The sequence below is a fragment of the Glaciecola sp. SC05 genome (assembly GCF_041380235.1).
GTDB lineage: Bacteria > Pseudomonadota > Gammaproteobacteria > Enterobacterales > Alteromonadaceae > Glaciecola.
This window is the reverse complement of record NZ_JBGIYY010000012.1, coordinates 115,343-156,553: the sequence shown is the minus strand read 5'-3', so window position 1 is coordinate 156,553 and position 41,211 is coordinate 115,343. Positions and strand designations below refer to the sequence as shown.

Below are 41,211 nucleotides of genomic sequence, written 5' to 3'. Positions count from 1 at the left end.
GGTTAGGGTGTATAGCAGTCCTTAACACCTTAGCGTAAGATATCATTTATTCAGCAGGTAGTGCCGTTCTGACCAGTCGCACATTAACGCTACGGTCTTTTGCTTTGAGTGAGCTTGTTCCGTTAAAAAATGCCACCGACCAAGCACGCTCTGGGTCCTGCAAAGAGGGTGTCGACGTCCAAAAATCATCTGGCGGCGTTGCCGGAAAAGCGTCTTCATTAATCGATGGCCTCACGCAAGAGCGCTCAACAATAACTCCAAGCTCTTTTACATTTGGCAAACGCCAATTTTGCGAATCATTAAATTGATAGCCTACGCTTAGCTGCAGTGCCTGTTGCCATGTAAACAGGCTCGCAATGCCTATGCATTGATCATTTTCAAAGCTTTGTCCGATTGCGCATCGCATGAAGATCAAGTCAGATGGAATATGCTTGATCTCACCGTTACTTCTTTCTTCATAAACATCAGATGTAGTCGTTTCAGGTATACCGCCCACACAGAGCGCCTCGGCATCTGCCTCGTAACTCATAAATGCCAGTACTGCCCATGCGCCAACCAAAAACCATCGTTTTAGCATCAATTCTTTCATGGATTACTTCTCCCAGCTCTTACCAATCTCACTCTTTGCTCACTCGTTTTGTTTAAAAAATTATCGACACCGCTGGCAAAATCTATTGCCCATGCGTTACGCGCAGACTCATCACTAACGCCATCTGCACTAGACTGATTGGTCCAATACCAAATAGGTGCTTGGGGCACAGTTGCCGCAAACGGAAAATATTCGCTGTCTAACATCAATGAGACCGACTTGCCGTAATGCACAATCGACTGTAGCTCTGCATGCGTTGGTACCCGCCAGTCAAAAAATCCACATAAGCCGACTTGATTAACGGTTTCAACAAAAGACTCGGTATTACACTGCTGATTTGTTAGGTTACAGCTTTGACTGGCTGCATTGATTTCACCTTCAAAATTACCGTTATCTTCTTGCTGATACCAAGTAAAACGCTGATCGGCGTTATGAATATCATCTTCTATGGTGTTTTTTGTTTCCCAGATCAAGCCCGTCACGTTGTCTCTTACACATCGCCATGGGCGCATAATATCGTCTACCGGATCGCCGTTTTCATTCAGTCGCGTAAAGTCAAAGCCGTTTTCACCGCGACCGGTTTTATTTAACAAACCTGTCTCTGCAATTCTGTCGCTACCAAACTGCGCATCTTGTGCAGGAAAATCGTTAACATAAGCCGCCTGAAATCCGTTTAAGCTGCCACTTAAGCTAACGCCGGTGTCATTAATGGGTGAACGTTGTGGTGGGTAAACGATGTATGAAACCGTGCTCACAACCTGATTATTAAACGCATCTCTTGCATTCAGTTCAAAGGTAATTTCGGTAGTTTGTTCGACTAGTGGCGCGATCGCGACAGTGTTGTTTTGATTAGGCGCATCAATGGTCAGCTCACCTACATAATTATGTTGCCAGGTCACATTAAATGGCCGCGCATTGGGTGCTGCGCTTGTCACTGAAGATGTTAAGGGCATTTGCTCACCAGAAAATACCGCCACTGCTTTGCCCAAGCTAAGCTCTGGAAAAGTGCCTTGTTGGCCTAGCAGGGTCAGTGTAATTCGCTCTGTGGCCTGAGCGCCTTCCTGATCGGTCACCGTTAGCATAATGTCAATATCGGCGCTGTTTAGGGTGACAGGTGCGATAAAGCGCAGTATGGGTGTATCTAGTGCTGCGCTCCCTAATACGTTCTCTCCGGCAACTTGCTGCCATAAATAGGCGGCAATATCGGCATCTGCTGTCTGAGGATCTTGATCAAAACTAGAGGAAGCGTCCAACTCAATTTGTGCGAGCACCGGATAGCTTCTGCTGAGGTAATTTTCTAGGGAATTGGCAACGATGATTGCCACCGGCAGTATATTAATTGGGTTTACCGTTAACGCAATACTGCGAGAAGCGGTCAGGCCATCGCTATCCGTCGCTTGTAAAGTCAGTGTGAAACTTGTGCTTTGGGTAACGGCTGGCGCTGTGATAAGGGCATCAGCTGAGCTCTGGTCTGCTTGTTCAATCACCACACCCTCTGGACCACGCCAAACAAATGAGTAGCTTCCGTTACCGCCACTGGCAACACCGCTTACGCTAACAGTCTCCCCCTCTGCTGCACTAATATCTGTGCCAGCATTCAGCAATAAAGGCTGTGCATTTGGCACAGCAGGCGCGTCATCACCCGAGCCACCGCACGCGGCGACAAGCAGCAGACACAACAGCGCTATAGTTAGGTGTTTAAACATGACAATACATCGTTTTATTTGGCTCGAGTACTGATTGCTCAGCAAAACACAGACCAGTTTGGCAAGAATAAACAATTACAGACCCAACTTATCTTGAATGTTCGAATTGTTCGGCTTCTTTCACCTGCAAAGCGAGTAACTGCTTTTTAGCTGATGCCGCATCGGTCATATCGTAAATCATCATGCAAACATGCTCGACCGTTCCCGTAGCCGACACCAGAGGTGAAAAGACGACGTTTTGATACATGTAGGGCGCTGAACTTGTGATAGGCCGATAGTTTCTGAACTTGAATAAGTAGGGACGTTGCTCCCAGGTAATAAAGGCGCGTGTACGCAAATCAAATACGCTTTTTACTTTTTGCTGAAACCAAGCAGGGGCAATATCCGAAAAGAGTGAAAACAACACTTTATCGCGCACATCTGACGGTAATTTACCAGAATGCGCTTCCATAAATCCGTTCCAGACTTTGATCTCAAAATTTCGATTGAACACCACAATACCCACGTCCACCGTTTGGATCATATCCATCATCCAATGAAACTCTAAAAGCTCTTCTAAACCGTCATTTTTTACATTAGCACTTGTTGTCATGTCTAATCCTCCAGCAAATGCGATAGTTTTACGTTCATCATGTCCATTGAGTCTTCGGTAAATAGCAAAATCAAATCGCAATGCACGTTAAAGCCTTCAATGCCATAGCTCAGCTCTATTGCTAAGGTTTTGCGCCACGTGCTTTTGTTTGCATTTATTAACTCTTGTACGCTCTGATGTTGACCCAACACCACTGGATGACCCTGTCTAAATTTCATGTCGAGTTGGCTGGCGATACCGCCTAAACATGTCCCAATGAGTATGCTTGCAGCATCCATTAATAGCTCAAGCTGCCGTTGATCATCTAAATCGCCTTCTACCTGCATGATCTTCGCTAAATCATGAAAGCTTGAATCGCTCAAAATAAAAAGCGCCTCGCCGCTGATGCCGTCACCTAAAAAACCTTGGCAAACGCCTGATGTGGATTCGTTGGCGTCAACATCGCTGAGCATCATATGCAGCTCTGATACTTCAATCAGGTTTACATTCGGAATGGGGAGGCTTACAAATACATTCAGCGCACGCGCTAGGTGATTGCCAGCTTGTCCCATAGCAACGTTAGCGACTTCTTGATAGCAGTCTCTAATTTGCTCATCGAGCGAATTCGGCCCTAGTACAGACGCTGTTTGCTTGTTGAGTATGTGGTGTTTTTCAAGGACCGCCTGGAGCTCGTCGGCACTCACCGGTTTTTTAATAAAGTCGAGTGCGCCTAAATTGATTACGCGTTGGCGAGCCTCTGGTTGGATATCACCGGAAATAACAATCGTTTTGGTTAATAAGTTTTGCTGTTTAATATGACTGAGTGTTTCATACCCATCCATTACCGGCATATTCAAATCGAGCAACAATAAGTCGCCTTTATTTGCGCAAATGGCGTCTAGCGCCTCTCCACCATGCTTAGCAAAGTGAATGCTGCTTTTTAAATCTTGCGGCAGGCATTTGGCAACCTGTTTACGGGCGACCATTGAGTCATCGCAAATCAGCACTGAAAGCATATTAAATGGGTCCAATTGAATAAACACACTGAGCTAGATATAAAACTGCGCTCAGGTAAAATTACTTAACTGCTTATATCATCGGACATATCTAAAGAACCTTTACCTAATCAGGACAATAAATACGAGGCTTAGAAGGGAATGTGCTAACTAAATTTATGAGGCAAACAAAAGCGGTAGCATCAGAGCAGTAACAATACCGTTTAAACAGACCGAAAGTGTCGCAAACGCAGCGCAGGTTTCAGAGATAGAGATGGCTTTAGACGTACCCACTGCATGAGCAACAGTGCCTAAAGCGACACCCTGCGCCATTTCAGAATGGGTTTTGGCCAACTGAAACACTAAAGGCGCAAATACTGCCCCTACAATACCAGTCAGCACCACCAATACTGCTGCTAAAGATCCAATTCCGCCAATGGCTTCTGCAGTGCCCATTGCTAAGGGAGTGGTAATCGACTTAACCAAAACGGTCATTTGCAGTGCAACAGGCGTATCAAAAAAGTATACGCTAAGCCAAGCCAATATTGGCGCGATGGTACCGCCAATAAAAATCGGTGCGACAACTCGCCAGCCCATTCTAATTAACACCGCCAGTTGGTTGTAGAGGGGTATAGCCAGCGCTACCGTAGCTGGGCCTAGCAAAAAAGCCAGCAACCACACATAGTTTAAATAATCCTCAATAACCACATCCAAAGCAAACAAACTGCAGATGATCAAAGTTGAACTAATGATCAGCGGATGCAATGCCGGATGACTATTGGCTTTTTGGTAAAGAATCAAACTCAGTACATAGGCTGCTAGGGTAATACTGAGCCATACAATATGCCCTTGGAAACTGAGTAAACTATCTAAATTCATATGCCACAGCTCATTGATATTTACCCATGAGTTTTTGGCTGATAACCGCAGTAATGAATAAACTTAAGACTGTAGTGCCCACAATGGCCAGTAACAGCACCATCGGAAACTCAAGGATTAATGCAAAGTGGGCGACAATCGTGACAATGGCCGGGATCAAAAAGAGCACCATATGCGACAGCATAGGTCTGGCACCAGTTTGAATGAACATAGGGACTTTGCGCAAAGTTAAGAGTAACAGCAGAAGTACGCCAATACCTAAAAGCGCTGGCGGCAGCTTTATTTGAAAATATGAAGTGACTTGTTGGGACGCAATAAAAATTAAAACGAGCAAACATAGGCCCAACGAAAATTGAGCCAAATACGAAAGCCTAGAAAGTACTCTCTTGGTGAATGGTAATGAAGTACTCGGTTCCTTTTTTGGAGTAGTCAATTTTGTACTCTTTATTATTTAAGGTCTGCACGAACAAAAGATTGCGATAGTCGCCAAAATTTTCAGGAGCGGCGATATCGACTTTTGCCACATCCATGCGTTTAGCTTCAAGCTTATTTTCTGGAATAGCCCCATTATATAATTCTATGCCATTGTGCAACACCATCAAGACCGGATCTTGTCGGCTGTTAATTATCAGCAAGTCAACTTTACGTTGCTTGTGTATGATTGTATTGCGACCACTGAGTAAATACGGGTCCTCTCTCATTCGCACTCTCCTATTCAAAATGCGCAATGCCAGTGTTTGAGCGCCATCACAGCGCAAACATAGCAAAAAATTAGTTACCTTGCACTTATATGACGGCAGTAATCGTGCAAACTTTAGTTATTGCAATGAGTTAGCGATATTTTTTAAAAAAAAGTGGAGCCTTGGGTGACATAAAACCAAAAAATCATTATACTGCGCACCGCTTCGCGAAATGGCCCGATAGCTCAGTTGGTTAGAGCATCCGACTCATAATCGGCAGGTCCCCTGTTCAAGTCAGGGTCGGGCCACCATTTTTCTTTTACCTTTCATCGAGTTATTTTAACTCAGACCCGCCGATTTTATGGATGTTGGGTCTATATTTTTTGTGTAGCACTTTTAACGCATCATAATATCTAGACTTCGATTGTCCTAGCGCGCCAAGCATAATACCATTTGCTCAACACTATAAAGTGAGCGAAATATTTTATAGCGCACACCCTGATACGATTAGCACCTAGTAGCTCGCTTTGGCCGCTTAAGACAAACAGCAGCCCTTCGTTGGCAATAATGTAAAAACTTGCCAAACATTGTTAATTTTGAGAAAAATAAACTCTTTTAGAAAGAGCAAGTAAATATATATGGAAAAGATCTTTGAAATCGCAGCAAATGTTTCCACCCCATTAGCGTTAAGTGGTTTGTTTGCTGCAATTCTATTTTTTGTGCTGAGGAAAATATTAGAAAAAGATATTTTTCCTTCTCTTACCAAAAGCGGTAGTGCTGATATCGTTAAATTGATTATTAATAGATTATTTGTCTTAGCTCTTTTCGCTATGATTTTAGGATTTTCCGGCTACATTATATCTCTGTCAAATACAAGTAATGGCGAAGCTAATCTAGGTAAAACATCAGAAGCACAAAAAGAGGATAAGTATGTCTTTGTATCAAGTCAGGGAGTAAAAGCTGATTTTGGAGGATTGGCAACAGCTGATCTCATATGTAAAAACTTAGCTTCAAAGGCAGGCCTGACGGGCGAATATAAAGCATGGCTAAGTGACTCCAATGTTGGTCCTGCGGATAGATTCAATATCAATCATTTAGCTTACGTTCTGCCGAGCAAAAAAATAGTAATCGATGATTTCGCAAATATTTTTAATTGCAAGAATCCCAACAATTGTTTGAGAACGCCAATAAATGAAAATGAAAATGGCATACCTGTTCCAAGGCCTCAAGTAAACAGCCCCCAAAATAGGGTTTGGACTGCAACACAGGCGGATGGTCTCCCACTCGGAAATAGCTGTAAGAATTGGACATCGGAGTTAGGTAGCCCCAATAGTGGACCAAATAATACAGTTGTTACTCTGGGAGATCCTTCTAGCAAAGGTGTTTCTTGGACATCTTCTTACTCTGCGAATTGTGACGAGTTAATACTGAGTTTTTATTGCTTTGAGCAATAGTGATTGTCACAGTTAAGGCATAAGATAATAACTTTATATGCTGCCACAAAATGCTCTTGGGAGTAATTACTTCCAATCGTCGCTAATTGTTATGTTGAGTAAACTAAGACATAAGGGGCGGCTTTACGTACACAGCTGTCTCTCAAATTTCAAAACTTGAACGGCAGTAAAAGATAAACGAATCGAATTAACCCTCAGCATTTCTCCCCAACCTTTTGCGCCTTTATCGGTATCTTATATGAATATGCACTCATGCTATTCGTAACTTCAAAGGTGCCAATAATGACAACAACCATCAACATTCTGAAAGTCGCTACTTGCGGCAAAGTCACGTCCCCCGAACAAGCCACGCTTACATACAACGTTGGCTATGACACTGCAGATAAAACCCTGCTCCTTCGCGTCACCGACAATGCTACCAGCGGTCTTTTCTCAACTGAGTGGATAGCGCTGGCCGACATACTTGCGACCATTGAGCAGCGCACTAAGCCCAATGACAGTTTCAACGCACGGCTGTTTGCGTCGCTGTTCTCCTCCGCCAGTGCCAACAATTCGGGTTTCTTAGCTGCCGCATTAAAAGCCGAAGGCATACTGGTGCCATTCAAAGACTCCAAGCGCTTACACTATCTGGGAGATGTAAAAAGCTTTGAAAGCACTATGCAGAAACTCATCAAAGACAAAGTAAGCCTACCTGATGTCGTTGCAGAGCGGGGAGCTGCAAAAGCCAAACTGCGAGCAGAAAATGAAAAGCAACTGGCGGCCAAACGCGCCAAGAATGCCCCTGCAAAATAGTACTCCCCCATAACGCAGCAGTTGGGCGTTTCACGTTACAACGTCGCATTACACAAAAGGTCCCGTTAGCGATATGCAACTTTCACTTTTAGGCATCGTTGCATCTGCTAAAAGTCGTTGTAGAAAATATCGAAAGTGTCTCAGCGATTGATCCGACCGTCGGGTATCTGAAGCCACCACAGTAATCCAGAACGGAACACCCTTGAACTTTTTGGGACCGATTATAGCAGCACCACTGGCCGGATTTGGCGTTCGAGAGCGGAGCAATGTAACGCACTATAGGTTAGTAAATTTCAAGCCTATATTACTCAGAAGAGCAAGAGCAGCATGGTTACATAAGCGCTTCCTCTCTCATTCATCCAATCTATAAGAAAACAAAACATCAACAACAGCCGTCAGTGAAAATCCATCGCCGCAGAAAATAGCCACTCTTTTGTTTCAATAATTTACTATTCTATAAACTTTCAGTATAGTCTGATGTAAGTAAATTACTTACAAAAAGGTGCAAGATGGCGCGGACTATTACATTTCAACCTAGTTCAAAAATGAATGAGTTTATTGAAACATTAGTAAGTTCTGGTGATTATGGCAATCAAAGCGAAGTCATACGAGCTGCTGTAAGGCTATTGCAAGAGAAGCAAGCAAAATCGAAGCTCACTCAACTAAGAAGATTAATCGACGATGGTGATAAAAGCCCTGATGTTGAAGATTTTTCTATGTCATCAATTAAACAAAAACTGGATGCTAATTAGTGCCCTCATATAAAGTTTCCCGAGTCGCATTTGATGATTTAATTAACATTGGACGGTACACGGAAAATGAATGGGGGGTTTCTAAACGAAATACCTACCTAGATGATATTGAACGTCAATTTGATACGCTTGCTCGTGATCGCGAGTATCCGGCTATTAAGGATAGGAACGAACTGCGAAAGGGTTGCTTCTCCTTCAGCGTAAACGAGCACATTATTATATTTCGAAAGACCAACTATGGCATTCGTATTATTAGGGTGCTCCATAAGACAATGGATTTAGGAAAGCATCTTTAGCGGTGGTTGTCATTGTTGGTAAAGAAGCTGAAGTAAATTCTGGCATGACCGAGTTCAAAGTCTATTTTAATGGGCAATATTTTGGTGAGCGCACGCAACCAAATTACGCGAGCATCTTTGGTGCATTTTTTCACCCTACCTTGGCTGTTTGCCGGACCTACTAGTTATAACGTCGATCTTGGTGCAGAGGAGTTGCTGAGTTTCTCTTCATGTGAAGCATTATCGCCGAACGGTTGCGGTAGACCGACTGTCTTTCGTGAATTAGGGGGTTCAGCCTTTGGAATCGACAGTACTCTTGAATTTGTTAACGCTGGGAACGCAACTTACCAAGTTAAAGTTGCTTCACCGACCACGCTAGCCCTATTTGGTTTGGGTCTTGCGGGCCTAGGTTGGATAGATCGCAAAAAAGCATAAGTAATACATATTACATTGACAAGCAGCCCTCCAAACGCGAGGGCTTTTTTTTGCCCGTAATTTGAGAATGTTAAGTATCAGGCTATCAGAGAAGCTGTCACGCAACTTTTAAAGTTACTACAGTTTACTCAGGTATCAGACTCACAAGAAATATTAAAACCCCAAGCCACAAAATAGGTTTTATTATGTTCGAAGCTCTGATTTCATCCCATTTTTGAGAAAATCTGTAACCACAATTTGGACACGCGTCCGCTCTCTTGGAAACTTTATGCTTGCAATCTGGACATTTTCTTAATCTTGCCATGCTTTACTCCACAGGAATTTTTAGCTACCCGCTTTTCTCATCAGCTAAGCAAGCCTCTCAAAAGTTGATGATTACTTTGATATTCCCGCTGTAGAACGAAACATACCGCTGCGGCTGCTACCGTCAACTTTACAAAGTGAGCCTTAAACACACGGTTAAATGATGCCAAAGAAGCCGCTTTTAGGTTTTCCCGCGACTCACTTACCGAATTTATATATGCTGAGCTTAGGTGCAAAACCTGAAAATATTAAATGTATCATGCTGGCGCAGAGTGAATAAAGCGAAAGCAGCATGCCGCTGGAGAAAATACGGCATCTGCGTGATTGACTGTTGCTAAGAAAACCAATTCAGAGCAATTGAACAGCAGCTAGCTATTCACAAAATTTAACATCCCCTTTGCGTAAGCCATTGCGAGCTCTTGCTTCTTGCCGTCGAAGAAAAGCATCTCTTGTTCGTTCGACGAAAAAAATGGCTCCACGATCACGGCCGGCGGCGGCACACTCTTTAACCAGCCCACGCCGTTACCGCTTGAGATTCTGTAAACACCATTATCTCTACGCAGCCTCATTTCTGGGAACTGACCTTTATAGGCATTCACTAATTCACGTGCCAAGCGCTCTCCAGAGTTGGAGTAACAAAGAAACTCACATCCATGGGAAGTCGGGTTCGCTGAAGCGTTGTAATGCAATTCAATGGCACATTTACAATTTGGCTGTTGCGTTCTTATTTCTCTAGATTGCTTAGCAACAAAACTGCTGTAGCCGCCATCCGTGCGATAGTATATTTTCGGCGATGCTCCGCGAGAAATTAGAATATCTCGCAGCAAAAAGGCGACCTCCTCATTCCACTTGTGCTCATCTTTTATTACAGCGTACTTATTCTGAGCACCACTACCATTGCCGCTGGCGGTGTGGCCGATACATATGGCGACTTGCTGGCCGTTGGCCATGGGTAAGTCAGCAATCGCATCATCAGCAACCGCTGGAGCAGTTTCAACTGCCGACAACGGATCAAAAGCACTAACATGAAAATCGCCTTCTGCCCACGATGCCAGCAGATTCGAAAACTCATCCAGCTGGTCTCCGTTGCCCCAAAATTGGGTGATTAACTGTCGGGCCTCTGCCTTACTGCGTTGCTCATCTGAATTCAAGGCTTCAATACTATCAAGAAAGGCTAAAGTCGGCGCTTTCATTTCAGGCTCATCCCAATCAGTCCAAGCGACACCGATCAGTTGTTGTAGTCTCTTTACCGTGCTCTCTGCTGGAGGATTCAGTTCTTCAGCGGCAGTCCCGCGTTTTGGATTTACTGGTTGTTCGCTCATGCTAACCTCGTTTGATAAATGATTGTTTGCCTTGGTCTGGCGGGCACTGACAAGTTAAGGTCTTAAACGTATAAAGTCTAATCTAGCTCTACATCTAAAACTGTCACTACAATTTGCCAAGAACCAAATGCCGTTCATCTATGCATTCGATCGTTTTTAGCATAGATGCAGTGCCTTCCTAGATTGAAGAAATTGGATGTTACCTACGACTAAATCTAGCACGTGATTTTCGTTCCCGCTATTTTTATGTGATACATTCCCGATAATTAAAGTAAAACACTTAAAACATCGATACATAACTAATGTAGCAGTTTTACTGCCTGCTCTGACCACGTTTTATATAATAAAGGGCTACTGAGTCTATGAGTTGCTTTGGGGAAAAAGCTTGCGCGAAACATTTTTTTTAATACTTTTATTAACGTATTTATTGGCCAATGGCCATACTACACAAGCACAAGTTTATACCTATACGGATGATAATGGCGTCAAAGTGCTTACCAGCAGCAAACCGGACACATCTCGGTATCATGTAAAAAATCATGGATGCTTTGGTACGTGTCGTACAGGTATAAATTGGACTAAGACGCCGCTAAAACAGACACTATACTTTCGCGAAGTCAACGATGCAGCTACTGCCTTTGGTGTCGACAAAGCCCTTGTACGAGCAATAATACACGCTGAGTCTTGGTTTGAGCCTACCGCGCTGTCGAGCGCTGGTGCACAAGGGTTAATGCAACTTATGCCCGCAACTCAAGAACGATTTGGCGTCAGTGACCCCCATAATCCGCAGCAAAACATTAGCGCGGGAGTAAAGTACCTAGCTTGGTTAATGAAGGAGTTTGATCACGATGTAGAGCGTGTAATTGCCGCCTACAACGCAGGGGAGAACGCTGTTAAACGCTATAATGGCGTCCCACCTTTTAACGAAACCCGCGAATATTTGCGCCGCGTTAAAATTCTATACCAACGCTATAGCCACACTATTTGAACCAGAATACGAAGTACCCTTATTAAGGGATAAGTCTGATGAGATAACATGTCGATGTATTTTGCATGACATTTGGCAGGTCAACTTTGCTTTGTCTATGCAACGAGTCTCATTAAAGATCTGTGAAAATTTGGCGATAAAATGAAAACGGCTGATAAATCAGGGCAGTCATTTTCTGATACTTTCGAAAATGACTGCCCTGCATTACGTTTTGCTCCTTTGAAGCGAATGAAAAGCTTAGCGCTTCGACTGACATGTTGAATTCAAGTTTGCTTAACACTATTTCGGGAAAGTTTACACATGCGAACAAAGCTCCTTTTTGTCAAATTCATAGTCGTTAGTATGCTATGGGGTTCATTACTATCTTTTTAAACTTTTGCTAGCGAAGACGACGAAACAATAAAGTTTTCAGGCTTTGCCAGAATCGTTGGCGGCTATTTAAATGATGACGAAACCGCTTTTTATGGGTATGACGACAGCCTAAGCTTGAAACCCGAGTCACTTTTGGGTTTAAGAGCAGACGCTACTTTAACCGACAAACTTCACGTCATTGCTCAGGCAGTATTAAGGGCAAGTGATGATCGCGACAGCGAGCTTCAATGGCTTTACTTAGACTACCGCCCAACGAATGGTCTAAGCTTCAAGCTAGGACGACAACGAATACCACTTTTTCAATTTTCTGAAGCCATAGATGTAGGCTTTGCCTACCCTTGGATTTCTCTTCCCTTAGTTGTCTACGACAGTTTCTTGTTTACCGATTATGACGGTCTATTAGGAACCTATGAGTTTTCTACACACTCTTTCTCAGGTGCGATCGACGCGTACTATGGTGAGTTCAACGGCGAAGTAAACTTTACAAATAGAGACTTCGATATAGAGGTAAGAGACTTAGCAGGAATTACTGGCTCCGCATACGTCGGCCAATTCAATTTTCGTGCATCTTATCATCGTGCCGCAGCATCAGTCGGCCTTGACGATTTGCAACCTTTTGCTCAGACGCTTAGACAGCTTGGCTTCGCCAATTCAGCTAAGTCCATAGAAATCAATGACACAGCAATTATTCGACAGCTAAGTGCTGGGTGGGAAAACGTAGATTACTTCGCCCGAATTGAATTCTCGCAGTTAAACTCATCCGCATTTTTTATAGAAAGAACAAATAGCTATTATATCAGCGTGGGGTATAACTTTTATCCATTCGTGGCACATGCAACGCTGGGTAAAAGTAAGTCGAAAAACGCTACCGCGCCCAACGAAATCCCATTGGGAATTGATCCTCAGTTAGACTTTTTGGCACAGCAACTCGACGTAGTGCAGGGCAGCATCTCGCTACCCGACTTAGAGACTACATCACTTGGACTGAGGTATGACTTTCGGACTAACATCGCCTTTAAGGTCGATCTTACTTTTACAAGAGAAGAGCAATTTACATTTTCGCAAAATGGCGAACGGTTGGGAGCAGGTACATTCTCAAATGCAGAATTGTTGCAGGTTGGTATGGAGTGGGTATTCTGATGAAAACAATCATTCGTTTGTTCTATTTCATAATGTTCGCGCTATGGGCTCACAGCGCTTCAGCACAAACCACAGTTTTGGTGGTAGCAAATATCGACAGTGAGATGCAGCTAACCAAGCAACAGGTGCGCAACTTGTTTTTGGGCGGCAGCTTACCTGAAAATTTAAGGGCAGTTGAATTGTCACCGAAAAATGACCTTAGAGTCGTGTTTAATACCAAAGTGGTTGGTTTAACTGAAGCACGCATTCAATCTTATTGGGCGCAAATGCGCTTCTCCGGTCGTAAAAAACCACCTAAACAATTTGATGACAAAGTATTGCTCATAGAATACGTTTTAGAAAATGAAGGCTCGGTATGTTACTTGCCCTCAGACCACCCTATCCCAGAAGGGCTAAAGGTCATCTTCACCGCAGAATAGAATACACAGCGAATGCCATAAATACGTACGCGCGTATCTATGGCACTTCGTTTCTTCTTTTATTAGTCTTAGGCCGATACCTGGGCAATTAGTTTTTCTAAAGGCAGCGGCTTTGAAAACAAATATCCTTGTAATTGCTCGCAGTTAATACTCAGTAAAAACGCTTTTTGTTCTTCTGTTTCGACACCTTCAGCGCATACCTTCAAGCTAAGATTTTTTGCCATTTCAACGATTGTCTTGGTAATCAGGGTTGTGCTTTTAGATACGCCTATTCCGTCAATAAACTGCTTGTCTATTTTTAAGGTGTTCAGCTTGATTTTTGTGAGATAACTTAAAGACGAATACCCCGTCCCAAAATCATCTAAGGCAACCGAACAGCCCATTAACGCTAGTTGATCAAAAAAGAAATTAGCTTGTTCAAAATTTTCTAGTAGAGCAGATTCAGTTACCTCAAATTCAATAGACTGTGGGCGCACTGAGTGTTGTTTAAACGCTTTATGGATGCAGCTTAAAAGATGTGGTTCTTTAAGATCATTTGCTGATAAGTTGAGCGCAACAACAATATGCTTGCCATACCTATCCTGTAGGGGCTTGAGGTTTTCGCATACCTTATTGATAACCCATTGAGTAATCATATTTATCTTACCGCTTTGCTCAGCTATACAGATAAATTCTACTGGAGAAATAAATCCTAATTCTGCACTATTCCATCGGATAAGTGCCTCAAAGCCAAGTACGTTTTCATGCTTGTCTACCTTTGGTTGATAATGCAATTCAAATTCATTGTCTTTAATAGCATGTGGGATCGCGTTAGCAATATCGATACGACGTTTATTCGCGCTCATCATATTTGCTTCAAAAATTGCGTAGGTATTTTTCCCTGTGACTTTAGACCGATACATCGCAATATCGGCATTTGCAATTAGACGCGTCGCATCATAGTCGGACTGTTTAGCATATGAAATGCCGACGCTCACGCTGATATTTACTTCCCATCCATTTATTTCAAAAGGCTCGCCCAAGCCAGCGACTATTTTTTCAGCGAGGCTTATAAGTGTATTTTGATTTTTAGAATCAGCTAAAAGAATTAAAAACTCATCGCCACCAAGTCGAGACACTACGTCATTTTCCAACAAATAACTTTTCAGTCTTTCACTCACTTCAATTAGCAGTTTGTCCCCAATCTCATGGCCATGCAAATCGTTCACGGCTTTGAATCCGTCTAAATCGCAATATAAAAGCGCAGGATTAATATCAGCGGTTTTAGATGCTGCGAGCACTTTGTCTAGTAATGACAAAAAGTTAGGACGATTTGGCAAACCTGTCAGCGAATCGTAGTTTGCCATATGCTCCATTGCTTGGCGTTGATTTTTAAGTTGTTCTGTGTAGGCTTTGTTTTTAGTTGACTCTTCATCAATGGTGCTCATCATACTGCTAATTTCGTCTGACAAGTCTTTGACTTCGCGTTTACCTTCGATTTCAAGCTTGATTGAATAATCATTAGTACGCTTAATTTTTCGTGCTAATTCGGCAAGTTGTTTGAGCGGGTTTAACATCCGATAGTTTTGCCAAGCTGATACAAATATGCCAATCAAAATAATCAGAGTTGCTAGCGGCAACACTCGATATAAAAGCGTTTCCTTGCTTTGAGCAAGCGGCGTCATCACATCATTGACAATCAACAAATAACCCTGAGGAAGGGAAATTTCGCCTATCTGTTTAAATGCAATTAATTCACCTTCGGAAACACCCACACCGAGCTTGATCTCTGAGTTTTCTAGCGTGTTAAGTCGATTCGTGATTTCGTCCATAGAGTTGAGCGACTTGCCGCCATAGAGTTCCTTGGTTTGATAATCTTTATCTAATATCGCAGCGAACTTCACGTTTTCGTATCTATCGAGGCGTAATAAAGACGTTGTGAGTTCAAAATCGTCTGGGATGTCAGCAGACACAATAGACAGTAAATCGTTGGCCAAATTTGATGATAAACCGTCTAGGTCTTTTTTCACTGAATCTAAATATAATTCTTCGTACACAGAAAGTGATACGGCGATGACTGCCACGCAAGCCAATACAATCGAAAAACTCGTCAACGCAGCGATAGATGATCGAATAGATTTAAAAAGCATATGGCGTCCGTTGGGTTATTGACTCACATCATATAGCTAATGGTTAATTAACAACTTATACAGTTTTCGTACCAAGTATTTCAAAAAATACTAAAATGAGAATTACCAACTATTCGCTCGCCACTACAATATTACTTATTAACGCGCTAATCACCGGCAGCAGGCGGCTCCCAACCGCCGCCTAAGGCCAAATTCAAATCAATATATTGGATCAAAGCAGATCTATTAATCGACGCATAGTTGCGCTGGGCAGCAAATACCCGCTGTTGAATCAGCAGCACGTCTAACAAGCCAATTTCACCCTCTTTATACTGTAGGTCAGCAATTCTAAGCGCGCGCTTTGATTCATCCAAGGCGACCGTCAAGGCCTCTTTGCGTTGCTCGACTACTTGGCTTGCGTCTAGTGATGTTTCGACGTCGTTGAAGGCGTTTAAGGCCGCTTGTGCATAGTTTGCAACCGCAGCCTCTTGTTCAGCAGTCCTAATATCTACCTGTGCATCTAAAGCACCACCATCAATCAGCGGAGCCATTAAACTTGAGGCAGCTTGCCAAGCAAGATTCACAGGGTTGAGTATGTTCGACAAGGCATTTGATGCCCCACCAAGCGTACCGCTGAGTGACAGCGCGGGTAATTTTGCCGCTTTCGCGGCATCAATTTGATTAAATGCGGCGGCAATTCGTCGTTCTGCGGCGACCAAGTCGGGTCTTCTCTCTAATAGTTCAGATGGCAGACCGGCAGGAGGGGAAGCAGGTACTATTGGTAACAAACTATCCACAGTGAGCTCAGCGCTTGGGTAACGTCCCAACAGTAGCTCTAGTGAGCGCGATGCCGAACGTTGAGCCGCTTTGCTTGAAACCAAACTATCTTGTGCATTGGCGCGGTCGGTTTTAACCAACGACAAATCACCCTGGTCGCCAATGCCGTTTTCTACCTGAACGGTAACGATGCGGTGGGTTTCCTCCAATACACCGATGGTCGAATTAGCAATAAGCTCAAGTTGATTGGCTTCAATGGCTAAAAAGTAAGCTCGGGCCACGTTAGCCGCTAAAGAATACTGAGCAAACAAATAGTCGGCTTCAACTGACGCTAAATTTTCTTCAGAAGCTAACTCACCTGAGCGAATTCTCCCCCACAAATCAAGCTCCCAGCTGGCTTCTAAACCGACATTAATCTTACTTACCGCACTGTCACTTATATTGCCGCCAATGCCGGTACTAATGCCCGCTCCTACCGTGGGGCTTAACGAAGCACCCGCTTGGTCGGCTAGTGCGCGAGAGGCTTCAATATTGGCCGCTAACACTTGTAAATTCGGGTTATTTTGCTGCGCTTCAATTACCAGTTTAGTTAGCAACGGATCGTTGAGTTTTTCAAGCCAGCTAACATTTACATCGCCAATGTTCTGCTGTGCCGTAGCAAAAGCTTGAGGGAGTTCTGGAAGGCTGGAGCGGGATGCTTCGCGTGCCTCTTCGGTTCTCACTAGTGAACTGGTAGTGCAGCCAGATAGCGTTGCCGCGACAACCAGCGCGCAGGCGACTTTAGTCAAACTCATCGCGTGGATTCCTGGTGCATTGCGTCTCATTGATTCACCTCAGTTTCTGAATTTTTCACTCTAAAGATAACGGCATACAAGGCAGGCACAACCAGTAGGGTTAGAATCGTCGCGAAGGTTAAACCAAATACCAACACTACCGCCATTGATTTAAAGAATGCATCGCCAAACAGCGGAATAACACCCAGTATCGTGGTAATTGCGCCCATCATGACTGGCCTTACGCGGCTGGCTGCAGAATCGACAATAGCATCAAAACGCGCTTTACCTTCTGCAATTTCGATATCCATTTGATCGACCAGTACTATCGCGTTTTTAATAAGCAAACCCGACAACGAGAGCAAACCTAGTATGGCCATAAATTCAAATGGCGTGCCGGTAACAACTAATCCGAATACAACGCCAATAAGGGCAAGAGGAACGGTTAGCCAAATAACTAAAGGCTGGCGCAGGGCATTAAACAAAAGCACCACTACCAAGACCATAGATAAGAATCCAAGCGGGATAACACTGGCAAGGTTTTCATTTGCTTCTTTGCTACTGCCATACTCGCCGCCCCAATCTAAGCGGTAGCCGGGGGGCAACTCCATCGCTTCTACCTGAGGGCGAATTTGGGTAAATAGCTCGCCTGCCATTACACCGTCGGCTGGATCAGATTGGGCTTTGATACGCGGCACCCTGTCAGACTTCAACACCAAGCCATCTCGCCATACTACGCGGGTTTCATCCACGACTTGCTCAACTGGCACAGCAACGCCAGTGGCGGGACTAATAATTTGAACTTGACCGATTGAACTAGCATCTTCACGCTCAGAAATTGGCGCTCTTGCAACAATAGGAATTAAGTCAACGCCTTCACGATACACCCCTACTTGCTTACCAGAGTAATTCGTTAATAACGCTTTTGAAAAGTCTTCTTTGGAGATCCCCAAGCGTCTGCCGCGATTAGACGAATACACCGGTTCAATAATACTCACCGGCTGACGCCAGTCATCTTTTACCGCAATGGCACCTTCGGCGCGCATAATCGCTTTTGCTTCTTCGGCAAGCTCTCTGAGCACCTTTGGATCGGGGCCATAAAACTCCGCTTCTATTTTTGAACCGCCACCCGGGCCAAGCTGAAACTGCCAGACTTTGGTCAATGCATCAGGATAGTTTTCATCAAAATGGGATTGAATTTTAGGCATTATGTCGGTGATCATTTCATAGCTTTCAGTCTTCAGCAAAAATTGACCGTATGACGAGTTATTTGCTTCACCAGAGTAAACCAGCATATAGCGCATAGCACCTTTACCAATAAGCGTCTGCACATCAGTCACGCCTTCGACCTGAGTCACAAATTCTTCAAGTTCCAACATATCTTGTTGAGTTTGAGAAATATCGGTTCCCTGTGGCAACCAATAATCGACTACGATTTGCTCGGTGGTAGAGGCTGGGAAAAATCCAGATTTCACAAATTGAAAACCCCATACCGATACTACAAACAAGCCCGCCGCGCCCAAAATGGCAATCCAGCGTACTCTTAATATTTTTCTCATAAGGGTTTTATAGGCGGCCAAAAACTTGCCGTCTTTTTGTTCTTCGTTAGACGGTACGCCTTGTTTAAACATGATATTGCCCAAAAACGGTACAATAGTGATAGCAAATAACCAGCTATAAAGCAGAGAAATCATCACCACCCAGAATAAATGCCCGGTGTATTCAGCAGTATCTCCCGGCGAAAATCCAATCGGAGCAAAGGCAAGAATACCAACCAGCGTGCCGCCCAGAAGAGGCCAAATTGAACGGTCAATAATAGTCTTGACCACTTTCATTTTATCTTCGCCTTTTTGGGTACCCACTAGTATCCCCTCGGTCACCACAATAGCGTTATCCACCAGCATGCCCAGCGCAATAATCAGCGCACCAAGAGAAATACGATGCATTGGGATGCCTGCCATATCCATGGTTGCCAGCGTCGCGGCGATGGTAAATAACAGCACTGCACCAATGATCACCGCCGATTTAATGCCCATGAAAAACACCAAGGTCACTAACACGATAGCCAATGCTGCAAACACGTTGAGAGCAAAGTTATCTACCGCTAATTGAGTCACCTTACCTTGGTGATAGTATTCATTTACTTCCACGCCGATAGGGCGTTGGTTTTCTAATTCTGACAGGCGCTGGTCAATCGACAAGCCCATTTCAACCACATTTGAGCCGGTAACGTTGGAAATACCCAAGCCAATGGCGGGCTTGCCGTTATAACGCAACTCTTCAACAATAGGGGTTTTGTATTCACGCGTGATGGTCGCCACATCTTGAAGATACACTAAGGTGCCTTCATTGTCGGTCGACACAACAATGTTTTTAAGCTCTTCAACAGAATCGATACTGCCAGTGGGCTGTATTACCAATCGACGGTTACCTACCTGCACATCTCCGGCAGATGCCACAGAATTTTGCAAGGCTAAGTCTTGGTAAATTTTATCAACAGATAGACCAAGAGCTGCAGCTCTTTCTCTGGTGATCTCGATATAAATAACTTCATCTTGCACGCCTGAGAGAACCACTTTAGCAACGCCGTCAACAGCTAGTAACTCTGTGCGTAAACCATCAGCATAATCAAATAACTCTTTTTGGGTGTAACCGTCTCCGGTAATTAAATAATAAACGCCGTACACATCACCAAAGTCATCATTGACGATTGACTCAAGGGCCCCCGGAGGCAACTGGCCTTGCGCATCATTGATTTTGTTACGTAACTTAGACCAAATACTTGATAAAGACTCTTTTGACTTAGAGAACTCGTATTTGATATCGACTTCGATTCGTGAATAGCCAGCTTGTGAGGTAGAGGTAATTTCGTCTACTTCTTGCAGTTGCTGAATAGCTGATTCTAGGGGTTCTGTGACTTCATTAGCCACTTCTAACGGCGTCGCACCCGGGTATGGCGTAATAACCACGGCGGTACGAATGGTAAACTCGGGATCTTCAAAGCGGGGCATGGTTTGATATGCATTCCAACCAGCAACTAAAGATGCGAGGATCACCAACATCGTGATCAAGCGATTCTTTATTGCAAAAATACCTATATTCATCAGGTTTTCCTTTTCTTATTTTTGCAATTAAGTTTAACTTTCAAGCGGGCGAATTTTGGTGCCCTCTTGCAAAGAAGCACCACCCGCTCCGATAATAGTATCGCCGTTTCTTAAGCCCGTATTGATTGCAATGGTATCCCCTGCTAACTCACCCACTACAACATTTCGTCTAGATACTTTGTAAGTGGCTTTATCTACTACCCACACATATTGGCCATTAGCATCAGACAGCACAGCGCCCATTGGCACAAAGATTTTGCCTATATTTCCAGCCTCATCAGTAAATGCTAGCCTCGATACCACAACACCCGTCATACCCGGAAATACTGTCATACCTTCTAAAGGCGTAAACTTAAAACTCACTTCGAAGGTTTGCGAGCGTTCATCGGCTAAGCCAATTGCCCCTACCATTGAAGCGGGTAAAGGCTGGGTTCCGTCAGAGTCGAGAATAACGTAGGTTTCAACTGGCGTAATTTGTTTGATATGCGAGACTAAGCTAGCGGGGATTTTCACTTTCGCCTCGGCGGGGCCAGCGGTTTGAATAGTTGCAATGGGGCTAGCAGGTGTTACCGCATCAAGCTCATCTACATAAGTATTTGCAATAAGGCCTGAAAAAGGAGCGAGTAGTCGAGTGTCTTCCAATGCTTTTTTTGCGTTGTCAAAGCCGGTAATCGCCACGTTGTAATTACTTTCTCGCTGATCGAAGATGCTTTTTGCGATGGCATCTGCAGCCATCAACCTCTGCGCACGCTCAAATTCTATTTTGGCAGTATCTAACTGCGTCTGCGCCGCATCAAGCTGGTTTTGATACACACGTCTATCGAGTTCAGCAATCACTTGGCCTTGTTTTACTTGGTCGCCTTCGCGAACATTTAGCACGATGATTTGGCCACTTTGCTGAAAAACTAAATCTTTAGAACTGAGTGCCTCAACCACCGCAGGAAATCGGTACTCTTTGATGTTATCAACAGCCTTCACTTCAATGAGTTTGGCGGGACGAACGACTTCAGCTTTCACCACCGGCTCCGGCTCACTGCAAGCTGATATGGCCATTAAAGATAATGCGGCAGCACACAGGCGCCAGCTCGAATTAAATTTCATCAAATTTTCCTTTTTATTCTAATTTAGGGTGAGCTTACAGATAGCTCTTCTTATATTCGAATTATCAATCCTTGCCATGATGTTCCGGGTGTGGCTGCCTAGACCGAATGTTCGCAAAGGTTTGCGCAAGATAAGCGGTATTAAGACCGACTAAAATCAAACCATTAAGGGCGGTCATGCTGCTTAAAATTCGCCAGTTTGTATCAAGCACAATGTCACCATAACCAAGTGTCGCGAAAGTCACAATTGAAAAGTACCAGGCTTCTTCTAAGGTATCAAAAACATCAAGGTACATATACACCGCCGACCATAGCCATGAGGTGATCACCAGCCCAATTACCAGCCATAGCACAATTAGCGAGAGGATCCATGTGTTCTTTATAAAATGTCTTTCTGCATATATCCATGACGACAAGCCCTGCAGTAATGCAGTCAAGGAACTAATACACGCGGCCTGAATAAACACCGTACCGCAGATTACAAATGAACCTATTACTATTTGCTCTAGCATAAAATCTCTTTATCAAAGCGGACGCTTTCCTGACGCTCTGTAGCTTTCTCAAATATTGAATTTCGCTTACCTGACAATACTATAGGATAAACCATGGTTAGCAAACTCAGTTCAACGAGCTTCATAATGCTTGAACGTTCCTGATAAAAGTACGTTCGTTATTTTCTAAAATTCTCTGGCTCGGCGCATTTAAAGAAATTTTGATGAGGTACTTCATTGCTTTGCGCGCCTTTGCCTTTTGCATACTGAGAATTCCAGAGCTCTTTTAACTCCGGTTTGCGGCCCTCGTCAGCCCACTGTTTTTCAGCTTCTTGCTGCTTTTGATAATTTCCGGCTCGCTCTTGCTCCCATTGCTGAACTTGCTGCATAAATCCAGGGTCATCTGCAAGATCTCGAATTTCCATTTTCATCTCGTTTAACAAGGCGAGCGGATAAGGAAATATTCGGCATATAGGCTCGCCTGCTTTGAAAACGACTTTTTTGTCGGCTTGAGTCATCCGCCAGTTCATGGTGAATGGAAACGGCAGCCAGTCGGTGCGTACAAATGCATCAAGGGGCACCACATTAGCCTTATCTTGATTAGCAGGGCCGGTGATGATCAAACCATAGTCGGGGGGCGTTCGAAAAACAAAGGGCACATACCAGGTAATAGTACCGGAGCCAAAATGTGGCCGTGCTGCAAAGGGGTCTGCCCGCGACACTTTAAAATGCAGTTGATCGCCCTGCTCTTTGCCGGTCCAGACCACCTCAGTATCTACTGGATTAAGGATCTCCCAACCCATACTGTTTGCAGCGGTAAGTGGAATACAGCGATAGGCATATCGGGCTGGTGTATCGTCCATCCAGTCACGCGTTATTTTACATGGACGAATTGACTGACTGACGTCTTGATTAACGCCTGGGACAACGTAGGCTATGATCTTATTTTCTGGGACTGGAATAGGTGATGTCATGGCAACGATTAGGTAAATGGCGGAATCTATACCTAAACATACCTAAGCCAGCAGTATTCAACAAGCACTAAAATATTATTTACGCTTGCTTATCTTATCTCCCAACATTAATAAGCTTGGCGTAACTAAAAGTGTCAGGACCGTTGCAAAGCTCAGGCCACCGGCAATTGTGCTCGAAAGCATTGTCCACCACTGCGCCGATGGGGCTCCAACGGAGATGTCTCTATCTATGATATTAATCGTCAGGGCAAAGACCATGGGCAACAAGCCTAAAATAGTCGTGATAGAGGTCAACAACACCGGTCTTATGCGCTGAGCAGATGTGCGCAGAATTGCTTCTTTTGTTTGCATGCCTTTTGATTTTAGGTCGTTATATGTATCGATTAATACAATGTTGTTGTTTACTACGATGCCAGCCAAGGCAATCACGCCAATGCCACCCATCACGATCCCAAACGCTTGGCCCGTCGCGATTAAGCCTAAGAGCACGCCGGCAGTTGAAAAAACAATGGCACTTAGCACAATAAATGCCTGATAAAAACTATTGAACTGAGTCAGCAGTATCACCAGCATCAAAAATATTGCCCCAATAAATGCATTGGTCAAAAAGGACATGGCTTCTTGAGAGTCTTCATCTTGGCCTTTAAATTTAACCTTCACCAAAGACGGCAATGGTTGTTCAGCAAGCGCCGCTCTTAACTTTTTGACTTGTGCATCGGCGAGCAGGCCATCTTCAACACTGGCTTTAATCGACATTCCTCTTTCACTGTCTACGCGGGTAACCCGTCCCATTTTTTGTGCAGGCTCAAAGCTAACAAAGTTGCGAATCGGCACCAGTCCTTGATTGGTGGGAATGGTCAGGGCATACAGTTGGTCTAAATTGCGATTTTGCTCAGGGAACCTCAATCGAATCTCTACTTCGTCTTCAACATCGTCGGGGCGATACTCTGCCAGCAGTGCACCGTTCGTAATAAGAGTCACAGCATTACCCAGCAGGCCTACATCTACTTCAAACTTAGCAGCGAGTTCTCGATTTACTTTTAGGCGCCACTCAATGCTAGGTAAAGGTCGTGAGTCTTCGACATCTACAAAACCGCCGATTTCGTCCATCAAGCGTAATATGTGCTCCACCGCGGGGCTAAGCGCGTCGCCATTTTGCGAGTTAACGTTAAGCTGCACGGGTTTTCCTGCCGACGGCCCTGTTTCTTGCTCTCTTACCTGCACTTTGATACCGGGTATATCGTTAACTTTTGTACGTATTGTTTCAACTAAGCTTGCTGCTTTTGGACGTGTGCGCCAGTCAGACAAATCGAGCTGGATCACGCCAATTACGTCCTCTGGCATATCAGACTGCGACTGCATGCCAGCGCCCAATGTCTTGGTATAAACCGAATCAAAATGCGCCTGCGACAGCACTACATCTTCGACTTGCTTAACCAGCAAGTCGCGCTCAAGTATTGACAGATCGCCTCTTGCTTGAACCTGAACCTGTAAAAATTCAGGCTCCAATGTTGGAAAGAACTCGACCCCCTTACCTAAGGAAAAGTAAGCACCATATGCCAGCACCAGCACCACAACTGCGCTCAGCACGCTTTTTCCAGGATGATCTAATAGCTTGTTAAGCAGGATTAAATAACGTCCCACCCAGCCAGAAATGCTGGCTAAATCCCCACTCTCGGCGGCGTGAATATCGGCATTACTGTTTGCTCTATTCTTATTTTTTATCGAAAAACGCTTGCTAGAGAAAAGCACGCTGCCCAATACAGGAATAAAAATAAGCGCCATAAACAACGAAGCACCCAAAGTAATAATTACGGTGAGCGGCAAATACTTCATAAACTCGCCAACCAAACCTGGCCAAACTAATAGCGGGGCGAACACCACCAAAGTGGTTGCGGTAGAGGCGATAATTGGCCAAGACATACGCTTTGAGGCCGAGGCAAATGCGGTCTTGGGCGATTCCCCATCTTGCATATAGCGATCGGCTAATTCGATAGTCACAATGGCCCCGTCTACAAGCATACCGACCACTAAAATTAAACTAAACAGCACGATAATGTTTAAGGTTAAACCCAAGAAATGAATCACCATCATCGCCGCTAAAAACGACCCCGGTATTGCCAAACCAACCAATATTGAAGGCCTAAAGCCGAGGGCTGCTACAATCACTATCATCACTAACACGATGGCGGTGATCACATTGTTTTCTAAATCGCCAAGCATGCTTTTAATTTGATCCGATTTGTCTTGCAGGTAGGTCACTTTGACGGTGCTTGGCCATGCGCTTTGGGCTTGGGTAACAATTACTCGTACCTGCTCGACCGTCTCAATAATATTTGCACCTGAACGTTTTTTCACCTCAAGAGCTAAGGCAGGCTGTCCTTGAATACGCGCAAAGGTACTTGGATCTTTGAAGGTACGACGAATGCTGGCGACGTTAGCAAAAGTCACAATGTTATCGCCCACCCTTTTTACCGGGAGGGTCGACAAATCTTCCATCGTTTCAATTACGCCGGGCACCTTGAATACTAAGCGGCCTGCACCGGTATCAATCGCACCAGCGGCAACCAGACGATTGTTTGCATTAACAAAATTGAACACTTCGGTAAACGACAGATTGTAGGTTTCAAGAGCTGCAGGGTCGATGATGACTTCCAGTAACTCCTCGCGCTCGCCGCCAATGTCGACCTCTAGTACGCCCGATAGTGCCTCTATTTGGTCTTTCACATTTTTAGCGATATTCACCAATGCGCGCTCCGGTAGATCGCCCGATAAAATCACCGTGAGGACCGGAAATAATGAAAGGTTCACCTCTGTGACCCGAGGCTCCTCGCTACCTGCAGGCAACTCTGCTTTGGCAATATCGACTTTTTCTCTTACGTCTTGCAGTGCTTTGTCTGCATCAAAGCCCGCATCAAATTCAAGGGTTACCGATGCAAAGCCTTGAGAGCCGGTTGCGCGCATCTCGCGCAGGCCTTCGATAGACTGCAGTTCTTTTTCAAGAGGGCGAATCAGCAAGCGCTCAGAATCTTCAGGAGAAATGCCGTCGTATACCACCGACACATAGATGATGGGTATTGCAACGTCTGGCTCTGCTTCTTTGGGAATAGATACGTAAGCACTGGCGCCGGCAATGATCAACATCACAAAAATCAGTGAAATGCTGCGAGCACGTGTAAAAGCCGCATCAATTATTTTATACATGCTAACTGCCCGCGCTTGGTGTGGCTATCTCTACTCTGACTTTGTTGCCGCTTGCTACAAAACCTTGGCCGCTTACGATGATTCTTGCGCTTGCGGGTAAGCCGCTCACCCAAGCCCCGCCGCTGGCACTTTGTAATATATCAACCGGGTAAAAGCGCACGATGTCTTGCTCATCAAGCAGTTTTACACCAACTTGGCCTTCGCTTCCTAAAGAAAACAGCGCAGGAGAAATAAGATGCGCAGCCACTTCGCCGGTTTTAATTTTGGCAGTAGCACTCATGCCGCTTCGCAGTTTGCCATCGCTATTGTCAATTTCGATTTCAACTTCAAAGGTACGCGTTTGGGCATTCGCTCGAGGCGAAATATAACGCAGTGTGCCTGTCACCGTCTCGCCTGTAGCAAGGGTAATATCAGCCATATCGCCAGCGGCGATTTTATTAATGTCTTGCTGGGCAATCGGTAAGGTTACTAATAATGGGTTTTGCTCTAGCAGCACCGCTACCTGTCCATTAACTTGCACAAAATCGCCTTGCTCAACCAGCATTTTCTCAAGCGTGCCAGAAAATGGCGCACTTATATTGGTATGCGCAATATCCAATTCAATATTTGCTATCGCCGCTAACGCGCTCTTAACATCAGCTTTAGCCCGGTCTAACTCACTTTGTGATTGATAATTTTGTTGAGCTAAGCGCTCCAATCTCTCAAGTGTTTTGGTGCGCGATTCTAACAAAGCATTTTGCTCAGCGAGTTTAATTTCGCGATCGTTTAAGGCAATGCGCGCAATGAGCTCACCTTGTTCCACATGCTCACCCTCTCGGGCAAACACCAAATCTATTTGGCCTTCGGTTTGTGCTCGTAGCTGCACCACACGATTTGGCTCCACTTGTCCATTGGCTTTGATAAAAAGCGGGGTAGATTGTGCGTTCATCGTTTTCACGGCGACCTTAAACAACTCGGCTTCTGCGTTATTTGCGCTTTGTTGCGGCGCTGAAGCAGCTACCTCAGCATCATTGAATACCAGCCCTGACAGCATCCAAATTGCGAACACGGCAGTAAAAGCGATAGCGATTAAATATGAATTTCTCATGGTGATTATTGTTGCTTACTCAGTCAGTGTAAATATTGAAAATGGCCGATAGTCACTCGCTAGGTTAGAGATTTTATGGTGCGATTTAATTTCAGATAGAATTGTTGCATCTCGGTTAAGCGCTGCTGCGCGCCACTGAGTTCTGCAGGCAGGCGTTGCTTAGTTTCACTAATAACCCTGGCAGTATGCGCGGTACGTGTTTGAATACCCTGCATCAAGCTAACATAGGGACTTTCTTTGAGTTTAAAATAATCTTGTCGCTCCCCGCGCTTTGTGGTGCGCTCGATAATACCCAAGTTAACCAGCACTCGAGTGTTTGTTGAAATACTGCCACGACTCACCTGCAGCAGTTCGCTTAATTGCGAAAAACTAAAGGGTTCATCATAAATCACCAGAGCCGCCAGGACCTTTCCCGCTATTCGGGGAATACCATCGGCTTGAGCAATTAGGCCCATTTTTTCGATAAAATCATCGATTGTGACTTGTGCAGCCTTATCCATTTATCATTTCCAGTTAACTCTATATTTATATTGTTCAGTATAGATTAAACAATATGAATAGCCAATGTATTATATGGTTAGATTTCAAGAAGCAGTCAGCCCAAGTTTACAGTACTTGTGTTAACTGCTGCTGCACGGCAACGATCGCATCTTCGATTTCTTCACCCTGGCGAACGTTTTGGCTTAAAGACTCGGCTTTCGATTCAACAATGGCGGTTAAGGTTTCTTCTTGTTGCTCTAATAAGCCTAATGTAAAAAATGCTTTCTCAAACTCTGCTTTCAATTCGTCGATAGCCGTTTCAAGAGAAGCCTGATTATTTTTCTGCTGTTTTGCAAGCATCTCTAGGTTGCTTGCAGCGTCTTGCACGCACTCTCGCACATTTTGTTGCAGCGAAGATTCGTGCTTAGGATTTGGAGTGCTGCTAAGCTTTTGATTTAGGGCGTCGGTATCTTCTAAGATCATCATTAAATTGTCGCGTAAATCACCTTTTAAGGTTTCATTGTCCATCGGCATGTTTTTAACAATCACCGACACGCTTTCAAAATTGATAATATAGCGACTACCCTTTTCTAAAAATCGCCCAGACATCTTAGATGCGCGGTTTAGTAAATCTTCCTCTAACGGCGTAAGTATTCCTCTAGTGGCTCGATTGATTGCCCCAGCAGATGTTCTAAGTTGTGCGCAAACATCCATATTTAAGTTATCGAATACGTCAAACAAGGCGCTCACTAAGCCCTCATGAGTTTTGATTTTGAGTCCACTTCGCAAAAAGCCTAGCACGGTTCCTAAGTGTCCTGCGCTAGCAATGACCGACATAACCATGTCTGAGGTGTTTTTATGCTCAATTTGTAACTGCTGGAAAAGCTCACGCTCATTGACAATAACGTCAACCTTACGGGCGACTACATTGGTATCGATAGGTTTAGTTAAGTAATCTACCCCACCAACATCAAAGCCCTTTAAGATTTCGTCGGTTGAATCATTTGCCGATACAAACAAAACCGGTAACTCCGGCGCAATCTCTAAAATAGATTTACATGTATCATAACCGCTCATTACTGGCATGTTTACGTCTAGCAATACAAGCTCAATGTCTTTATCTTCAGTGACCATTTTGATCGCCTGCTCGCCATTGGTAGCCACTACAATGGCATATTTGTGCTTGAGTACCTCCATTAAAATGCGAAGTTCATTTGGCGAGTCGTCTACTAACAAAATACGGTGTTTCGTCATTATTTATTCCAACATTTGTTGCGCTTGGGTGAGCGCATTCAATACGGCTTCAGTGTGAAAGTTCTGCATCGCAAGTTCAGCGGTATTGAGCACTTTCGATAATTTAGGTTCTACATCAAAACGTAATAGCTCATTTAATGCAGCCTCAGCGGCAAACACATCTTGCTTGATACCCTCTTCTACTAGGGAGATTTGTGTCAATAGCGTCTCTTTACTGACCTTTACCTTTTGTTTTTCAGATGCTTGGTGCTTTGGCTCTTCAAGGGCTAAGAACTCGCCTTTAATTTCTAAAATCATCTGGCTGATATTATGAATTTCGTTTTCGCTCGGCCAAGTATCACTTTGCAATAAACGGTTTTCGTGATGCCCTGCAAGCTCAGCTAGTGTAGTCATTCCTAAATTGCCGCCACTGCCCTTTATTTTATGCAGCATCGACACAGCCATTTGCGACATACCGTCGGCCTTAATTTGGCTAAATAGGGTAAAAAAGTCGTCAAATTCGTGCAAAAACCGCTGAATCAGACTGTGTAACAATGGCCAATCGCCACCGACTCTGGCTAAACTTTGCGCTATCTCAACATGTACAATGTTAATATCTGCTGAGACAGCGCTGGGCAACTCAGATTCTGAGGTCACTGCTATATCGGCACTGAGGTAGGTGTTGAGCACCGACAGCAATCGGTCTTTATCGAGGGGTTTTGAAATATGATCCTGCATACCGGCTTGTAGACACTCTTTGATATGCTCTTGACTGCTGTGAGCGGTCATGGCGATGATCGGCACATCTGCGTCAATTAAGTACTCTTTTCGCAATATTTTCGTTGCTTCAACGCCACCCATTATCGGCATTTGTAAATCCATAAGCACTGCGTCAAAGCTCTGTTGCTTTGCAATTTGCGTGGCTTCGAGGCCGTTTTCAGCCAGCACAATGTCAAATCCCCAGCTCTCAAGCAGGCGCTGCGCGACCATTTGGTTAACATTGTGGTCTTCTACCACAAGAAGCTTTTTGTTTGTATGCTTTAAAGCACATGGAGTCGCAACCAAATTCAAATCTATTTGGGCAGCTTGCATGTGCATATCGATAATAAACGAAGTACCTTCGCCAAGTTTACTTTCAACATGAATATTGCCATCGAGCATATCAACAAGACGTTTAGTAATATTCATACCCAAACCGGTGCCGCCAAACTCCCGAGTTATGCTGGTATCTGCTTGCTCAAATGCGGCAAACACCATATTGAGATTTTCTGGGCTAATACCAATCCCAGTGTCACAGACAACTAAGCGATGTTTGCTATCGTCGAGCTTGCTAAGGGTCAGCTTCACTTCGCCTTGGTGGGTAAATTTAAGAGCATTCGAAAGCAGGTTCGTAATAATTTGAGTGAGCCTGAGCTTGTCGGTGTTGAGCATGCTCTCGACATTTTCATCGATCGCATAATTAACCGCTAAACCCTTATTTTTGGCCTGCAAAACAAAGGGGGTAATGGTTTCTTTAATATAAGGGCGGATTTCGACGGGCGCCAGCTCAATGCTTATCTTATTTGCTTCAATTTTAGAAAAATCTAATATGTCGTTGATCACGCCCAATAGATGCTTACCCGATGATTCAGCCACACCCAAAAGCTCTGTTTGCTCCGGGCTCAACTGCTCATTTTGCATTAGCGACAGTACTCCGAGCACACCGTTCATTGGAGTGCGCAATTCGTGGCTCATATTGGCAATAAAGTCGGTTTTTACTTTTAATGCTGCAAGCGCTTCGTCTCTGGCATTTTGCATTTGTGCGGTGCGCTGGGCCACCAGCTTTTCGAGACTTTCACTTAAGGCAAAAAGCTCCATGTTTTTTTCATAGAGCGCGGCACTTTTCTCTTCAAGCAAACGTTCCGCTTCTTTTCTGGCGAGACGCTCCCTTTCAATTCTTTTTTTGTATTTGTCGTTATCTAACATGAGGCTGTTTGCTCTCTTTAGTAAACGGAGTTAACTCGAACGTGCAGCAATATTTATGCTGCTCCTGCCATGCAGACGTTTTGATGTGATGCGGCTCGCTGTAATAGTCAAACGCAGCCTGTATCAACCCAGATGCCACCATATGAAGATTGCGGTCAGAACGATAGTGGATTTTAAATGGCATATCGGCTGCGGCATTTTCATAGCTAAATTCGGGCAACTCTTCATCTGGATACAGCTTTTTCACTTCTCGATGAACATGACGACCGACTTGTTGAAACAAACACAAAGCACTTCCGGCCTGAATAAAAAACCGCGCGTACCTTTCTGAAAAAACCGCGCCTAGATGTCGGCCAAACCGCTCAAGGAGCTCAGCTATGGAGATGTCTGTTTGCACAGACAGTTCAGCTATCATATTTTCTAATTCACTGTAATCGTAAGAACCAACCGAGGTATAAGCCGCGCCAGATGCAGGCTGAGTGACATCTATGATCGTATCTACCATGTCGTCTCCAAATGCAGACTCCACCATTTCTAGAAATTCGGTAAATACTAATCCTCTCATTTCATCCTCTTATCAAAACCGGCAAACAAGACTGCCTAATGGTGTTTTATCGACCGTGAGGGGCATTGTTTAAGGAGTTTTAAGAGCGGCACCCTTTTTTGAGAGCTAGCTAAGCGCAAAATAAAAGTAAAGCAACAAAACTACTGATTTTTCTGAAAGATTGTTATCATTGGCCGATAACGAACTATTCTATTCGACGCAAGGAAGTCAAAAACATGATCAAGCCAATTGTTTTAGCAGGTGGCACCGGAAGTCGCCTATGGCCAAAGTCTAGAGCGGCGCTACCTAAACAGTTTTTAGCCCTAACCTCTGACAAAACGATGTTACAAGACACGATTTTAAGATTACCAAATGCGCAAATATCCGCGCCTCTTATCATTTGTAACGAAAACCATCGCTTTTTAGCAGCAGAGCAAATGCTCAGAGCCGGCATATCGCATGGTGGAATATTACTAGAGCCGGTGGGCCGAAATACCGCTCCTGCAATTGCACTTGCCGCAATGATGGCGCTTAAATCTGAAGATGATCCTGTATTGCTAATTTTAGCCGCCGATCATCTGATTGAGGATCACGCCGCGTTTGCAAACGCAATTGCAAAAGCCAACAGCCTCGCCCAAGCTGACAATTTAGTGACCTTTGGGATTGTGCCTACCGAGGCGCATACTGGCTATGGTTATATAAAGGCTGGAGCGGCTAACGGTGAAGGGTTCGCGGTTGCTGACTTTGTTGAAAAGCCCGATGCAGCTACTGCGCAAAAATATTTGGACTCAAAGCAATACTTCTGGAATAGCGGTATGTTTATGTTCAAGGCAAGCGTGTATTTAAATGAATTGAAAACCCATCGGCCCGACATATATGCCGCCTGCGAATCCGCTGTCGCGACGACCGAAGCAGACTTAGACTTTATAAGAATAGACGCCGAAGCGTTCGCAAAATGTCCTGACGAGTCGGTTGACTATGCGGTGATGGAAAAAACAGAGCGTGCCGCCATGGTCAGCTTAGATGCTGGATGGAATGATGTGGGCAGTTGGAGCTCCCTTTGGGATACCAGTAAGCATAAAGATGACAACGGCAATGTATGTATTGGCGACGTAATGCTTGAAGGCGTTAACAATAGCTACATTAATGCTGAGCAGCGCTTAGTATCGGTTATCGGCTTAGACGACGTAGTAATCGTTGAAACCAAAGACGCCGTAATGGTGGCAAACCGCAATAAAGTGCAAGATATCAAAAACGTGGTAAATAGACTCAAAGCCGATCACCGACCAGAGTTTGAGTTTCATAGAGAAGTGTTTCGCCCGTGGGGCAGCTACGACTCTATTGATAACGGCACCCGCTATCAGGTAAAGCGTATAAGCGTGAAACCCGGCGAGAAGCTCTCAGTACAAATGCATCATCATAGAGCTGAGCACTGGATTGTAGTCAGCGGCACAGCCAGCGTAACCGTAGGTGAAGAGACCCAATTAGTCACTGAGAATGAGTCGGTGTACATTCCCGTTGGTGAAGTGCACGCGCTAGAAAATCCAGGCAAGATTCCGCTTGAGTTGATTGAAGTTCAGTCTGGGAGTTATTTGGGTGAGGATGATATTGTGCGGTTTTCGGATCGGTATGGGCGGGTGAAGTAAGCTATCCCAGATGAAATTAAAAAAGCCCGTGAATAAACGGGCTTTTTTATGTCTTATACTTACTCAGGCTAGTTTGAGGGTTCAAACAAACTGATATTTCTGAAATGACTCACCCCGGTTGGGTTTGACACATCGTGATCCATAATAAAGACCATTTCTACTTCGGATTGTGTGAAGTATTGGCCGACTGGGATGGTGAAGGTTTGGAATTCGCCGTTACCGGAATAAGCAAAATCATTGTTTCCCCACCTTTGTGTTCCAAGTAATTGAAATGCTAATGATTGATTTAATGAGTTCTCAGGTAGAAAACCAATGCCGTGTATTTCACCCATTTGAGAGCTCTTAAACTCAAAACTTAAAACCGTATTTGGTGTAATGCTAGCAGTTTCAAGAAAAACTTTTTGCCAACGATTTCCAACAAGCTCAACGCCAAATCCATTATCCGTAATAGTAACAGTTCCAGAAATATCTTGAGCAATAATATGAGGCGCAAAGGTCAATAACGACAAGTCGATGGGATCGCCGGTAACTACCTCACCTTCATCAAATATCCTAACATTCCGAAATCTTGCATTTGCATCAGAAATATTCGTATCGTTATCTAAGATGAAAACCACTTTACTAAAGTCACCTTGGACAAGATTACCCACAGGGATTCGTATGCTCTGATAGGCTCCCTCTGCAGAGTAACTCACGGTTCGAATACCCCAATTTTGCGTGCCAAATATTTGAAATGACGTGGCACTGCTAATTGAGACATCAGTATCAAAACCAATCCCTTGTATTTCGGCTTCGACATCGCTAAAAAACTCAAACTCTAGGATAGTGTTTGTATTGACAGTGAGGTCTAAGTCGATACTTTTCCATGTGTTACCATTTAGCACCAGCTCAAAATTTGTTTCGCCCAAACTAGCACTTCCATTGGCATCTTGATTACCACCATATGAATCTATCGAGAATTCAGAGAAATCAATCACATCATCCACTGGTTCCACAATTACTTCAAAAAACTGAGTATCATTTCCGAATGCATTTGAAACACTTATCTGAACCGGGTTAAAGCCGATTTGATCTGCACTTGGTATCCAAGAAATTACTCCTGTATCGTCTAATGTCATGCCATTTGGAGCAATATCTAAGTTGAAAGTAAAGTTAGAAGCATCATCTACATTAACCTGATTGTCGCTGTCATAGGCGTAAGACTCCCCTACAATAGCATTTAAGTTAGGATTAGAAGATATTACAGGCGCTGATCCAATTTCAACCTCACTTACACAGGCATTGAAACCAGAGCTCGCATTATTAATCACTGGCAACATCTGAGAAACGCTGCAACTTGAGAACGTATCTGCATTTGTATTAACACTAGGAAACATGATGAATCCACTTGGCGTACTAGAACATACTGAGCCGCCTTCACTGTCATGTGGAGCGCCAAAATTATGGCCTAATTCGTGTGCCAAAATTATGGCAGTTGCAGCCCCAAAACGCTGTGTTATGCCAACTGAACTGTTGCGGCATAAAGAGTTAACAAATGCTATGCCAACCGTAGAGCCGTTCAAATTTTTACCGGTAAAAAGGTGACGTAGACCTGGGTTAGGAAAGTTACTATCTCTAAAAGCAAATATTAGTGTCTCAGGATTGGTAGATGTAAGTGTTCCATTATCGGAAAGCTCCGTTGTATCAGTTAATAAAAACTGAATATTTAGCTGTTCTTTGAATATTCCGTCGGCAACATTTAGGTCGCTTATCATGTCTGCAGTAGCGTTAGATGTCCCGTTCACATATTCAACATCAGCTACCAAACTGATCGCAATTTCTCGTATTGTTGTGGATTGCGTCATATTATCTAATTCATTCAAATATTCCACGTATCCAAATCTTTCAACATCAGAATGATCGTGAAGCCCGCACGTACCTCGACTAATTATTTTAGATGCATCGATAACTACCGAGGGCGATGTGTTGCCTTTGGCGAAAAGTTTTGCGTTTTCACTTAAGGTGTTGCTCAAATCATCTGAGGCAGAGACTAAGTCTTCCAAAATAAATAGCTTTTCACCGTCAAAATACGCACCGGTGACCACACCACCGATATTTGTAAAGCGTGCCCACGATTCAGAGTTACCGACAATTTGGCCTTTATAAAGCTCTAACTTAATATCACTCAATACGGCTTTATCCAACAAGCGTGTATTCTCTTCTAGATCAAATTCCAATTCACTTGTGTCAGTAATAAGCAACATCTTTCGCTTATTGTCACTTTCGCCTGTTGATAATATGATGTTGCTAACTACTTGAGCATCAAATATTTTTTCGTGAAATTCTTCTGCAATAACAGGCACTGTCATTAGCATTAAAAGCACTAAGGCAAAGACATATTTTGTATTACAACTACTTCTTGTTTTGAGCATATATATTCCTAATTTGGAAAATTATTAGTTTTATGGAATTACCATAACTTCAGGTTTTGAAGTTCATAAGCAATAATCATGCTAATTTTTTAGATTTCAAAGTTACCTTATAAAAAGTATCTATTAGTCTAAGATAAGTACGATGTAGGGAAAAATATATGTTACTTACACAAAAGCAGAAATTAGTGTACCAAGACGAAACATAAAGGCTGAAAGGTTTACAACTAAAAATTTATTCCATAAAAAAGCCAGGCTCATGGCCTGGCTCGCAAATATTGCTTTGTACCCTACATTACTTTCTTCTAAACGCGAACCCGGCGATTGCTAGCGCCATTAAAACAGCAACTGAAGGTGTACTTACATTGTTTACGCTAATGTTACTAAAAGTAGAGTTTGCGACTGCACGACGTCTATCTTCATCATTTACAAAGAAAATACGATTAAACATGCCTGTGTAATACTGCCCTACGTTTATTGTAACTGAGTAAGTTACATTTTCTTGGAGATTGATAACATAATCTTGAATTCCCCAAACTTGATCTCCACCCAGCTGGAATGTAGCAGATGGGTCAATTGTCGAATCATTGTCAAACCCAATACCATGAATTTCGCCCAAATCCGAAGTCATAAAATCAAACGTCAAGGTTGTCTCAGGAATGATGTTAAACATGCCACTGATACTCGACCAAGTATTACCATTTAACGCAATAGTATTACCGCTGACAGTATTGTTGCTGGACTTATCTTGCTGGTTCCCATAGCTCTGAACCGGCGACGTAGACAACTGGAGCAATGCGGCGTTAGCTGAAGAAGCCACACAAAACAAACCAACTGATAAAAATTTAAAAATTGTTTTCATAATATTTCCTGAATAACTGCAATGATTGTGTAGTTTGTATGAAATATCCGTGCCATGTTGCCAAGTCATTGATTTTCAAAAAATCTTTTTGGTCAATCTTTGTCATGTGTAAAATATACTGACACACATTCAAAGTAGTTTCCCGCTTACTGACCAATAATAGCACTGATTTTTTGAATATCAATTTTTTTGGGAATATATGATAAATTTAGGTATCTGAATGCAGTATACTTCGTCACTATGTTGCATAAGTTATTTCATAAGCATGAAGATTAAAATACCTACTTTCTTAAAGACATTGTGCCTTATCGGCTTGTTCGTTTTGCTTTCGTCTTGTCAAAATATTGGTAAGGGTAACAAATTTGACGTTCAGTTTTTCACGCATAAAGGGAATGTATCAACTGCAGCGAAGCATATTAGTTATAATACTTTACCAACCAATTTAGCAGTCACGCAACTCTCGTGGGGAGGTGGTGGTGCTTTTACTCACTACATGCGTGTCCGGAATGGGTTTCTATTAAGCTCGGACGTTAGTGGAGTATGGCATAAAAAAAATATCACTGATGATTGGTCTCCCCTTAACAATGGTTTAGGGGAATATGAAGTTACTGCTATGCATGCAACTGATAACGGAAAAGTCTTTCTATTAACAAGTAAATATCTATATCAACTATCTGACAAAATGTATTGGATTCGATTGTCCCCTCTTATTCAAACCCGCCGAAACGAATTTTCTGAAAACATTGTGACTTTTAATATTAAAGATCAACACTCAATATGTATTTTAGGCAGTAATAACAAAGTGTTATGCAAGCTATATGATTCTGAAAAGTGGATGGAAATTAGCTTTGACAAAACCGCAGATCTTAACTCAGTATTATTCTCCCCCAATGGGAAATGGCTTTTTGTCGGACTAAATAACGAATTACATAGCTTTGATATTTCGACGCAAAAAATGAGTACTTTGGCGACTTTTGAATCCAAGATTCAAATGTTTAAATTGTTTGAAGAATCTATGCTGATAGCGACAAATAATGCCCTTTATGAGTTCAACCCCATTAATCGGAGTAAACAGACCGTTTACAGCATAACTAACGGCAAGATCAAACGTTTTGTTTGTTCTGTTAGAGCAGATGACTGTATTTTAGGCACCGAAAAAGACTGGTCGGCTAAAATAATTTTTTTAAACAAAAAGAATGGCGTTTTTATTGCTGAAAAAAACAAGCCAACTTTTAAATTTGATACCACCTTACCTTATAGAGACTGGCGCCACAGGCTTTCTCGCACGCTATCGTTAACGTCTCGACAAACTGACATACAGGAACTTTACTTAACGGATTATTGGGGCGCATATTATTCTTTAGATGGTGGTAAAGCGTGGAATGAAGATGTGGCTGGAGCAGTCAATACTGTTGGAACGGATTTGTTAGTCAAGAATGAAGAAATATTTGTTTCAACAATGGACAATGGTGTAGTAAACGTAAAAAATCGGCTAAGTAAGATTGAATATAACTCAATATACCCCAAAAGCGATGGAGAATTAGCGGGGCATTCATGGCAGATGGCTGCTGATAATGAAAACTTGTTTTTTACACTGAGCCCTTGGAATACGAAAAAGAACTTTGTGGGCGTTTACAATTTTAACGAAAAAACGACTACACTTCTAAACGCTGGTTTACCTTTTAGCAAAAAAAGCAATCAAGCATTTTGGGCAGAAAGCTATGTAAGAGGCATTGAAGTAAATAGCAATTACTTGTCGGTAATCAGTGATGGTGAAAACGCAGGCCTATTCAGTATAAAAATGCCATTAGAACAAAACAGTGCTTCATTTAATAAGGTCGGAAATTGGCGTGGACAAGAAAAACTTTACAACGCCATATCAACAGTGTCAGACAACATAGCGGTAGCCTCTTGTAACGGTACTCTTACCAAATTAAAAGTCAGCGAGGGTTTACTAAGTTCCAGTAAAATGGAGGCGATGAATACCAAATTTTGTGCTTTTGACATGCTCTCACACGGCAACGCCTTGTATTTATTAGGCGAAAAAAATCGAACTTCGGTTGTTATAAAGCACGAAAATGGCAGAAATAATGTATTACTCCAGTCTGAGTACGGCTCGGCTTTTAAAGCCCTAGCTATTAATCCTCTGAGGCCGCAAGAAATGTTTGCTGCCACAATTAGTTGGAGTGAACGATCTAACTCTGGTGCATACTTAAGTAACGACTTTGGTAAGACGTGGAATGACGTAACTTGCATTTTAACGCATCACAACGGCGTCGTTAGTGCTACATTTGACGAATCTGGAGATACCATTTTCATTCTACAGAAGGTAGGTGGACTTATTTCTCTTTCGTCTACTGCACTTCGCGACGTTACCTGTTAACCTTCTCATTCAATCACATGGAAGTAGCAAAGTAATATGCTGAGAACACTTGTCACCGGTGCCGCTTACAACATAATAAATATATTAGTTCAAGTATTGTTAGGTCTGATTGTTTTTCGAGAAATGCTTTTGCACTTCGGCGAAAAAGACTTCGGAAGCTGGACGCTTATATTTGCAATTTTAGCGCACATATCTCTATTTGAATTTGGTTTAGGTTCCCTCATATCTAAGTTAGTCCCGGTGCTCAGTGGGGATCATGCGAAGGTTAACAAAAGCTATTTTTCCACTGCTTTTTTTTCTATGAGTATCATCGCAGTATTTTTTCTCGTGCTTATTGCCGTTATTGCGTTATTTATCGAACAATCGACTATTGAATTTGAGAGTTCTATTTCATTTGGCGCATTAATTTTTTTGTTGGGTGTAAATTTTGTCTTTTTATTCCACACCGGAGCTTTTCACGCTTATCTGAGCGGCAGTTTTAAAATTGGTCGCCTAAACGCCGTTCGCCTAACAGTGAACATTACAAGGGCCTTGGTCATCATATATTTGTTACAGACAGGCTATGGTGTCATAGAGGTCGCTATAGTATTTGCATTCACGTCAGTTGCAGAATTTTGCCTTCTGCTAGCACTATCCATTCGCGCTGGCATAAAAAATAGCCTAGATGTAAAAACGTGCAATCGCGAGTCTCTGCATTATGTTATTAAACGCGGTTCTAAACTGCTATTTTTACGGGTAAATAGCTACACAAGAAATAATGCAGCAATAATTGTCTGCGGATTGATATTAGGCCCGATTTTAATTGTACCTTTAAGAATTGCTGGCAGGTTAATGGAAATTTATGTGGAAATTTCCACATCACTCAACTACCTCTTGACCCCATATTTCAGCAGTCTAAGCTTAGGTGAGGAATCTGAATTAAATAAAAATTTTTTAATTAGCATTGTTTGTTCAACTTTGCTTTCCGTGATTATTTTCTTGAACATTGTTTGTTTTGGCAACTGGTTTTTAACTCTTTGGCTTGGTGATGTACCCAAATATACAAATGAAATTTTACACTTATTAGCTATTGGATTCTGCCTCGCAAATAGCCAAGGGCCATGCAATTCGATTTTAATCTCAAAGGATAAAGACAAAGCCTTGATGCTGCTTTGCATAACTGAGGTTGTTGTACTATTGACACTGTTGTTTCCTGCAACACAACATTTTGGGGTCACGGGTGCAGCAGGCTCCGTTTTAATTAGTATGCTTGTGTCTAGAGTTCTCGTTCAACCAATAATAGTGTGTAATGTGTTGAATATTTCCTATCTAAAATATTTAGCTAGTATATTGATTCCGTTAAGTATTTGCTCCCTTAGTCTATACCTGCTTTACGAGGCTGTTATGTTGCTGGAATTGAATAGCGAGCACCTTAGCGCAATTAGCTTTTTTATTTTGCAAGGACTATTGGTAGCATCAGCAGGTATTATTTTTTTCAGCAAGAGGCGTTCATGAATAAAAACTTAATTATTTATGGGTACAACCGAAGAAATTTGGGCGACGACTTAATGTTCGCTGAGATAATAAATAAAACTGACTATCACAAATACTACTTTTTAGGGGATAGCATTACGCCTGCTCTTGTTACTAAAAAAATTAAATTCATCAAACAAGGCCGACTAATGGCCTTTAGGTGGAAGTGGAAATCTGATTTTGCAATTATTGGCGGTAGCGTATTAATGGGTGCAACCAAAGCACAAGAATCAATGATCTTACAAAAAATCGACTGGTTTAAAATGAACAAATTATTTGGTGGTAGAAACTTTATAATAGGCGCTAACTTAGGCCCTTTTGAAAGTAGGACATATTATTTATCTTTGTTGAGCGCTCTCAATAAATATACTGATAAATGGTTCGTTAGAGATACCTTTTCAAAAGACTTATTAAGTGAGCTTAAAACTAAGTTTCTAAAAATAATGCCCGATATTGTAATTGGTTTGAACACTACAGATTATGCACATAAAAAATCCACAAATTCTGTGGCGATTTCGATTACACAAGTCGATAAAGATGGTGACGTTGCTATCTGTGCCGAAAGCTATAAAAAAGAAATACAATTGCTAGTTCAGAAGTTTATTAGTCAAGGGAAGACAATTAACTTTGTAAGCTTTGAGGATGTAAAAGATCTACCAATTATAACAAATGTAATTAGTGCACTTGGAGTCGAATTTGGAGATAAGGTTAACATAATAAAAAATGAGGGTTATAATGTTATATCGACGATATCTAAATCAGATTTAGTGATTTCAACTAGATTTCATTCTATGGTTTTGGCTGCATTATTTGAAAAACCACAAATAATTTATTCCTACAGCGACAAAACCAAACAGTTTGCAGATAATTACGAATTTAATACGTATC

35 protein-coding genes and 1 tRNA gene (1 of these 36 running past the window's edge) are annotated in these 41,211 nt (G+C 43.0%); 13 read left to right on the top strand and 23 right to left on the bottom strand.

Annotated features, from left to right (window positions below):
- Positions 1-46 precede the first annotated feature (46 nt).
- From AB9H30_RS12510 to AB9H30_RS12480, 7 genes are all read right to left on the bottom strand, one after another.
- A complete protein-coding gene (locus tag AB9H30_RS12510) occupies positions 47-589 on the bottom strand; it encodes a DUF1566 domain-containing protein (protein WP_371195010.1) in 543 nt (180 codons plus the stop codon).
- Entirely contained in the window at positions 586-2,295 is a 1,710-nt protein-coding gene (locus AB9H30_RS12505; RefSeq protein ID WP_371195009.1) for a DUF1566 domain-containing protein, read from the bottom strand. The genes AB9H30_RS12510 and AB9H30_RS12505 overlap by 4 nt, the downstream gene beginning before the upstream one ends.
- A gap of 88 nt (positions 2,296-2,383) precedes the next feature.
- A complete protein-coding gene (locus tag AB9H30_RS12500) occupies positions 2,384-2,887 on the bottom strand; it encodes a hypothetical protein (protein ID WP_371195008.1) in 504 nt (167 codons plus the stop codon).
- A 2-nt stretch (positions 2,888-2,889) separates the two neighbouring features.
- Positions 2,890-3,882, bottom strand: coding sequence for a response regulator (locus tag AB9H30_RS12495; protein ID WP_371195007.1), 993 nt, complete (start codon positions 3,880-3,882; stop codon positions 2,890-2,892).
- 156 nt (positions 3,883-4,038) lie between these two features.
- Positions 4,039-4,740 carry an LrgB family protein gene (locus AB9H30_RS12490; protein ID WP_371195006.1) on the bottom strand — a complete coding sequence of 234 codons (702 nt, stop codon included), beginning with the start codon at positions 4,738-4,740 and terminating at the stop codon, positions 4,039-4,041.
- A gap of 10 nt (positions 4,741-4,750) precedes the next feature.
- Positions 4,751-5,101, bottom strand: a complete 351-nt coding sequence (locus tag AB9H30_RS12485) for a CidA/LrgA family protein (protein WP_371195005.1) — start codon at positions 5,099-5,101, stop codon at positions 4,751-4,753.
- Between the two features lie 10 nt (positions 5,102-5,111).
- Positions 5,112-5,441, bottom strand: a complete 330-nt coding sequence (locus tag AB9H30_RS12480) for a hypothetical protein (protein WP_371195004.1) — start codon at positions 5,439-5,441, stop codon at positions 5,112-5,114.
- Positions 5,442-5,654: 213 nt separating this feature from the next.
- Here AB9H30_RS12480 and AB9H30_RS12475 point away from each other — a divergent pair.
- The 6 genes from AB9H30_RS12475 (at position 5,655) to AB9H30_RS12450 (ending at position 9,128) form a co-directional block, all read left to right on the top strand.
- Positions 5,655-5,731, top strand: a tRNA-Ile gene (locus tag AB9H30_RS12475).
- Between the two features lie 327 nt (positions 5,732-6,058).
- Positions 6,059-6,874 (top strand): hypothetical protein, encoded by an 816-nt coding sequence (locus AB9H30_RS12470; protein ID WP_371195003.1) that lies wholly within the window; start codon positions 6,059-6,061, stop codon positions 6,872-6,874.
- 282 nt (positions 6,875-7,156) lie between these two features.
- On the top strand, positions 7,157-7,666 hold the full coding sequence (locus tag AB9H30_RS12465; RefSeq protein WP_371195002.1) for a hypothetical protein: 510 nt from the start codon (positions 7,157-7,159) through the stop codon (positions 7,664-7,666).
- A gap of 509 nt (positions 7,667-8,175) precedes the next feature.
- Positions 8,176-8,418: a type II toxin-antitoxin system ParD family antitoxin gene (locus AB9H30_RS12460; RefSeq protein ID WP_371195001.1), complete on the top strand. Its 243-nt coding sequence runs from the start codon at positions 8,176-8,178 to the stop codon at positions 8,416-8,418.
- Entirely contained in the window at positions 8,418-8,714 is a 297-nt protein-coding gene (locus AB9H30_RS12455) for a type II toxin-antitoxin system RelE/ParE family toxin (protein ID WP_371195000.1), read from the top strand. The genes AB9H30_RS12460 and AB9H30_RS12455 overlap by 1 nt, the downstream gene beginning before the upstream one ends.
- An 84-nt stretch (positions 8,715-8,798) precedes the next feature.
- Positions 8,799-9,128, top strand: coding sequence for a PEP-CTERM sorting domain-containing protein (locus tag AB9H30_RS12450; RefSeq protein WP_371194998.1), 330 nt, complete (start codon positions 8,799-8,801; stop codon positions 9,126-9,128).
- 124 nt (positions 9,129-9,252) lie between these two features.
- Here the strand turns inward: AB9H30_RS12450 and AB9H30_RS12445 are convergent, their stop codons facing one another.
- Both AB9H30_RS12445 and AB9H30_RS12440 read right to left on the bottom strand, forming a co-directional pair.
- Complete coding sequence (locus AB9H30_RS12445; protein WP_371194996.1) at positions 9,253-9,432, bottom strand: zinc ribbon domain-containing protein; 180 nt, start codon at positions 9,430-9,432, stop codon at positions 9,253-9,255.
- Positions 9,433-9,799: 367 nt separating this feature from the next.
- Positions 9,800-10,753, bottom strand: a complete 954-nt coding sequence (locus tag AB9H30_RS12440) for an N-acetylmuramoyl-L-alanine amidase (protein WP_371194995.1) — start codon at positions 10,751-10,753, stop codon at positions 9,800-9,802.
- 385 nt (positions 10,754-11,138) lie between these two features.
- On the opposite strand from AB9H30_RS12440, the gene AB9H30_RS12435 reads away from it, so the two are divergent.
- From AB9H30_RS12435 to AB9H30_RS12425, 3 genes are all read left to right on the top strand, one after another.
- Positions 11,139-11,741 (top strand): lytic transglycosylase domain-containing protein, encoded by a 603-nt coding sequence (locus tag AB9H30_RS12435; protein ID WP_371194994.1) that lies wholly within the window; start codon positions 11,139-11,141, stop codon positions 11,739-11,741.
- 486 nt (positions 11,742-12,227) lie between these two features.
- Entirely contained in the window at positions 12,228-13,253 is a 1,026-nt protein-coding gene (locus AB9H30_RS12430) for a hypothetical protein (protein WP_371194993.1), read from the top strand.
- Positions 13,253-13,672, top strand: a complete 420-nt coding sequence (locus AB9H30_RS12425) for a hypothetical protein (RefSeq protein WP_371194992.1) — start codon at positions 13,253-13,255, stop codon at positions 13,670-13,672. The genes AB9H30_RS12430 and AB9H30_RS12425 overlap by 1 nt, the downstream gene beginning before the upstream one ends.
- Positions 13,673-13,740: 68 nt before the next feature.
- Here the strand turns inward: AB9H30_RS12425 and AB9H30_RS12420 are convergent, their stop codons facing one another.
- The 12 genes from AB9H30_RS12420 to AB9H30_RS12365 all read right to left on the bottom strand — a co-directional run bounded on the left by AB9H30_RS12420 (position 13,741) and on the right by AB9H30_RS12365 (position 31,533).
- Positions 13,741-15,801, bottom strand: coding sequence for a putative bifunctional diguanylate cyclase/phosphodiesterase (locus tag AB9H30_RS12420; protein WP_371194991.1), 2,061 nt, complete (start codon positions 15,799-15,801; stop codon positions 13,741-13,743).
- A gap of 146 nt (positions 15,802-15,947) precedes the next feature.
- On the bottom strand, positions 15,948-17,381 hold the full coding sequence (locus AB9H30_RS12415; RefSeq protein ID WP_371194990.1) for an efflux transporter outer membrane subunit: 1,434 nt from the start codon (positions 17,379-17,381) through the stop codon (positions 15,948-15,950).
- Positions 17,378-20,434, bottom strand: coding sequence for an efflux RND transporter permease subunit (locus tag AB9H30_RS12410; RefSeq protein WP_371194989.1), 3,057 nt, complete (start codon positions 20,432-20,434; stop codon positions 17,378-17,380). Before AB9H30_RS12410 ends, AB9H30_RS12415 begins: the two co-directional genes overlap by 4 nt.
- A gap of 33 nt (positions 20,435-20,467) precedes the next feature.
- Positions 20,468-21,535 (bottom strand): efflux RND transporter periplasmic adaptor subunit, encoded by a 1,068-nt coding sequence (locus tag AB9H30_RS12405; protein WP_371194988.1) that lies wholly within the window; start codon positions 21,533-21,535, stop codon positions 20,468-20,470.
- A 64-nt stretch (positions 21,536-21,599) separates the two neighbouring features.
- A complete protein-coding gene (locus AB9H30_RS12400) occupies positions 21,600-22,046 on the bottom strand; it encodes a potassium channel family protein (RefSeq protein WP_371194987.1) in 447 nt (148 codons plus the stop codon).
- 158 nt (positions 22,047-22,204) lie between these two features.
- Positions 22,205-22,999 carry a DUF6065 family protein gene (locus AB9H30_RS12395; protein WP_371194986.1) on the bottom strand — a complete coding sequence of 265 codons (795 nt, stop codon included), beginning with the start codon at positions 22,997-22,999 and terminating at the stop codon, positions 22,205-22,207.
- Between the two features lie 75 nt (positions 23,000-23,074).
- Positions 23,075-26,203 (bottom strand): efflux RND transporter permease subunit, encoded by a 3,129-nt coding sequence (locus tag AB9H30_RS12390; protein ID WP_371194985.1) that lies wholly within the window; start codon positions 26,201-26,203, stop codon positions 23,075-23,077.
- Between the two features lies 1 nt (position 26,204).
- A complete protein-coding gene (locus AB9H30_RS12385) occupies positions 26,205-27,290 on the bottom strand; it encodes an efflux RND transporter periplasmic adaptor subunit (RefSeq protein WP_371194984.1) in 1,086 nt (361 codons plus the stop codon).
- Positions 27,291-27,349: 59 nt separating this feature from the next.
- Complete coding sequence (locus AB9H30_RS12380; RefSeq protein WP_371194982.1) at positions 27,350-27,790, bottom strand: GbsR/MarR family transcriptional regulator; 441 nt, start codon at positions 27,788-27,790, stop codon at positions 27,350-27,352.
- Positions 27,791-27,896: 106 nt separating this feature from the next.
- On the bottom strand, positions 27,897-29,024 hold the full coding sequence (locus tag AB9H30_RS12375) for a PleD family two-component system response regulator (RefSeq protein WP_371194980.1): 1,128 nt from the start codon (positions 29,022-29,024) through the stop codon (positions 27,897-27,899).
- Positions 29,025-29,027: 3 nt separating this feature from the next.
- Positions 29,028-30,968 carry a response regulator gene (locus AB9H30_RS12370; protein WP_371194979.1) on the bottom strand — a complete coding sequence of 647 codons (1,941 nt, stop codon included), beginning with the start codon at positions 30,966-30,968 and terminating at the stop codon, positions 29,028-29,030.
- A complete protein-coding gene (locus AB9H30_RS12365) occupies positions 30,958-31,533 on the bottom strand; it encodes a heme NO-binding domain-containing protein (protein ID WP_371194978.1) in 576 nt (191 codons plus the stop codon). The genes AB9H30_RS12370 and AB9H30_RS12365 overlap by 11 nt, the downstream gene beginning before the upstream one ends.
- A 218-nt stretch (positions 31,534-31,751) precedes the next feature.
- On the opposite strand from AB9H30_RS12365, the gene AB9H30_RS12360 reads away from it, so the two are divergent.
- Positions 31,752-33,158 carry a mannose-1-phosphate guanylyltransferase/mannose-6-phosphate isomerase gene (locus AB9H30_RS12360; protein WP_371195020.1) on the top strand — a complete coding sequence of 469 codons (1,407 nt, stop codon included), beginning with the start codon at positions 31,752-31,754 and terminating at the stop codon, positions 33,156-33,158.
- A 68-nt stretch (positions 33,159-33,226) separates the two neighbouring features.
- On the opposite strand, the gene AB9H30_RS12355 is transcribed toward AB9H30_RS12360, so the two are convergent.
- Together AB9H30_RS12355 and AB9H30_RS12350 are read right to left on the bottom strand one after the other, a co-directional pair.
- A complete protein-coding gene (locus AB9H30_RS12355; protein ID WP_371194977.1) occupies positions 33,227-35,569 on the bottom strand; it encodes a M12 family metallo-peptidase in 2,343 nt (780 codons plus the stop codon).
- A gap of 292 nt (positions 35,570-35,861) precedes the next feature.
- The gene (locus AB9H30_RS12350) at positions 35,862-36,428 is read right to left on the bottom strand and encodes a hypothetical protein (protein ID WP_371194976.1); all 567 of its coding nucleotides are present in this window, start codon (positions 36,426-36,428) and stop codon (positions 35,862-35,864) included.
- Between the two features lie 265 nt (positions 36,429-36,693).
- On the opposite strand from AB9H30_RS12350, the gene AB9H30_RS12345 reads away from it, so the two are divergent.
- The 3 genes in view from AB9H30_RS12345 to AB9H30_RS12335 are tightly spaced (at most 36 nt apart) and all read left to right on the top strand, a layout consistent with a single transcriptional unit that may run on beyond the window.
- Entirely contained in the window at positions 36,694-38,811 is a 2,118-nt protein-coding gene (locus AB9H30_RS12345) for a hypothetical protein (protein ID WP_371194975.1), read from the top strand.
- A gap of 36 nt (positions 38,812-38,847) precedes the next feature.
- Positions 38,848-40,305 carry a polysaccharide biosynthesis C-terminal domain-containing protein gene (locus AB9H30_RS12340; protein WP_371194974.1) on the top strand — a complete coding sequence of 486 codons (1,458 nt, stop codon included), beginning with the start codon at positions 38,848-38,850 and terminating at the stop codon, positions 40,303-40,305.
- On the top strand, positions 40,302-41,211 hold the 5' portion of the coding sequence (locus AB9H30_RS12335) for a polysaccharide pyruvyl transferase family protein (RefSeq protein WP_371194973.1). 101 nt of this gene lie beyond the right edge of the window; 910 of the gene's 1,011 nt are visible here — the first part of the coding sequence; the start codon lies at positions 40,302-40,304; its stop codon lies off the right edge, out of view. The genes AB9H30_RS12340 and AB9H30_RS12335 overlap by 4 nt, the downstream gene beginning before the upstream one ends.

Coding starts and splice junctions, on each gene's coding strand:
- AB9H30_RS12510 (WP_371195010.1), bottom strand. CDS start 589: ATGAAAGAATTGATGCTAAAACGATGGTTTTTGGTTGGCGCATGGGCA.
- AB9H30_RS12505 (WP_371195009.1), bottom strand. CDS start 2,295: ATGTTTAAACACCTAACTATAGCGCTGTTGTGTCTGCTGCTTGTCGCC.
- AB9H30_RS12500 (WP_371195008.1), bottom strand. CDS start 2,887: ATGACAACAAGTGCTAATGTAAAAAATGACGGTTTAGAAGAGCTTTTA.
- AB9H30_RS12495 (WP_371195007.1), bottom strand. CDS start 3,882: ATGCTTTCAGTGCTGATTTGCGATGACTCAATGGTCGCCCGTAAACAG.
- AB9H30_RS12490 (WP_371195006.1), bottom strand. CDS start 4,740: ATGAATTTAGATAGTTTACTCAGTTTCCAAGGGCATATTGTATGGCTC.
- AB9H30_RS12480 (WP_371195004.1), bottom strand. CDS start 5,441: ATGAGAGAGGACCCGTATTTACTCAGTGGTCGCAATACAATCATACAC.
- AB9H30_RS12470 (WP_371195003.1), top strand. CDS start 6,059: ATGGAAAAGATCTTTGAAATCGCAGCAAATGTTTCCACCCCATTAGCG.
- AB9H30_RS12465 (WP_371195002.1), top strand. CDS start 7,157: ATGACAACAACCATCAACATTCTGAAAGTCGCTACTTGCGGCAAAGTC.
- AB9H30_RS12460 (WP_371195001.1), top strand. CDS start 8,176: ATGGCGCGGACTATTACATTTCAACCTAGTTCAAAAATGAATGAGTTT.
- AB9H30_RS12445 (WP_371194996.1), bottom strand. CDS start 9,432: ATGGCAAGATTAAGAAAATGTCCAGATTGCAAGCATAAAGTTTCCAAG.
- AB9H30_RS12440 (WP_371194995.1), bottom strand. CDS start 10,753: ATGAGCGAACAACCAGTAAATCCAAAACGCGGGACTGCCGCTGAAGAA.
- AB9H30_RS12425 (WP_371194992.1), top strand. CDS start 13,253: ATGAAAACAATCATTCGTTTGTTCTATTTCATAATGTTCGCGCTATGG.
- AB9H30_RS12420 (WP_371194991.1), bottom strand. CDS start 15,801: ATGCTTTTTAAATCTATTCGATCATCTATCGCTGCGTTGACGAGTTTT.
- AB9H30_RS12415 (WP_371194990.1), bottom strand. CDS start 17,381: ATGAGACGCAATGCACCAGGAATCCACGCGATGAGTTTGACTAAAGTC.
- AB9H30_RS12410 (WP_371194989.1), bottom strand. CDS start 20,434: ATGAATATAGGTATTTTTGCAATAAAGAATCGCTTGATCACGATGTTG.
- AB9H30_RS12405 (WP_371194988.1), bottom strand. CDS start 21,535: ATGAAATTTAATTCGAGCTGGCGCCTGTGTGCTGCCGCATTATCTTTA.
- AB9H30_RS12400 (WP_371194987.1), bottom strand. CDS start 22,046: ATGCTAGAGCAAATAGTAATAGGTTCATTTGTAATCTGCGGTACGGTG.
- AB9H30_RS12395 (WP_371194986.1), bottom strand. CDS start 22,999: ATGACATCACCTATTCCAGTCCCAGAAAATAAGATCATAGCCTACGTT.
- AB9H30_RS12390 (WP_371194985.1), bottom strand. CDS start 26,203: ATGTATAAAATAATTGATGCGGCTTTTACACGTGCTCGCAGCATTTCA.
- AB9H30_RS12385 (WP_371194984.1), bottom strand. CDS start 27,290: ATGAGAAATTCATATTTAATCGCTATCGCTTTTACTGCCGTGTTCGCA.
- AB9H30_RS12380 (WP_371194982.1), bottom strand. CDS start 27,790: ATGGATAAGGCTGCACAAGTCACAATCGATGATTTTATCGAAAAAATG.
- AB9H30_RS12375 (WP_371194980.1), bottom strand. CDS start 29,024: ATGACGAAACACCGTATTTTGTTAGTAGACGACTCGCCAAATGAACTT.
- AB9H30_RS12370 (WP_371194979.1), bottom strand. CDS start 30,968: ATGTTAGATAACGACAAATACAAAAAAAGAATTGAAAGGGAGCGTCTC.
- AB9H30_RS12365 (WP_371194978.1), bottom strand. CDS start 31,533: ATGAGAGGATTAGTATTTACCGAATTTCTAGAAATGGTGGAGTCTGCA.
- AB9H30_RS12355 (WP_371194977.1), bottom strand. CDS start 35,569: ATGCTCAAAACAAGAAGTAGTTGTAATACAAAATATGTCTTTGCCTTA.
- AB9H30_RS12350 (WP_371194976.1), bottom strand. CDS start 36,428: ATGAAAACAATTTTTAAATTTTTATCAGTTGGTTTGTTTTGTGTGGCT.
- AB9H30_RS12345 (WP_371194975.1), top strand. CDS start 36,694: ATGAAGATTAAAATACCTACTTTCTTAAAGACATTGTGCCTTATCGGC.
- AB9H30_RS12340 (WP_371194974.1), top strand. CDS start 38,848: ATGCTGAGAACACTTGTCACCGGTGCCGCTTACAACATAATAAATATA.